This is a genomic window from Lysinibacillus sp. LK3 (assembly GCF_001043675.1).
GTDB classification, from domain to species: domain Bacteria; phylum Bacillota; class Bacilli; order Bacillales_A; family Planococcaceae; genus Lysinibacillus; species Lysinibacillus capsici.
On the sequence record NZ_LDUJ01000018.1, the window covers coordinates 1 to 57,671 of the forward strand.

46 protein-coding genes (1 of these 46 running past the window's edge) are annotated in these 57,671 nt (G+C 37.6%); 33 read left to right on the forward strand and 13 right to left on the reverse strand.

Annotation, left to right across the window (positions count from 1 at the left end; all coding sequences use genetic code 11):
* Positions 1-333 precede the first annotated feature (333 nt).
* Complete coding sequence (locus VK91_RS13440) at positions 334-1,602, forward strand: OFA family MFS transporter (RefSeq protein WP_004226054.1); 1,269 nt, start codon at positions 334-336, stop codon at positions 1,600-1,602.
* A gap of 268 nt (positions 1,603-1,870) precedes the next feature.
* Positions 1,871-2,563, forward strand: a complete 693-nt coding sequence (locus tag VK91_RS13445; protein ID WP_036118779.1) for an AIM24 family protein — start codon at positions 1,871-1,873, stop codon at positions 2,561-2,563.
* Positions 2,564-2,604: 41 nt separating this feature from the next.
* On the opposite strand, the gene VK91_RS13450 is transcribed toward VK91_RS13445, so the two are convergent.
* Complete coding sequence (locus VK91_RS13450; RefSeq protein WP_048393473.1) at positions 2,605-3,855, reverse strand: NAD(P)/FAD-dependent oxidoreductase; 1,251 nt, start codon at positions 3,853-3,855, stop codon at positions 2,605-2,607.
* 287 nt (positions 3,856-4,142) lie between these two features.
* On the opposite strand from VK91_RS13450, the gene asnB reads away from it, so the two are divergent.
* The 4 genes from asnB to VK91_RS13470 all read left to right on the forward strand — a co-directional run bounded on the left by asnB (position 4,143) and on the right by VK91_RS13470 (position 10,278).
* A complete protein-coding gene (asnB, locus tag VK91_RS13455) occupies positions 4,143-5,993 on the forward strand; it encodes an asparagine synthase (glutamine-hydrolyzing) (protein ID WP_048393475.1) in 1,851 nt (616 codons plus the stop codon).
* A 262-nt stretch (positions 5,994-6,255) separates the two neighbouring features.
* Positions 6,256-7,869, forward strand: a complete 1,614-nt coding sequence (locus tag VK91_RS13460; RefSeq protein ID WP_081011001.1) for a polysaccharide biosynthesis protein — start codon at positions 6,256-6,258, stop codon at positions 7,867-7,869.
* Between the two features lie 10 nt (positions 7,870-7,879).
* Positions 7,880-8,593, forward strand: coding sequence for a pseudouridine synthase (locus VK91_RS13465; RefSeq protein WP_048393477.1), 714 nt, complete (start codon positions 7,880-7,882; stop codon positions 8,591-8,593).
* Between the two features lie 167 nt (positions 8,594-8,760).
* On the forward strand, positions 8,761-10,278 hold the full coding sequence (locus VK91_RS13470) for a GGDEF domain-containing protein (RefSeq protein WP_048393479.1): 1,518 nt from the start codon (positions 8,761-8,763) through the stop codon (positions 10,276-10,278).
* A 58-nt stretch (positions 10,279-10,336) separates the two neighbouring features.
* Here VK91_RS13470 and VK91_RS13475 read toward each other — a convergent pair whose 3' ends face one another.
* Positions 10,337-11,506: an MFS transporter gene (locus VK91_RS13475; protein ID WP_048393481.1), complete on the reverse strand. Its 1,170-nt coding sequence runs from the start codon at positions 11,504-11,506 to the stop codon at positions 10,337-10,339.
* A 395-nt stretch (positions 11,507-11,901) separates the two neighbouring features.
* Entirely contained in the window at positions 11,902-12,123 is a 222-nt protein-coding gene (locus VK91_RS13480) for a DeoR family transcriptional regulator (RefSeq protein ID WP_004226074.1), read from the reverse strand.
* A 357-nt stretch (positions 12,124-12,480) separates the two neighbouring features.
* Here VK91_RS13480 and pepV point away from each other — a divergent pair, with 357 nt between their 5' ends.
* The 7 genes from pepV (at position 12,481) to VK91_RS13515 (ending at position 19,906) form a co-directional block, all read left to right on the forward strand.
* Entirely contained in the window at positions 12,481-13,887 is a 1,407-nt protein-coding gene (pepV, locus tag VK91_RS13485) for a dipeptidase PepV (RefSeq protein WP_048393483.1), read from the forward strand.
* A 27-nt stretch (positions 13,888-13,914) separates the two neighbouring features.
* Entirely contained in the window at positions 13,915-14,769 is an 855-nt protein-coding gene (gene dat, locus VK91_RS13490; RefSeq protein ID WP_048393484.1) for a D-amino-acid transaminase, read from the forward strand.
* A 223-nt stretch (positions 14,770-14,992) separates the two neighbouring features.
* Positions 14,993-15,997 carry a nuclease-related domain-containing protein gene (locus VK91_RS13495; protein ID WP_048393486.1) on the forward strand — a complete coding sequence of 335 codons (1,005 nt, stop codon included), beginning with the start codon at positions 14,993-14,995 and terminating at the stop codon, positions 15,995-15,997.
* Positions 15,998-16,000: 3 nt separating this feature from the next.
* Positions 16,001-16,930, forward strand: coding sequence for a diacylglycerol kinase family protein (locus VK91_RS13500; protein WP_048393488.1), 930 nt, complete (start codon positions 16,001-16,003; stop codon positions 16,928-16,930).
* A 96-nt stretch (positions 16,931-17,026) separates the two neighbouring features.
* Positions 17,027-17,677 carry a tRNA (guanosine(46)-N7)-methyltransferase TrmB gene (gene trmB / locus VK91_RS13505; protein WP_016991781.1) on the forward strand — a complete coding sequence of 217 codons (651 nt, stop codon included), beginning with the start codon at positions 17,027-17,029 and terminating at the stop codon, positions 17,675-17,677.
* A gap of 11 nt (positions 17,678-17,688) precedes the next feature.
* Positions 17,689-18,552 carry an MBL fold metallo-hydrolase gene (locus tag VK91_RS13510; RefSeq protein WP_048393489.1) on the forward strand — a complete coding sequence of 288 codons (864 nt, stop codon included), beginning with the start codon at positions 17,689-17,691 and terminating at the stop codon, positions 18,550-18,552.
* A 127-nt stretch (positions 18,553-18,679) separates the two neighbouring features.
* Positions 18,680-19,906, forward strand: a complete 1,227-nt coding sequence (locus VK91_RS13515) for a hypothetical protein (protein WP_048393491.1) — start codon at positions 18,680-18,682, stop codon at positions 19,904-19,906.
* Positions 19,907-19,958: 52 nt separating this feature from the next.
* Here VK91_RS13515 and VK91_RS13520 read toward each other — a convergent pair whose 3' ends face one another.
* Positions 19,959-20,273 carry a hypothetical protein gene (locus tag VK91_RS13520; protein ID WP_004226089.1) on the reverse strand — a complete coding sequence of 105 codons (315 nt, stop codon included), beginning with the start codon at positions 20,271-20,273 and terminating at the stop codon, positions 19,959-19,961.
* A 165-nt stretch (positions 20,274-20,438) separates the two neighbouring features.
* Between VK91_RS13520 and VK91_RS13525 the strand changes: the two genes are divergently transcribed.
* From VK91_RS13525 to VK91_RS13565, 9 genes are all read left to right on the forward strand, one after another.
* Positions 20,439-21,515, forward strand: a complete 1,077-nt coding sequence (locus VK91_RS13525; protein ID WP_048393494.1) for a M42 family metallopeptidase — start codon at positions 20,439-20,441, stop codon at positions 21,513-21,515.
* A 59-nt stretch (positions 21,516-21,574) separates the two neighbouring features.
* Entirely contained in the window at positions 21,575-22,096 is a 522-nt protein-coding gene (locus VK91_RS13530) for a DUF84 family protein (RefSeq protein ID WP_048393495.1), read from the forward strand.
* A gap of 94 nt (positions 22,097-22,190) precedes the next feature.
* Complete coding sequence (locus VK91_RS13535; RefSeq protein ID WP_048393497.1) at positions 22,191-22,709, forward strand: hypothetical protein; 519 nt, start codon at positions 22,191-22,193, stop codon at positions 22,707-22,709.
* Between the two features lie 70 nt (positions 22,710-22,779).
* The gene (locus VK91_RS13540; RefSeq protein WP_081011002.1) at positions 22,780-23,598 is read left to right on the forward strand and encodes a DUF1444 domain-containing protein; all 819 of its coding nucleotides are present in this window, start codon (positions 22,780-22,782) and stop codon (positions 23,596-23,598) included.
* A 2-nt stretch (positions 23,599-23,600) separates the two neighbouring features.
* On the forward strand, positions 23,601-24,215 hold the full coding sequence (ytpR, locus tag VK91_RS13545; protein ID WP_048393499.1) for a YtpR family tRNA-binding protein: 615 nt from the start codon (positions 23,601-23,603) through the stop codon (positions 24,213-24,215).
* Positions 24,216-24,477: 262 nt separating this feature from the next.
* Positions 24,478-27,627, forward strand: coding sequence for a DNA translocase FtsK (locus VK91_RS13550; protein ID WP_048393501.1), 3,150 nt, complete (start codon positions 24,478-24,480; stop codon positions 27,625-27,627).
* 229 nt (positions 27,628-27,856) lie between these two features.
* Positions 27,857-29,170, forward strand: a complete 1,314-nt coding sequence (murC, locus tag VK91_RS13555) for a UDP-N-acetylmuramate--L-alanine ligase (protein WP_004226102.1) — start codon at positions 27,857-27,859, stop codon at positions 29,168-29,170.
* 109 nt (positions 29,171-29,279) lie between these two features.
* Positions 29,280-29,783 carry a DUF948 domain-containing protein gene (locus VK91_RS13560; RefSeq protein WP_048393503.1) on the forward strand — a complete coding sequence of 168 codons (504 nt, stop codon included), beginning with the start codon at positions 29,280-29,282 and terminating at the stop codon, positions 29,781-29,783.
* A 135-nt stretch (positions 29,784-29,918) separates the two neighbouring features.
* The gene (locus VK91_RS13565) at positions 29,919-30,419 is read left to right on the forward strand and encodes a YtxH domain-containing protein (RefSeq protein WP_004226105.1); all 501 of its coding nucleotides are present in this window, start codon (positions 29,919-29,921) and stop codon (positions 30,417-30,419) included.
* Positions 30,420-30,472: 53 nt separating this feature from the next.
* On the opposite strand, the gene pilM is transcribed toward VK91_RS13565, so the two are convergent.
* The gene (pilM, locus tag VK91_RS13570) at positions 30,473-32,626 is read right to left on the reverse strand and encodes a pilus assembly protein PilM (RefSeq protein ID WP_048393505.1); all 2,154 of its coding nucleotides are present in this window, start codon (positions 32,624-32,626) and stop codon (positions 30,473-30,475) included.
* Between the two features lie 173 nt (positions 32,627-32,799).
* Between pilM and VK91_RS13575 the strand changes: the two genes are divergently transcribed.
* Positions 32,800-33,885 (forward strand): bifunctional 3-deoxy-7-phosphoheptulonate synthase/chorismate mutase, encoded by a 1,086-nt coding sequence (locus VK91_RS13575; protein ID WP_004226108.1) that lies wholly within the window; start codon positions 32,800-32,802, stop codon positions 33,883-33,885.
* Between the two features lie 174 nt (positions 33,886-34,059).
* Entirely contained in the window at positions 34,060-35,064 is a 1,005-nt protein-coding gene (ccpA, locus tag VK91_RS13580; protein ID WP_048393506.1) for a catabolite control protein A, read from the forward strand.
* 178 nt (positions 35,065-35,242) lie between these two features.
* Here ccpA and VK91_RS13585 read toward each other — a convergent pair whose 3' ends face one another.
* From VK91_RS13585 to VK91_RS13595, 3 genes are read right to left on the reverse strand one after another with little or no spacing between them, the layout of a single operon-like run.
* Positions 35,243-36,403: an acetoin utilization protein AcuC gene (locus VK91_RS13585; protein WP_048393507.1), complete on the reverse strand. Its 1,161-nt coding sequence runs from the start codon at positions 36,401-36,403 to the stop codon at positions 35,243-35,245.
* Entirely contained in the window at positions 36,403-37,050 is a 648-nt protein-coding gene (locus VK91_RS13590) for an acetoin utilization AcuB family protein (protein ID WP_048393508.1), read from the reverse strand. Before VK91_RS13590 ends, VK91_RS13585 begins: the two co-directional genes overlap by 1 nt.
* 24 nt (positions 37,051-37,074) lie before the next feature.
* On the reverse strand, positions 37,075-37,707 hold the full coding sequence (locus VK91_RS13595) for a GNAT family N-acetyltransferase (RefSeq protein ID WP_036078398.1): 633 nt from the start codon (positions 37,705-37,707) through the stop codon (positions 37,075-37,077).
* 321 nt (positions 37,708-38,028) lie between these two features.
* Here VK91_RS13595 and acsA point away from each other — a divergent pair, with 321 nt between their 5' ends.
* The 5 genes from acsA (at position 38,029) to VK91_RS13620 (ending at position 44,264) form a co-directional block, all read left to right on the forward strand.
* Positions 38,029-39,756, forward strand: a complete 1,728-nt coding sequence (acsA, locus tag VK91_RS13600; RefSeq protein ID WP_369700625.1) for an acetate--CoA ligase — start codon at positions 38,029-38,031, stop codon at positions 39,754-39,756.
* A gap of 232 nt (positions 39,757-39,988) precedes the next feature.
* The gene (gene argC / locus VK91_RS13605; protein ID WP_048393511.1) at positions 39,989-41,023 is read left to right on the forward strand and encodes an N-acetyl-gamma-glutamyl-phosphate reductase; all 1,035 of its coding nucleotides are present in this window, start codon (positions 39,989-39,991) and stop codon (positions 41,021-41,023) included.
* Positions 41,024-41,079: 56 nt separating this feature from the next.
* Entirely contained in the window at positions 41,080-42,312 is a 1,233-nt protein-coding gene (gene argJ, locus VK91_RS13610; RefSeq protein WP_048393513.1) for a bifunctional glutamate N-acetyltransferase/amino-acid acetyltransferase ArgJ, read from the forward strand.
* Entirely contained in the window at positions 42,275-43,060 is a 786-nt protein-coding gene (argB, locus tag VK91_RS13615; RefSeq protein WP_048393515.1) for an acetylglutamate kinase, read from the forward strand. The genes argJ and argB overlap by 38 nt, the downstream gene beginning before the upstream one ends.
* Before the next feature lie 73 nt (positions 43,061-43,133).
* Complete coding sequence (locus tag VK91_RS13620; protein ID WP_048393719.1) at positions 43,134-44,264, forward strand: acetylornithine transaminase; 1,131 nt, start codon at positions 43,134-43,136, stop codon at positions 44,262-44,264.
* Positions 44,265-44,373: 109 nt separating this feature from the next.
* Here the strand turns inward: VK91_RS13620 and VK91_RS13625 are convergent, their stop codons facing one another.
* Both VK91_RS13625 and VK91_RS13630 read right to left on the reverse strand, forming a co-directional pair.
* Positions 44,374-45,255: an NAD-dependent epimerase/dehydratase family protein gene (locus VK91_RS13625; RefSeq protein ID WP_048393517.1), complete on the reverse strand. Its 882-nt coding sequence runs from the start codon at positions 45,253-45,255 to the stop codon at positions 44,374-44,376.
* A gap of 135 nt (positions 45,256-45,390) precedes the next feature.
* On the reverse strand, positions 45,391-48,441 hold the full coding sequence (locus VK91_RS13630; protein ID WP_048393519.1) for a transglycosylase domain-containing protein: 3,051 nt from the start codon (positions 48,439-48,441) through the stop codon (positions 45,391-45,393).
* Between the two features lie 394 nt (positions 48,442-48,835).
* Between VK91_RS13630 and tyrS the strand changes: the two genes are divergently transcribed.
* Positions 48,836-50,104 (forward strand): tyrosine--tRNA ligase, encoded by a 1,269-nt coding sequence (gene tyrS / locus VK91_RS13635; protein ID WP_048393520.1) that lies wholly within the window; start codon positions 48,836-48,838, stop codon positions 50,102-50,104.
* Positions 50,105-50,154: 50 nt separating this feature from the next.
* Here the strand turns inward: tyrS and VK91_RS13640 are convergent, their stop codons facing one another.
* Positions 50,155-50,958 carry a cobalamin-binding protein gene (locus VK91_RS13640; RefSeq protein WP_048393522.1) on the reverse strand — a complete coding sequence of 268 codons (804 nt, stop codon included), beginning with the start codon at positions 50,956-50,958 and terminating at the stop codon, positions 50,155-50,157.
* A 139-nt stretch (positions 50,959-51,097) separates the two neighbouring features.
* On the reverse strand, positions 51,098-52,303 hold the full coding sequence (locus VK91_RS13645; protein ID WP_004226138.1) for an iron-containing alcohol dehydrogenase: 1,206 nt from the start codon (positions 52,301-52,303) through the stop codon (positions 51,098-51,100).
* Positions 52,304-52,849: 546 nt separating this feature from the next.
* Here VK91_RS13645 and VK91_RS13650 point away from each other — a divergent pair.
* Together VK91_RS13650 and VK91_RS13655 are read left to right on the forward strand one after the other, a co-directional pair.
* On the forward strand, positions 52,850-53,398 hold the full coding sequence (locus tag VK91_RS13650; protein ID WP_048393524.1) for a MarR family winged helix-turn-helix transcriptional regulator: 549 nt from the start codon (positions 52,850-52,852) through the stop codon (positions 53,396-53,398).
* Between the two features lie 91 nt (positions 53,399-53,489).
* Complete coding sequence (locus tag VK91_RS13655; RefSeq protein WP_048393525.1) at positions 53,490-54,686, forward strand: MFS transporter; 1,197 nt, start codon at positions 53,490-53,492, stop codon at positions 54,684-54,686.
* A gap of 71 nt (positions 54,687-54,757) precedes the next feature.
* On the opposite strand, the gene rpsD is transcribed toward VK91_RS13655, so the two are convergent.
* Positions 54,758-55,360, reverse strand: a complete 603-nt coding sequence (gene rpsD / locus VK91_RS13660; RefSeq protein WP_004226141.1) for a 30S ribosomal protein S4 — start codon at positions 55,358-55,360, stop codon at positions 54,758-54,760.
* Positions 55,361-55,828: 468 nt separating this feature from the next.
* Here rpsD and VK91_RS13665 point away from each other — a divergent pair, with 468 nt between their 5' ends.
* Positions 55,829-57,671, forward strand: the 5' portion of a protein-coding gene (locus tag VK91_RS13665) for a sensor domain-containing diguanylate cyclase (RefSeq protein WP_048393527.1). 41 nt of this gene lie beyond the right edge of the window; the window shows 1,843 of its 1,884 coding nt (coding positions 1-1,843); the start codon lies at positions 55,829-55,831; its stop codon lies beyond the right edge, outside the window.

Below are 57,671 nucleotides of genomic sequence, written 5' to 3' on the forward strand. Positions count from 1 at the left end.
TAATATTCTAATTAAGATTTTATTCATAAACAGCATGTGAAAATATACACAAAAATAATTATTTAAGAATAATTAATATATAACGATAAAGTAGAGTAGAAAAATAATAAAATCTAGTATATGTAGATTTTTTAGTTTGTAAAACATCGTTTTTCTTAGAGGCTGTAAGGTTTGTTTGATTTTAATTTTTAAGGAAAGAATGAAAAACTTTTTGGAGAAATAATATTTTTTAGAAAAAAATCTTGCATTTGAATAATTCTAAGTGGTAAATTGTTTTACATGGACGTTCATAGAATTTTCACAGGTAGCAAAAGAGGGGAGAAATGAGAATTTATGAATAAAAATAGATGGTTAATTGCATTATCTGCAATCGCTATTCACCTTTCAATCGGTGGAGCCTATGCATACAGTGTATACAAGCTACCGATTGTCACAGAAATGGGATGGAGTGAAACAAAGGTAACGATTGCCTTTACCATTATGATGGGATTAGCTGGTTTCTCAGCTGCATTATTTGGTAGTTTAGTAGAAAAAATGGGACCACGTAAATCGGCGATGGTAGCAGCTGTCTTATTTGGAGCAGGACAAGCTGGTGCTGGTGTAGCCATTTCAATGGATTCTGTTGTTATGTATTGGTTAACATATGGTGTTCTTAGTGGATTAGGAATGGGGATTGGCTATATTGCACCTGTATCAACACTTGTAAAATGGTTCCCAGACCGTCGTGGTCTAGCAACAGGTATGGCCGTACTTGGTTTTGGATCGGGTGCACTTATTACAGCACCAGTCGCAGCCAACTTAATGGAGGCAGTTGGCATTTCTACAACATACTTTATTCTAGGGGCAAGTTACTTCACGTTAATGATTTTAGGGGCTTCATATATAGCACCACCTAAGCCAGGTTATATGCCTGCTAATATGAAAGCAGCTGCCAATAATGGTAAGGACGTAGTTAAGAAAGATTTAGCTGTTATGTCAGCACGAGAAGCTGTTAAAACAAAGCACTTCTGGATGCTTTGGTCCATGCATTTAGTTAATGTAACAGCAGGGATTATGATGATTTCTGTTGCTTCACCAATGGCACAGGAAATTGTCGGTCTATCAGTAGCAGGTGCGGCCGCAATGGTAGGAATTATGGGGTTATTTAATGGTGGTGGTCGTTTAATCTGGGCCGCTGTGTCTGATTATATCGGTCGTTCTAACGTTTTCGTTATTTTCTTTACTGCACAGCTAATCACATTTATCGTTTTACCACATACAACTAACGTAATTATTTTCCAAGCACTTATCTTCTTAGTTGTTAGTTGCTATGGTGGTGGGTTCTCAAATCTACCTGCATTTGCAAGTGATTTATTTGGCACAAAGCAACTTGGTGTGATTCATGGTTATTTATTAACAACGTGGTCATTGGGTGGAGTTTTTGGACCATTGTTAGTAAGTGCAATCAAAAATGCGTATGGAAGCTACATTCCTGTATTCTATGTATTCGCAGGTTTAATCGCAGCTTCGTTGATTATTTCCTTAACGTTACGTGCAGATGTACGTAAGCAAACAGCTTTAAAAGCAGCGCAAAATGTTGGAGATGTATCTGCTACACAATAATATGAACTTTCAATTACTATATAGGTGTCATTTCGTGGATGGCACTTATATAGTTATTTTTTTGAAGTGTTTGTTATATAACAATTGTAATTTCTTTGTTTAATGTATAACAGTACATGTCTGAAGTCAATAACATTACTGGAAATAAAGTGATTTCGTAATTAAAAGAGAAATTTTGTAACGAAATGCACGATGAGGAACAAACTATTAAAAATTGAATCTTTTCTCAAAGAACAACGTATATAAAGTAATTAGGGAGGGATCAATCATGGGGAAATTTTCTTTAGATGAATTTGTTCATAAAACACAGCAGGACGATAATGAGAATGATTATTTTGAATTGGAAACTGAACGTGTATTAGAGGTTAATCTAAACGGTGAAGTGTGGTCAAAAATGGGCGCTATGATTTCCTATACAGGTGATATTAAATTTGAACGTGAGCGCGTCTTGGAGCATGGTCTTGGCAAAATGTTTAAAAAGGCTTTAACGGGTGAAGGTACGCAATTAATGAAAGCTAGCGGAAAGGGCAGACTCTATTTAGCGGATCAAGGAAAGAAAGTAACTGTTTTTGATTTGAAAAACGACAGTATTTGTGTCAATGGCAATGATTTACTTGCCTTTGAGCCTAGCATCGAATGGGATATACGTTTGATGCGTAAAATGGCTGGCATCATGTCAGGTGGTTTATTTAATGTAACCCTTCAAGGAACAGGGAAGGTTGCGATTACAACTCATTTTGAACCACTGACATTATTAGTGAAACCAGGTGAAACAGTATATACTGATCCGCATGCTACTGTCGCATGGTCAGGCAACTTAACACCTGAATTTAAAACAGATATTAGCTTCCGTACATTTATCGGCCGAGGCAGTGGAGAATCCATCCAGATGGCGTTTTCTGGTGAGGGCTTTGTTATTATCCAACCATTTGAAGAAGTTTATATGTCTAGTGAAAGCTAAAAAAGCGTGTCCGTTGTTCCACGGACACGCTTTTTCTCCTATTATAATGCCGCATGCATTCCTGCAATACGTCCCGTTACGAGGGCTGAAGTGATGTTATAGCCGCCTGTATAGCCATGAATATCAAGAATTTCTCCACAAAAGAACAGTCCTTCTTTTTTCTTTGAGGCCATTGTTTTTGGCTCGATTTCTTTTACAGAGACACCGCCACCTGTTACAAACGCCTTATCAAGTGACTGTGTGCCACTCACTGTTAACGTGAAGTTTACTAGTAAACGTGCTAGCTGACGAATTTTCTCTTGGGATAATTCAGCGCCCGTCAATTGAACATCAATATGTGCTCGCTCACATAAGAACAAGAGCCATCGTTCAGGTGCTATGCCTTTCCAAACATTTTTCACAGCCTTTTTCGGATCTTCTTTTATTAATTTATTTAAATATTGTAGACATGTTTCTTCATTATAATGTACCAGTGTTTGAATACGCATTGTCACGGGCTCATAGCCTGTTTTCATTAATTCTTTCACAACGAATTGACTACAACGCAAAATAGCAGGACCACTTAAACCAAAATGGGTAAAGAGCATATCCATTTGATGGGTGACGAGTGTCTTGCCTTTTTTATTTAGCACGGAGACAGCAACATCACGCAATGCTAGTCCTTGTAGTTCACGTGCTTGAATAAAATCTTCTTTTGAAATAACAGGGACTTCTGTTGGGAATAAGGTAGTGATTGTATGACCCGCACGTTCAGCCCAAGGATAGCCATCACCTGTTGAGCCTGTTTGTGGAACCGCCTTGCCCCCAACGGCTACTACGACTGCTTGACTACGGACTTCGGTGCCATCAGCAAGACGTACACCCAAAATTTTATCTTCATCCATTAGAAGCTTACTGACAGCTGTGTGTAAACGAACTTCAATATGAAGACGCTGTAGCTGTCTAATCAGCGCATCAACGACATCTTGTGCGCGATTGGATACAGGGAACATTCTACCGTGGTCCTCTTCCTTTAGGGCGACACCAAGCCCTTCAAAAAATGCAATTATATCTTCATTATTATAAACGGTAAATGGACTATAGAGAAAACGGCCATTACCGGGTATATGTTTCACAATTTCTTCAACAGGCAAACGATTTGTAACATTACAGCGTCCTCCGCCAGAAATGGCCAATTTCTTGCCTAGTTTTGTGCCTTTTTCTAACAATAACACCTTCTTTTTGCGCTCTCCAGCAGCAATCGCCGCCATTAAACCAGATGGGCCACCACCAATCACGATTACATCATACATAGTTAGAAACTCACTTTCTGTTCAAATTAGGAATCTTTCCTATTATACATGAAGTCTATATAGAGAGGGACTTTCTTTGACATTGAAAATAATAGAAAAGTGTTTTATAATTCTTTATCTCTTCTTTTGGGATGAAGAGCTTATACAGTAGAATGAAACACAATATTCTTTGTTATACAATTGGATGAATGAAAGTTTTCCTTTATTAGCATTGTCAGCATGAAATGAATGTCTTTTCGTGCTATTATGGTAAAGGTTATGCACTAAATTATGAGGTGAAAAATAGAATGTGCGGATTTATAGGTTATATTAATGGAACAAATGTGATTGATCATCATCAGACGATAGAAAATATGATGAATACAATTATTCACCGCGGACCGGATAGCGGCGGTATTCATAGTGACGATAAAGTAACGTTAGGTTTCCGTCGATTAAGTATTATTGACTTATCAGACGTAGCGAATCAACCATTATATAGTGAAGACGGCAATATCGTGCTTGTATTTAATGGAGAGATTTTTAACTTCCAAGAGCTGCGTGCAGATTTAATTGAAAAAGGTCATACGTTTAAAACACAATCAGATAGTGAAGTTATTATTTATGGCTATGTAGAATATGGCGTAGATTTTGTGAAGAAACTGCGTGGGATGTTTGCCTTCTGTATTTGGGATAAAAAGAATGATTTACAGTTCATTGCGCGCGATGGCTTTGGAATCAAACCATTGTATTACTCTGAGCATACAACAGACGGTACGTTTATTTTTGGCTCTGAGATTAAATCATTTTTACCACACCCATCATTTATTAAAGAGTTAAATAAACAGGCACTTCGCCCCTATTTAACATTCCAGTATTCATCTATGGATGAAACATTCTTTAAAGGTGTCTTTAAATTACCACCAGCTCACTATATGCTGATTCAAAATGGACAAAAGCAAATCGTGCAATATTGGGATAAAAAATTCCATGCAAAAGAAGCACCAATCGAAAAATATATTGAAGAAATTCGTTCAACTGTTAAAGAATCTGTAGAGGCTCATCAAATCAGTGATGTAAAAGTTGGTTCATTCTTATCGGGTGGTATTGACTCTAGTTATATTACGTCTTTATTACGCCCAGATAAATCCTTCTCAGTCGGTTTTGCGGACTATGAAGATATGTTCAATGAGACAAATCTTGCAAAAGATTTATCAGATACGTTGAATATTCAAAATGAACGTAGATACATTACCGCAGATGAGTGCTTTGAAGCGCTACCTAAAATTCAATGGCATATGGATGAACCACAATCCAATCCATCTTCAGTGCCACTTTACTTCCTTTCGGAGCTTGCTTCAAAAGATGTAACGGTTGTCTTATCAGGTGAAGGTGCTGATGAAATTTTTGGTGGGTATGCTTGGTATCAAAACTCAGGAAGAATGCAAAAATACGAAAAATTACCATTAGGTCTTCGTAAAACATTACGTGGAATGGCAGAAGCCCTACCGAAAAATCAATACACGAATTTCCTTATTAAAGGTGCTCAAACAGTAGAAGAGCGTTTTATTGGGGAAGCGGTAGTTTGGGATGAAGTGGATGCTATTAATGTTTTAAAGCCAGCTTATAAAAATGCGCCATCTGTAAAATCGATTACAAAACGTATTTATGATGAAGTACCTGGCGATGATGATGTGACAAAAATGCAGTATCTAGATCTAAATCTTTGGATGCCTGGTGATATTTTATTAAAGGCAGATAAAATGAGTATGGCACACTCAATTGAATTACGTGTACCATTTTTAGATAAAGAAGTAATGGAGTTAGCGAAAAATATTCCTTCAAGATACCGTGTGAATGATATCGATACAAAATATGTTCTACGTCAAGCTGCGCATCAGGAATTGCCAGAAGAATGGGCAAAGCGTCCGAAGCTTGGATTCCCAGTGCCAATTCGTCACTGGTTACGTGAAGAAAAGTATTACAGTATGGTAAAAGAAATGTTTACAACTGACTTTGCAAATGAATTTTTTGATACAAAACAATTAGTTGGCTATCTAGATGAGCACTACGAAGGGAAAGCAAATCGCGGTCGTTATATTTGGACAGTTTATGTATTCCTAGTATGGTACAAAAAGTTCTTTGTGGACATGGTATAAGAAATACCTAATCGGTGGGGATGTTCAATTCCTCACCGATTATTTTAAGGCCTTTTTTCATCAAGTTTCTTTATGAATGAACTTTTTGGTGTTTTTATGCGTCTCATTTCCTATAAATATGTTAAGATTACAGTTGGTTTACTTTATTGCTTTTAGAGTGACAGCGCTTGCATATCGTTTGTTTTAAAACGAAAAAGTTTTATAAGTATGCTTTGAAGTGTTACGATAATAATATTGATTTTACAATGAATGGATGGGTATGATGTCCAATTTAATGAAAGGTACTGCGATATTAACAATGGGGATGTTTTTATCGAAGGTACTCGGATTAATTTATATTTTTCCGTTTTATGCAATTGTTGGCGAGAAGAACATTGCGCTTTACCAATATGCATATATTCCCTATTCAATTATGCTGGCAATCGCCATTTCAGGTGCGCCAATAGCCGTCTCTAAATTTGTATCCAAATATAACGCAATGGGAGATTATCAATCGGGTCGCAAGCTGATGAAATCTGGCATTCTTATTATGATGATGACTGGCTTTGCAGCATTTATTGCCCTCTTTCTACTTGCTACGCCAATTGCAGGGCTAGTTATTAAGAGTGAGGAACAGGTCTTTACAGTTGAACAAATTGCTTCAGTAATACGATGGGTTAGTTTTGCCTTAATCGTAGTGCCATTTATGAGTCTATGGCGGGGCTTCTTCCAAGGCTACGACAAAATGGAGCCTACTGCCGTTTCACAATTGGTGGAACAAATTGTGCGAATTGTTGTGTTACTTGGTGGATCTTTCCTAGTGGTGATTGTGTTTAAAGGAAAACCAGAGACAGCCATCTCCTTTGCTGTGTTTGCTGCATTTATCGGAGCAATCGGTGGATTAGGTGTTCTTTATTACTACTGGAAAAAATATCAGCCTGAATTTAATCTACTACGTAGCCAAAGTGTGACTTCCACACAGCTACCAATGTCCAATATTTATAAAGAAGTGATTACCTATTCCATCCCAATGGTGTTTGTAGGGGTGGCGAATCCATTGTTCCAATTAGTCGACATGCTTACGTTTAATGGAGCAATGACGTCCATTGGTTTAGCAGAAGTAACAGATACTTATTTATCAATGATTAACTTTATGACACATAAAGTTGTTATCATCCCTGTTATGCTAGCGACTGGATTTTCGATGGCGCTTGTACCAACAATTACAAAGTATTTTACACAGGGGGAGTATTTAGCGCTCCGCCATGCAATGGATAAAACCTATCAAATTTTAATCTTTATTACATTGCCAGCTGTGGTTGGTATTTCTTTATTAGCCAATGAAATTTATTTTATGCTTTATTCAGAAAGCGAAATGGGGGCAACCATTTTAGCGCATTATGCACCTGTCGCGATTTTATTCGCGTTATTTCAAGTCACAGCAGCCTTACTTCAAGGAATTGATTTTCAAAAGTGGATTGTTTTCAGCTTATTATCTGGAATTTTCGTAAAGCTAGCATTAAATATTCCTTTAATTCGCTGGTTAGAGGCTGATGGTGCTATAGTAGCTACAGCTATTGGCTACAGTGTTTCGATTATCATTAATATGCTTGTTTTACGAAAAACGTTGAATTATCGATCAGAAATGGTTGTGCGTCGTGTCATGCTAATTGCTTTATTGACAATGGCGATGGCCATTAGCGTGCTGATTGTGCATAAATTATTGGAATTACTAATGGGACCAGTTGATAGTAAATTCTCAGCATTACTATTCTCAATTATTTGTGCGGGTGTTGGTGCGGCTGTTTATGGCTTTTTATCATTACGCCTAGGTTTAGCCCAAAAGCTATTAGGTGAACGATTAACCCGTATTATGAGTAAACTGGGATTGAAATAGGAGTGGAACGATGCGTTTAGATAAATTACTAGCAAATATGGGGTACGGCTCTCGTAAGGAAGTGAAGCAGCTATTAAAGCAAAAAGCTGTCACAGTAGACGGTGATTATGTCAAGGATGCAGCTTTACACGTAGACCCAGAAAAGCAAATTGTATCAGTGTTTGGAGAGCGCGTTGTTTATACAGAATTTGTTTATTTTATAATGAATAAACCGCCTGGTGTTATTTCTGCCACTGAAGATTTAAGAGATGAAACAGTCATTGATTTATTAGAGCCATTACACCAGCATTTTCAACCGTTTCCTGTTGGTCGATTAGATAAAGACACAGAAGGGTTGCTCTTATTAACAAACGATGGTCAATTAGCTCATAATTTATTGTCTCCCAAAAAGCATGTGCCAAAAGTTTATTACGCACAGATTGAAGGCGTTGTGACAGAAGAAGATGCCGAGAAATTTGCAAATGGTGTTGAGCTAGATGATGGCTATGTTACAAAACCTGGAAAGCTTGTGATCTTAAAGTCTGCACAGCAATCTGAAATAGAGCTAACGATTCAAGAAGGCAAGTTTCATCAGGTAAAGCGAATGTTTGAGGCTGTAGGAAAACGTGTAACATATTTAAAGCGTATTTCCATGGGAAGCCTGAAATTAGATGAAAATCTAGCGTTAGGTGAATATCGTGAGCTCACTGCTGAAGAGCTAAACGGTCTACAAAACAATCATTAAACATATTATTCCTCGATGCCTCACATAGCATCGGGGATTTTTATATACAGTAATATGACTGTAACTGTATAATATGAAATGAGTTATTGTGATATAGTCATAGAATGTATCATATTTTGAAATATTCCCCAAAAGACGATGGTATAAAATAAGTAGAGGACAATTAAATGAAGAACCTGCGTATTAAATTATTACTATCTCTAATAGCATTTGCAGTCATACTTGTTGCTGTTATTTCATATGTGAACCGACAAATACTGGTAACAGAGATAGAAAAGCAAGTGAGCATGAATAAAATATTAATTGAAAATCATATTTTGACAGATATGCAAACTGTCGATGATGCCCATTTTTATTTTGATAATAATATTTCAGACAAAATGGAACAGGAGCTTAGACAGCTAAAAAACTATTACCATGAAAACCCTAATGTAGCTACTTGGGATTTGCAGCAAATGAAAAAGAAACATGGTATGGATATTTACATAGTGGATCAATCAAATACAGTAGTTTACACAACTTTTGCCAAAGATATTGGCTTGAATTTCTCGCTTTGCTGTCAACGTTTTTCTGCTTTATTAGATGAACGGCGCGCTAGTGGCGAATTTTTTACAGATGGACTCGATATTTCAACATCAACAGGTGAATATCGGAAATTTGGCTATCTGGCAACACATGATAAGAAATATTTGCTCGAGTTAGGTATAGACCTACTAAATGATCCTGTCTTCCAAACCTTTAATTTTGAGAAAACTGCACAGTACTTAATAGGTAAGTATATTGATTTAGTGGATGTGCAAGCTATTAATGCAGGTGGCGTTTTCTTTAATGATTCAAGATCAAAGAGAATCACTGTACAGGAGCAATCTAAGAAATTTCAAGAATACTTCGAGCTAGCAAAGAAAACAATGGAGCCAGTTGAGTATGAAAAGGCTTTAGACAATGGGTATATAGAAACACATCGTTTTCTGCCCTATGAAGCAGAGACAGTGAGAGGGGAGTCATCCAAAAGAATTGTCTATGTGAAATTTATCAATTTCACTAAAATGGAAGCTCTCCAAAAAAATACGAAACAATTTTGGATTCTACTGTCTATTGCCCTACTAACATCCTTTATTATGCTGTTAGTTATTAATAAAATTTTATCTAAAACAATACACCTAGCTACCTTCGATCCGTTAACTGGTGTCTTTAACCGTGCTACATATATTAGGAAAATTGATAATTTATTAAGAAAAAGAAAATTGAATGTGCCAGGTTTATTGTTAATTGATTTAGATAACTTTAAACAAGTAAACGATCAATTTGGTCATGTAGAAGGAGATCATATCCTCATTGAAACAGCGAAAATTTTAAAGCATGTTGTGAAACAAAGTGGCTTTGTTGTACGCTTCGGTGGGGATGAATTTGCCATTGTTTTATACGATACAACAGAGGAACAGATGCAGCACATAGCAGAGGACATTTTGACTCAAATAAGGTCAGTTAGATATGATGGCCAAGCTAGCGAGAAATGGTCTGTGTTGTCTGTGAGCATGGGCGGAGCCATTTATAATCATGCTGAGGATACAGAAATGAGCTTATTTGAACGGGCCGATAAAGCGCTTTATCAATCCAAAAATGCTGGTAAGGATCAATATTCTAGTTTTGCAGAGGTCGCTGCTGACGAGGATTATATTAGTTAAAAAACGCCCCATTCTATCGATAGCATAATTAGCTATTTTGATAGCAATGGGGCGTTTATTAATGAGCAGCTATTTTTGTTCTATAAAAGATACAACTACATAATACAAGAACAGCGATGACTGGAAACATAGCGTTCATATAATGAGTCAAGAGCCAACCGCCTATTATTGGGCCAACAAAGCCACCTAAATTTTTAAATTGTGCAGCACCTAAATAGGTTGCCTTTTGAGTATCTGGCGCAATTTCATCAATCATGACATTCATTGTAGGGAAGGCAAAGATTTCACCTATGGTAAAAATAATCATGGCAATGATATAGAGCGTATAATTATTGGAGAATCCAAACATACATAATCCAATAGCAAAGAACAGTACACCTACTAATAATGTTGCTGTAGATGAAAAGCGCTCTGATACTATACTAATAGGTAATTGTAGTAATAACACAACTGCTGCATTGAGAGAGATTAATAACGAATAAAGTTTCGCACCTTCATCAATTTTTAATTCGATAATTTGTGGTAGCGTTGAGTCAAATTGCGAGTAACCAATATTGATTAAAATGGCACCCAATATGAAGCTAAGCAGCACACGATTTGTCAAAAGAATCGTGAATGTACTGAGTATTTTTGTTTGTGTAACCGCTTTGGGCTGCTGCATTTGATAGCGATTTAACACAAAAAATAAAAAGACTGCGTAAATAATATACATCATCCCTGTCAGCATAAAAGGGATACTTGGACTGGAGAGCTGTGAGATATACACGCCAATAATTGGACCAATAACCGCTGCAATATTAATGGCTGTATAACGTAAGGAAAATAGTCTTTTTCTTTTATCGGCAGGTGTAAAATCAATCATCAATGCCTGTGTGGAAGGTTCAAAAAATGATCGACAAAGTCCATTCAAAGCATTGAATAGGATAAAAAGCCAAACAGCATGAACTGTTGCGAAGCCAAAGAACACAAGACTCCAAACGATAATTGTTAATAGAATAACGCTTTTTCTACCAAAGCGATCTGTTAAATAACCCCCGAAAAATCCACCTACTGTGGAAATGAGCGGCGCGATACCAATTGTCAATCCAATTTGTAAGGGAGAGGCTTGAATTTCATTATGTAAATAAATTGCTAAAAAAGGCATTGCCATAAAGCTTGCAATACGTGTAAAAATTGTTCCACCTAAAATAATCCAAACTAATGGATGAAACAACTTTGACAAAGTCATATAAAATCCTCCTCTCAACATTTAGAATGTTTCGAGTTTAACGGATTGTTAAGCAACTGTAAATAGTTAAAATAATCTTGAAAGAGCACAGAGCAGATAATGGCGCGCAGATTTATGTTGCTATGCTAAGATGTGAAGCTTAGATTGAAGGGTAAAGGAGCAATGTAAATAATCGTTTTATATAGATGAATGGAAGTAAGATAAAAATCATTGCTTTGCATAGATAGATGACTAAAAAAGTGATGTAAATAATTACTTTACACAGAAAGCAAGCTGGAGAAGTCAGTAAGCAAAGTGGGAAAAAAATCTAAAAATCTTCTAACGACAAAAAAGAATGACCCCGACGAAAGGTCATTCTTTTTCCATACACAATGCTTTACGTACAAAACGTAAAACTAAGACGTTAATTTTACTTTTTTCTTCGTCGTTGTCCATCTGCCTCGACTTGGACTCGTCACCAAATCGTTAAAGGCTAACACGTTCAAATCTCTTTGAACGGTGCGAGGAGTGATACTAAACTCTTCGACTAAATCCTGTGTAGACACGGTTCCTTTGTCTAAAATAAACATGTACACGTCTTTAATACGATTAAGCATTCGATCAGTAGTTGGTTTCATTAAATGAACCACTCCTTCATCTTAATTCTCTTGGCAAAGACTAGCGGACGACAATATGTGCGGAGTGCACTTAGGCTAATAAGTAGCTGCCTTAGACATCCCCTTTTCTAATTTTATAGTCAGAACAATTATTCTGATAACTTTATTATATAGAAAAACTACTTAATTTTCTAGTGAATGCAAGAGAAATTTACAATTAATATATAAAATTTATACTGTATTTTGTGGGAATACGTGAAAAACGTGCTATATATGGTAGTGACAGTAGAAGTTACTGAAAATAGTTGTCAGAAAGCTGATTGTCATATATGTTGTAAGGTGTAGAATAATGTTAATACTTTGAAGGAGGTACATGGTATGGATTGGTTACAAGCTGCAAAAGAAAGGCAAGACGAATTAATACAAGAGTTACAGGAGCTTGTGCAAATAAATAGTGTGCTCGATGAGGATACAATAACTACTGAAGTACCTTTTGGAGATGGTCCACTTCAAGCGCTTGAATGGTTACTAGCAAAAGGTCAAAGTGAAGGCCTGCTCACGAAAAATGTTAATAATTATGCTGGACATATTGAAATGGGAACTGGTGAAGATTTACTTGGTATTTTATGTCATATTGATGTTGTCCCAATTGGAGAAGAAGCAGATTGGACTTACCCTCCTTTCAGCGGCACAGTAGCTGATGGTAAATTATTTGCACGTGGTGCGATTGACGATAAAGGGCCTACGATTGCGGCATGGATGGCCATGAAACTTGTGAAAGATGCAGGTATTCCGTTAGAAAAAAGAGTACGAATGATTATTGGTACAGACGAAGAAACAGGATTCCGCTGTGTCGACCACTATTTTAAACAGGAGGAAATGCCGACAATTGGTTTTGCACCAGATGCGGATTTCCCGCTCATCAATGCAGAAAAAGGCATTGCAGAGCTTGTGTTCTCTCAAAATAAAGTGGGTGATGCAACGAAAGAACAACTACTACTATTTAATGCAGGAAAGCGCCCAAATATGGTACCTGATTTTGCAAAAGCAATAATTCAGCACGTAACAGCATCATTCGAACAGAATTTTCAAACATTTTTAAGTAAAAATCAGCTAGAAGGCTCTTTATTAATGGAGGAGTCTCGCTATATAATAACTATCAAAGGTAAAGCAGCCCATGCAATGGAACCAGATAAAGGTATCAATGCAGCTGTTTATCTTGCAGCATTTTTACAACAAGAGTTGACGACAGAAGCAAGTAAACAATTTGTCGACTTTATTGCAGATGTTTTTTATCAGGATCATTATGGTAGTCAGCTCGATCTGCAGTTTGAGGATACAATGTCAGGACAAACAACATTAAATCCAGGGATCGTAAGCTATGATGTCCATAAAGGCGGCAGTTTAGTAATTAGTATGCGCTATTCAGTTTCCTATCCATTCGATGAAAAAATAACAGCAGCACAACGCTTAACGGTAGAAAAAGGGTTTTCTCTAGACATACAAGACGACTCCAAGCCACATTATGTCAGCGAAGATGATCCGTTCATCCAGACATTAGCAGCTATCTATAGACGTCAAACGGGAGATACAGAAACACCTTTATTATCAACTGGTGGTGGGACGTATGCACGTGTGATGAAAAAAGGCGTGGCATTTGGCATGCTCTTCCCAGGGGAGCCAGATGTAGCGCATCGAGCGGATGAGTTTGTTGTCGTTGAAAACCTTGTAAAAGCAGCGGCAATTTATGCTGAAGCAATTGTTGAACTTGCAGGAAAAAAATAACTCAAAGACGAAAAGGATGAACAAAACATGGCATATTCATTATGGAATGATCAAATTGTTGAAGAAGGATCCATTGCAGTATCACCAGAAGATAGAGGCTATCAATTTGGTGACGGTATTTATGAAGTAATCAAAGTTTATAACGGAAATATGTTTACAGCACAAGAGCATATTGATCGTTTCTATGCAAGCGCCGAAAAAATTCGTCTTGTTATTCCTTATACAAAAGACGTTTTACACAAATTATTACATGAGCTGATTGAAAAAAATAATCTTGATACAGGGCATGTTTATTTCCAAATTACACGTGGTGCCAATTCACGTAATCACGTTTTCCCAGATGCAAGTGTTCCAGCTGTATTAACGGGTAATGTGAAAGCTGGTGAACGTGCATATGAAAACTTTGAAAAAGGGGTTAAGGCTACGTTTGTAGAGGATATTCGTTGGTTGCGCTGTGATATCAAATCTTTAAACTTACTTGGTGCAGTATTAGCAAAACAAGAGGCAGCTGAAAAGGGCTGCTACGAAGCAATTTTACATCGCGGGGATATCGTAACAGAATGTTCATCAGCAAATGTTTATGGGATTAAAGACGGTAAGCTTTATACACACCCAGCAAATAACTTCATTTTAAACGGTATTACTCGTCAAGTCATTTTAAAATGTGCAGAAGAGATTAGTTTACCTGTAGTTGAAGAACCAATGACAAAAGCTGATTTATTAACAATGGATGAAATTATTGTATCCTCTGTATCTTCAGAAGTTACTCCTGTTATTGATGTGGATGGAAACCAAATCGGTACTGGTGTGCCAGGTGAATGGACGCGTAAATTGCAACAAGCTTTTGAGGCGAAATTACCACTTTCTTTGAATACAAAATAAAAGAACCGTTTAAGAGAACTATCGATAAGGGTAGTTCTCTTTTTTATGGATGTAATGTTTGGTATCGTCATGTAAAATAAAAAGGATAGTAATGAATAATTTTACAGATTGAAATTTGTAGAATAATTGTCGATGTATTGAATACAATGCCTCTTTTCTACCAAAGCAATCTAGATAAAAAGAGAACTATAGATATGGTGAGTAAGAATGGAGTGACCTTTACATGGCACAATTGGTGAAATTACAAGATTACATTTCACGCTATCAAATTGATTTAGCGAGATACCCAACACAATTTGTGCGCTTGAAGAAAAACCAATGGGAGCGCATTAAGCGACAGTGGGAATTGGGAGAAGATATTAGCGAGTGGCAACATGTCGACAATGAGGTGGAAGCGGAGGCTTACGAGGAAAAAGAACGTTTTACCTTCATAAAAAAATGGTTTGCTGGGCGGCAAAAGGAAACAACAGATGATGTTGAAGAAGTAGAAATATCAAATGAGCTTGTCAGCGATGAGGATATAATTCCTGAAGAAGAAACGACACTCACATTTGAACCTAAAATTGTGTATGCACCACAATCCATCCATGAGTTGAAACGAATGTTTATTGATCAGTTCTTTCATTTTCAAATGAAATGGGCTAGTTCAACATTACGGGAAAAATCATATGTAGATCCTCGCTTCATGCGTGACTCATTGCTCCGTATGCTATTGCAAACATTGCCAGATAATTATCTATTGTTTTATTATCCAATACTACAAATTAGAAAAGCACCTATAGAGCTAGATGTAGTGTTAATGTCGCCGACAGAGTGTATTTGTATTACGGTCTTAGAGGCTGAAAATCAAGCTGTATATGTAGGTGGCAGCGATCGCTTCTGGATTAAAAAAGTAGGGACGAAGGATTCTAAAGTTTTGAATCCAACGATTAACTTAGGGCGGATGGAATCGGTACTGTCGCAATTATTTAAACAAGAGGATATTGATATGCCCATCCGTAAGGTTGTGCTATCTCGTAATGGGTATTTTGATTATCCTGGTTCACCATTTGGGGTACGCTTTGTTGATCGTCGAAATTACCATGAATGGATAGAGCATTTAAGAAAAGTTTCCTCTCCTATGAAGCATATGCAAATCCGAGCTGCACAGACAATTTTAAATACGGTCCAAACCACCTCCTTTAACCGAGATATATGGCAGCAAGCATCTCAGCCAACAGAGGAATGATGTATGAACGTTCTATTTATTGTCAATGAGGCCGCTGGGAATGGAAAAGGAAAAAAAGTTTGGCTCCAACTTCAAGAGCATCTAACGATTTCCTATCAAGTGGCTTTTACTGAATATGCAGGACATGGACAGGAAATCGCTCAACAATGGGCACACCAGCAACAAGAGAAGAAATTGCTTGTCGTTGTTGGTGGTGATGGCACCATTCATGAAGTAGTTAGTGGTGTTATACATAATAAACACATCATAATTGGTGTAGTTCGTGCTGGCTCTGGTAATGACTTTGCACGTTATTTTCATACCTTTTCCAATGCCCAGCAAATCGAGGATTATGTAAAGACTACCTTGGCTAATGTAAGAATGGATGCAGGGATCGTTCAGATTGATAATCAACGAAAAGAAATATTTGTTAATAATGCTGGCATAGGCTTCGATGCCTTTGTGACAAAATCAATTAACACTTCTCCTCTTAAGTTTTATCTCAATAAGATTGGACTAGGGAAACTTTCGTATGCTGTCGCTGTAATTAGAGGGTTATTTCGCTTTGAACGCTTTGACATAACGATACGTTCAGAGGGACAGGAATGGCAATTTCAGCAGACGTGGTTTGTGGCGATGAGTAATCAACCTTATTTTGGAGGCGGCATGAAAATATCACCTGCCGCAAAAGCAGATGATGGGCAAGTGGATATCACAATTGTACATGGTATTTCTCGTATCAAATTATTACTGGTATTTGTCACTGTGTTTTTTGAAAAACATACAAAATTTAAGGAAGTTACTTTTTTACAGGGGCAGGTCTTTGATCTTATCGTAGCAGATAAGGTTGACTGCCATACGGATGGTAATTATATTGGCATTGTCAATCAAGAGACCAATATCCACTGTACAATACAACAAAATGCTTGGCAGGTTATTGTTAAGGATTCATAAAAATATCATTGTGCAATAATTTCATGCGAATTATAAGGGAATACGTTATACTATAAAAAAATCAATAATTTCACAAGAAAGAAATGAGGAACAACATTGAGATTAAGAAATAAGCCTTGGGCAGAGGAAATGATTACAGATCACCCAGAGGTGATTATTCCAAATCCTGAAGACTTTAAAGGAAATTGGCAGGCTGTTTTCGGCAATGACAACCCTATTCATATTGAAGTAGGGTCTGGAAAAGGACAATTTGTGACCGGTATGGCTTTGCAAAATCCAACAATCAATTATATTGGCATTGAACTTTACGATAGTGTGATTGTTTGTGCACTAGAAAAAGTGCTAGAGGCAAAATCTCCAGCGAATTTACGTTTACTAAAAGTAAATGGCGCAGATTTATATAAATTCTTTGACAAAAACGATGTATCACGTGTATACCTGAATTTCTCAGATCCTTGGCCAAAAACACGACATGCAAAAAGACGTTTAACGCACGGGGATTTTTTGAAATTATATGAGTCGATTTTAGTGGATAATGGGGAAGTCCATTTTAAAACGGATAACCGAGGTCTTTTCGAGTATTCTTTAATCAGTATGTCTGAATATGGGATGTTATTAAAGTATGTATCTCTCGACCTGCATGCAAATATGCCAGAGGATAATGTGATGACAGAATATGAAGAGAAGTTTTCTGCCAAGGGGCAGCCGATTTATCGCTTAGAATCGCAATTTATCACTAAATTGTAGGGGGAATATGGATGGATCAGTTACAGTTTCACAATATGTCATTATCATGGCTAAACGGGGGTGTTACGTGCCTAGATGGTGGTGCGATGTTTGGTGTTGTACCAAAGCCTCTTTGGTCCCGCAAATATCCAGTCAATGAAAAAAACCAAATTGAATTACCAACAGAACCTATCCTTATTCAATTTGGGGGCAAAAACTACCTTATTGATACGGGTGTTGGCTTTAACAAATTAAATGAAAAGCAGCTACGAAACTTTGGTGTAACAGAAGAATCTTCGTTAGCTGATAGCTTACAAGAGTTAGGATTAACGACAGCAGATATTGATGCAGTGTTAATGACGCATTTACATTTTGATCACGCTGGGGGGTTAACGCAGTGGGAAGGGGATGTACTTGTACCAACTTTCCCAAATGCCAAGATTTTTGTAACGAAAATTGAATGGGATGAAATGCGTAACCCCAATATCCGTTCTAAAAATACTTATTGGAAAGAAAATTGGGAGCCAGTTCAGCATTTAGTTGAAACCTACGAAGAGTCATTGGAAGTAGTACCTGGAATCGAAATGCTTCATACTGGTGGTCATAGTGAGGGACATGCTGTCATCAAGCTAACGCAAAATGATGAAGTGTTATTGCATATGGCAGATATTATGCCGACTCATGCTCATCAAAATCCATTATGGGTATTAGCCTATGACGATTATCCAATGACAAGTGTATTTGCAAAAGAGCGACTGATGAAAGAAGCCCTTGCAAATAACTATGGCTTTATTTTCTATCACGATGCTTATTACCGTATGATTCGATGGGATGAGTCAGGCAAAGAGATTGTGGATAAACTAGAGCGTAGTAGACAAGCTGTTATTACATTTTAATCGAGCAAGCAAAGGCGAGGTATTTGGCATATAAAATGTCAATACCTCGCGTTTTTGTTCGTGAACAGGATAGAAAATATGATACACTTAACACGATACTAAAATACAAAAGAGAGTTGAAATAAACATGGCAACTGAACAACCATTTTTACCCGTTTTACTTGGATCAGATATGAATGCATATGGTATGGCACGTGCGTTTTATGAAGCATATGGTATTAAACCACTTGTTTTAGGACGTTCTCATTTAACAGCAACACAAGATAGCCATATCCTACAATTTCAAGAAATAGACCGTTTAAATGAACAAGATGTTTTTGCACCTGCCCTTGCAGAAGTTGCAAAAAAATATGCTGATAAAAAACTATTACTTTTAGCATGTGGGGACGATTATGCCAAGCTGATCATCAAAAATAAGCCAGCATTACAAGAGCATTTTACCGTACCTTATATCGACGAATCGTTGATGGATGAAATTTTATTGAAAGAAAATTTCTATAAAGTGTGTGATCAATATAATTTTAAATATCCAGGTACAACAACGGTGACAGCTGACAACTATGAAAACTTTACACCACCATTTGCTTACCCTATCATTTTAAAGGCTTCCAACTCTGTAGAATATTGGGCTTGTAAATTCCCTGGGAAGAAAAAAGTATTTGTTGCACATGATGAAGCGGAAAAAACGGCTATATTAAAAGCTATTTATAGCTCTACTTATCAGGATACAATGATTATTCAAGAATTTATTCCTGGGGACGATTCCTATATGCGTGTGTTAAATGCCTATGTAGGAAAGGATGGAAAAGTGAAGCTGATGTGTCTAGGTAACCCTATTCTAGAAGAACATTCTCCTGAAGGAATCGGAAGTTATGCAGCCATCGTGACAACCTATGATAAAGAATTAATGGATCAAGTACGTTTCTTCCTAGAGGACATTGGCTATACAGGTTTTGCGAATTTTGATATGAAATATGATATTCGAGACAAGCAATATAAACTTTTTGAAATCAATTTACGTAATGGGCGTTCTAGCTATTATGTAACAGCAAGTGGGCATAATTTAATGAAGTATGTTGCGGATGACCATATGTTAAATATCGAGCAAGAAGTCACATATGTGCAGGACAAGCATTTATGGATGATTATTCCTAAAGGTGTATTATTCAAATATGCATCGAATGAAAAGCTCAAACTAGAAGCAAAAAAATTAATTAGTGAGGGTAAATACACAAATTCTCTTTACTTTAACGAGGATATGAATGCGAAGCGTTGGGTGAAACTAACACTCAATAATTTAAATTATTACCGTAAGTATAAAAAGTACTTTAATAATAAAGGTTTATCCGAATAACATAGAGAAGCCATCTTCAATTTATGAGATGGCTTCTATTGTATATACATAATTAAACTTCTGTTAGTTCCACGACAACACCAGAGCGTGCATCGGCAGCAAATTCGAATGTCTGCATCTCACCTTCATGCATACGCGAGATCCCCCCACGATATACTGGGATGGTAATAATACCGTTTGTAAAATCTTCAGTTTTCATAAAAATCCAAGAACCATCAATCGGTGAATCCTTTTTAAATTCTCTTTTTATGTTTTCAAGTACTTGTCCTGCAGGTACGAACGGAGAAACTTTTTCACTAGCTTCTTTAATAATGACTGCGGCAGCTAAGCCAGTTGCGACACCAATTAAAAAATCACGTAATTTCATACTTTTTTCCTCCTTTTTCTATACCTTTATTTTAGCATAGCCTATAGAGTGAATGCACGTTCACAATTATGCGGATTGAGGAAATGTATCAATATTTCGAATTCGGAAATAATTGTGTTACAATAGGCAAGGAAGAATATTCTACTTCGTGGGGAGAGAGTCATCATGAATGAGGAAACATTACAATTATTTAAAACATTAACAGAATTACCAGGCGCTCCGGGTAATGAACACGCAGTACGCGCGTTCATGCGTTCTGAGTTAGAAAAGTACTCGGATGAAATCGTTCAAGATAATTTGGGGGGTATTTTTGGTGTTAAGCACAGTGATGTTACGGATGCACCGAAAATATTAGTTGCTGGTCATATGGATGAGGTAGCATTTATGGTTACTTCTATCACAGATAATGGAATGATCCGTTTTCAAACATTGGGCGGCTGGTGGAACCAAGTTATGCTTGCACAGCGTGTAGAAGTATATACGAAAAATGGGGCAATTCCTGGTGTAGTTTCATCCATCCCACCCCATTTATTAACAGATGCAGAACGAGCGAAGCCAATGGATATAAAAAATATGCTTATCGATGTTGGTGCTGATAATAAAGAAGATGCTATGTCTATGGGTGTTCGTCCTGGACAATCCATCATACCAATTTGTCCATTCACACCAATGGCTAATCCGAAGAAAATTATGGCTAAAGCTTGGGATAACCGCTATGGCTGTGGTCTAGCGATTGAATTAATGAAAGAAGTACAGCACGAAAAATTAGGTTCACATTTATACTCAGGTGCAAATGTAATGGAAGAGGTTGGCTTGCGCGGTGCACAAGTATCAGCAAACATGATTAAACCAGATTTATTCTTTGCACTAGATGCTTCTCCTGCCAATGATATGTCAGGTGAAAAAAGTCAATTTGGACAGCTCGGCAAAGGTACTTTACTTCGTATTTTAGATCGTACAATGGTAACACATCGTGGTATGCGTGAATTCATTTTAGATACGGCCGAATCCAATCGTATCCCTTATCAATACTTTGTCTCCCAAGGTGGAACAGATGCTGGTCGAGTGCATACAGCAAACGATGGCGTTCCAAGTGCAGTAATTGGTGTATGCTCACGTTATATTCATACATCAGCGTCAATTATTCACATTGATGATTATGCAGCTGCCAAAGCATTAATTATTGAATTAGTGAAAAAAGCAGATCGTTCGACATTAGAGTCAATTCACGCTAATGTATAAGAAGCTAGGAAGATGCCTTTTAGAGGCATCTTTTTCTATGGAAAGAAAGTGGGGATTAAATGAAAATAGCAATTGGCACAACCAATAAGGCCAAAACAGAAGCAGTTGAAGTAATTGTTCGCAAATACTTTGAGGATTCTCTCTTTACTCATGTCAAAGCTGCTTCTGAAGTATCAGATCAACCGATAAGTAATGAAGAAACTAGATTAGGGGCAATGAATCGTGCTAAAAACGCCTTGATTTTAACGGATGCAGAATTATCATTTGGCTTAGAAGGTGGCGTAACTGAAATCGAGGATGACATGTATGTTTGTAACTGGGGTGCATTAACTGTGTCAGACGGAACAATGTTTACAGCTGCTGGCGCACAAATTATTCTGCCAAAAGAAATTGCCCAGGAAATAAGAACTGGTGGAGAACTTGGGCCGGTTATGGAGCAATATACAAAGCGTCGAGATATTCGTCAAGGCGCAGGTGCTGTAGGTATTTTTACGCAAGGTTTAGTTAGTAGACAGATGATGTTTGAGCATATTGTCTCGCTTTTAGTTGGTCAATATTTGTTCACATTTTCACAAAAATAGTTAAAAAGAATTAGTGGTGAGAGGATAGTTAGGTTGCATCTTATGATTAATTTTTTTAAAATAGAAAAAAGTTAGTAGTGAAAGGAAGAGAGACATGTTATTTTCATGGCTAAGAGCAATTGGCCTAATGCTTATACTTCTTGTCCTTTCTGGCTGCAATCAATCTATTGATGATCAAATTGCTAATGGGCTCCAATTAACGGAGAAGGTTTTTGCTGAAGAGCCAGAAGAACATACAGTAGAAATTGGGGATATCAAATTATACTTACCTTCAAACTTTAAAATTGAAGACAGTTCAGATGCTTATAATATTGTGATTTCAAAAGGCAAAGAAAGCTACATTCTTTTTATCAATGATCGTGAAGCACAAGACAGTAAACTTTATTATAATCTTTTAAAAGAAAATGAAGCGGACAAAATTATCGAGGAATCGACTTTTGATAAGGATGGTCGTTTTGGCTTCACAGCGGTTCTAAAAACGGACGAAGAAAATGAAATGGAGCTCATTGTTAGTAGTGGTGGTGTGAAGATGACAACCATTTCAAAAGCAAAACAAATTGAAAATAATTTGCGTGAGATGACGAAAATCGTTCATTCGGTTAAGATGAAGTAAATAGAAGGAATGAACAGAACGGTTCACAAACATGTGAGCCGTTTCATTTTGAAGTTAGGATGTGAAAAAGATGAAGCGAATGAAGTCTGAACAACTAGTCGAGCTATTAAAAAAGCAATTAACTGAAGAGAAATATGAATTTCATTTTGATAAAAAGTACGATAAATTACGCTTGAATCATAAGACAATTGAAAAAGGGATGGAGCTCTCCTTACCTGGGATCTTAGCAAAATATAATGACAAGCAAGAGTCAGCGATTGAAGAAGTTATATATACAATTGAGCAAACCTTTAATGCAATGGTACAAGAAAAAGAACAGGGTTTCCAAACGACTACACAGATTTATCCCGTGATTCGTGCCACTTCTTATCCACAGGCATCGAAAGAAGGGCATGCCTTTATTACAACTGAGCATACAGCTGAAACGCGCGTTTTTTATGCACTCGATTTAGGTAAAACATATCGCTTTATTGATGAATCCATGCTAGAAGCCTTACAATTAACGGTAGAACAAATTCGAGAAATGGCACGCTTTTCGGTGAAACAACTACCAACCGCCTATAAAAAAGATGAGGTAGCAGGTAATATTTTTTATTTTGTCAATGTGAATGATGGCTATGATGCTAGCCGTATTTTAAATGAGAGCTTTTTAAAAGAAATGCAGGCACAAGTGGAGGGCGATATGACATTATCCGTGCCTCATCAAGATGTATTAATTATAGGTGATATTCGTAATGAAACAGGGTATGATGTATTAGCACAGATGACGATGCATTTCTTTGCAGTCGGTACTGTACCGATTACGTCATTATCTTTTATTTATGAAGATGGAGAACTAGAACCAATCTTTATCTTAGCAAAAAACAGAGTGAAAAAGGAGCAAGAATAACAATGAACGTATTTTACAACAAAGAGCATGTAGGAGATGTCTTACTAGTTCAACTAGCAACGGAGGCTATTGTGAAAACAGAAGTAGAACGTGCTGGTGATATTGCTATTTTAAGGGAAGCTCAAACGGGAGAAATTAAAGCCTTCAATTTATTTAATGCGAGCAGTTACATCCAAACAGATGCTAAAGGCTTAGTAGAAGTGACACCAGAATTAGTAGCACAGCTAGCAGTGGCAATCGAAAAAAATGGAGCTAATATTAATCTTGATGTTGATTTTTCACCAAAATTTGTGGTTGGTTATGTAGAAACAAAGGACAAGCATCCAAATGCTGACAAATTGAGTATCTGTTCAGTCAATGTAGGAGATGAGATACTACAAATTGTATGTGGAGCTCCTAATGTAGAAGCAGGTCAGAAGGTAGTTGTTGCGAAAATTGGTGCCGTAATGCCTTCGGGAATGCTTATTAAAGAAGGAAATTTACGTGGTGTTGAGTCTTACGGCATGCTTTGTTCAGCGCGTGAATTAGCGATTCCTAATGCACCATCTGAAAAAGGAATTTTAGTATTACCAGAGGATGCTATAGTTGGTAGTGCTTTTGAATCACCAACTAAATAAAAATTCCCCTATTTAAAAAAGAAATTATTAAAATTTAAATGTTTTATCATGATATTATTCCTTGTGTCAAGGTGAAATGCCCTAAATCGTTATGTTACTAATATGCTAGTAGCATAACGATTTTTTTGTTTAGAATGAGCCTCTAAATGCAAGTTTCAAGACCGTTTTTATGGTATGCTTTTTGATGTAGACATTGAGCTATTGATAAATATAAAACTAGACAATGCTATAAATGAAGTGTAAGAGAAATGAGTGAAACGAAGTGAACTGGTTTAAAAAACAAATTAGTAAATTTATTAATAAAGAAGATGAAGACTATGAGTATGAAGAATATTATGAGGATTATGGAGAAGTTCAGTCGGAGCAATTACATACACAAAAAGAACCACCAATCGCTAAGCAAAAGACTTTCCGTTTCCCTTTGATTGACGATGATGAAGGTGAAGCATCCTATACGCCCTCAAAAGAAATGTTTGATCAAATGGAAGATGATGATTATGGACAAATTGGGGATTTATCGTTACCAAAACATTTAAATCATCATATTGTCGATTCTAGTGTTTATGATGTTGAGGTTTCAGGAATTCGAGATTTACTAGCAAATCGCTCTAAACGTACAGGTAGAAAAACAATGATGAAAAGTCAGCCTTCAGAACAAGAATTTCGTTCAAGAGCAAGCTTAGTCTTTCGAGATGCACAAAATGAAACAGCTACTATAAGTCCTATGACTGCACCTGCACCAAAAGAAAAGAGTCAGCGAAAAGAACAAAAAGTTGAAAATATTATGCCTGAGAATCGCAAACGATTTGTTCCAACAGATGTGCCTTCACCTGTCTATGGTTTTGCAAAACCAAGTCCCATTAAAGATTTATTAGATAAAAGAAAAGAGGAATATGAGAAGCAAGAAACCGATGTACAGGCAGTTGAAAGGGTTACTGTTGCAAAGCCTTTAAAAGAAGCGACAACAAATGAGGTCAATGAAAATATACTAGAAGAAAAAGAGCCGGCTAGCACAAACCAAACGGTTTTAACGGAACACCATGAGATTATTCAATCGAAAGAACTTTCGACAGTAAGTGAACCAATTATTTTTGAGGAAGAACTGTTGGTTGAAGAGAACGATGATAAGGAAAATTTGTCATCAAATGTAGCTGTGCCTCAAACGACTTCTTTTGCTATGGATTTTGAAGGGCAAGAGAAGGAAGCTGTTGTTCAAGATCAAACAGTTCAACAACTTTCAGCAGATCAATCGGAAATCCATGTCAAAGAAATGATTGTGGAACAAGTACAAATAGAAAATTCTACGATCCATATTGGAGAAGTTACTGTCGTTCAACCGTCAATGGATGACCAATCTCCTGATACTGCATCGAGGGAAGAAAAAAGTCGAATTCCATTTAATGTACTAATGTTAAAAACAGATAAAGAAAAATGGAGAATCCAACAGCAATTGAAGATGGCTCAGCAGCCTATACGTGTAGAGAGCATGCCAGAAACAGAGAAAAACAAACTAGTGGATGTGATGCCAGAAAAATCATCGTCCTTAGACAGCATGACAACAAGCGAAATGTCCGTTTCACCACCAGAAGATGACAACGATTTCCATATGTCAGAGACTGTTCAATTGCAAGTAGATGGTCCAGTGCAACTTGAGGTAAAAGATGAAGTAGAAAGTGTCCCTACAAAAAGTAGTGCTGAAGAGCCTATTGCTGTAATTACAATGGCTCCTGTTACATCAATGTCAAGTATCTCAACAAATGAAAGAATAGAAATTGAAAAAGCAGCTGCTGATGAAATTTCTGCAACTATTGAGCCAGAGCTTGAGTTAGAACCAGAACTTGAACTATCTTCAGAACGGGACCAAGTGTCAGAACCAGAACTAGCTATCGAACCTGAAGTAGTTTCAGAAATTGTAGAGTATGCTCCGGTAGAATCTGTTGAGAATCAAGTAGCACCACAAGAAGTAGAGGTAGAAGCTGAGATACCAGCAAAGCCTGTACACGTCTATCAAAAGCCAACGGATGAATATCTAGAGCCACCAGAGGAAAAAACACAGGATACGGATTGGATGGAGCAACAGGGCGACACATTAGTCGAAGCACTATCTTATTTCCAAGTTTCTGCTCAAATTGAATCGATTATGCAAGGTCCTGCTGTTACTCAATTTGAAATAACGGTGAGCCATGGTACAAAGGTGAGTAAAATTCGAAACTTAGCAGATGATTTAAAACTTGCCCTAGCAGCAAAAGATATTCGTATTCAAGCACCAATTCCTGGGAAAAGTTCGATCGGTATTGAGATCCCAAATAGAGTATCACGTGCTGTTCGCTTATCTGAGGTAACAAATAGTGCCTCCTTCGTTGAGTCAGATTCACCATTAGAGGCAGCATTAGGACTTGATTTGACTGGAAAACCTGTTACGTTAGATCTGCGTAAAATGCCACATGGCTTAATCGCTGGTGCAACGGGTTCGGGTAAATCCGTTTGTATTAATTCTATTTTGGTTAGTTTATTATATAAAGCTGCACCACACGAGCTAAAACTCATGCTGATCGACCCTAAAATGGTAGAGCTGGCGCCCTTTAATCATATTCCGCATTTAGTTAGTCCTGTCATTACAGATGTAAAGGCAGCAACGGCTGCACTAAAATGGGCAGTTGAGGAAATGGAGCGTCGCTATCAACTATTCGCTCATGCAGGTGCACGTGATATTACACGTTTTAATGCCATAGCGGATAAAAATAATGAACATAGCCTGAAGTTGCCTTACATTTTAATTGTCATTGATGAGTTAGCAGATTTAATGATGATGTCTCCAGCAGATGTAGAGGAGGCCATTTGCCGTATTGCTCAAAAGGCACGTGCATGTGGTATTCATTTAATTGTTGCAACGCAAAGACCTTCAGTGGATGTTATTACAGGGTTAATCAAATCAAATATCCCTACACGTATTGCCTTTGCAGTTTCCTCTCAAATTGATTCTCGTACCATTTTAGATGGGCAAGGAGCTGAAAGGTTACTTGGTCGAGGGGATATGCTATATTTAGGTAATGGTATGTCAGCGCCCGTGCGTTTACAGGGAACTTTTGTTACAGATGATGAAATTGAATCGATTATTGAGCATGTTCGTGAACAGGGTGAGCCTGATTATATTTTCGATCAAGAGGAATTATTAAAGAAAACAGAGGTGTCCGCAGAACAGGACGATTTATTTGAAGATGTTTGTCGATTTGTCTATGAGCAAGGTGGCGCTTCTACCTCATTGATTCAACGAAAGTATCATATTGGCTATAATCGTGCTGCTCGTTTAATTGACATGTTAGAATCACATGGTTTTGTTTCGGAAGCAAGAGGAAGTAAGCCACGTGAAAGTTACATTACAGAAGAAGATTTAATTACTATGTTTGAATAAGAATTGTATTGTTTTCGTCTAGATTATCTAATTTACGTCGAATTTAGTTTTTTTAGAAAAGTTACACATCTATCCTTATGCATAAAAAGTGCTATAATAGACAAGATGTGTTGAATAGTACGTATTTTTTAACACTTGTGAAGGTATTAATACCTAACCATTCGTGAAATAATACGATACACCTAATAGATGATAGATGGGATATTGAAATTCCCGGGGGGTTTAATTAATGACAGTTTTTCATTTCACAGGCATTAAAGGTTCTGGCATGAGTTCGCTTGCACAAATCTTATTTGATGCTGGTGAACAAGTACAGGGCTCAGATGTCGATAAATATTTCTTCACGGAGCAACCGTTACGTGAACGTAATATTCCAATTTTTACATTTAATGCAGATAATATTAAAGAAGGTATGACAGTGATCGCAGGTAATGCATTTTCCGATGATCACCCTGAATTAGTACGTGCTCGAGAAATAGGTGTAGAAGTCATTCGTTACCATAAATTTTTAGGTGAATATATTGGCAACTATACATCTATTGCCATCACAGGTGCACATGGTAAAACATCTACGACTGGTTTAATGGCACATGTGGTAGGTGGCTATAAACCGACATCTTATTTAATTGGTGATGGTACTGGGGCAGGTCATGAAAATGCTGATTTCTTTGTAATGGAGGCGTGTGAATACCGCCGTCACTTTTTAGCATATAATCCTGATTATGCTGTGATGACGAACATCGATTTTGATCATCCAGATTACTTCGCTAATATAGAGGACGTATATTCTGCATTTCAATCATTAGCATTACAAGTGAAAAAAGCAATTATAGCGTGTGGTGATGATGAACAGCTTCAACGTATTCAAGCAAAAGTACCAGTTGTGTATTATGGATTTGGTGCTGAAAATGACTTTGAAGCTCGTAATGTTGAAAAAACAACTGAGGGTACAAAATTTGATGTTTTTGTACGTAATGAATTTTATAGCACTTTCTTTATCCCATTATTTGGGGATCATGCTGTTTTAAATACATTGGCGGTTATTACGCTATGTGAATATGAAGGCATTTCTCCAGATATTATTCAGGAGCGTTTACACACGTATAAAGGTGTAAAAAGACGTTTTACTGAGACGGATATAGGGGATAATGTTTTAATAGATGACTATGCACACCATCCAACGGAAATTCGCGCGACAATTCAATCAGCACGACAAAAATTTCCTGAACGTGAGCTAGTTGCGATTTTCCAACCACATACATTTACACGTACACAAGCTTTTTTACAAGATTTTGCGGATAGTTTGAGCCTTGCAGATACAGCCTATTTATGTGATATATTTGGCTCTGCGAGAGAAACGCAAGGCGCGCTTTCTATTCATGATTTAGCGTCACTTATTGAAGGCAGTGCAGTGATTACCACTGAAGGAATTGATATATTAACAAAACATAATGGCGCAGTATTTTTATTTATGGGCGCTGGTGATGTTCACAAGTTCCAAGATGCTTTTGAAGACGTGCTTAAAAACAATGAAACAGCTTAGTCCGTAGGGGTTAAGCTGTTTTTTCTCAAATTTAAGCAGGAATTCCGTTTTTTTTGTCGAAGATAGGGAAAGTAATAGTAAAGACAATTTACTAGCAGGAGGTCAACTTATGGAAGTGATTTTGTATATTGCAGCCATTATTGCTGCAATCGGTTTTTTAATTTTATGTGTGAGCGTGGGCATGACATTATTCTCGCTTAAATCCATCTTAAACAGCTTAGCAGGGACATTATCTGGGATTGAAGGCCAAATGGAAGGCATTACACGCGAAACAACTTCTTTATTATCAAAAACAAATAGCTTAGCAGAGGATATTCAACATAAATCTGAACAATTAAATTCAGTTGTTCAAGCTGTTAAAGGTATTGGTGACTCCGTTAATGGTTTAAATAATTCTGTTCAGCAGATTACTACTTCTGTCTCTAAAAGCGTAGAACAAAATGAAGAAAAAATTGCACAAGTTGTACAATGGAGTAATGTTGCGATGGGTATTGCTGATAAATGGAAAAAGCGAAAAATCATCGAGCAGGAAACGGTATCACCCGATGCCTATGCATTTGAAACTGTGCAAGTAGAAGAAACACCAAAAAGAAAATGGGGTCGTAAAAAATGATAATTATTCAGTGAGTATTGTATGCTGGCTGAATAAAAATAAAGTCTTAGACATATAAGTTGAAGATGCATCTGTGAAAATAGATGGACAACCAGTCTAGACAAATTTGATAATTAGATGGGGAGGAATTGTTGCATGACAACTCAAAAGCCAAATTTTAACGAAGTAAAGGAACAGCAGCTTGAAAGTTCTTTGCCTCAGCTTTATCATCCGCAAGACTCGATTTATGAAGAGGAGCGTGTAAACATGAAAGATTTTGTGATTGGCGCATTAGTTGGTGGAATCGTAGGGGCTGCTGCAGGTCTACTGTTAGCTCCAAAATCAGGAAAAGATTTACGCAGTGATGTGGCTGTACAAGCTGTTCAGCTAAAAGATAAGAGTGCAGACTTCTCGACAACTGCAAAAGATAAAACAGTTCAACTTTCTAAACAAATTCAAGAGCAATCTACACAATTAGTAGAGAAAGTAAAAACACTAAAAACGGCAAAAGCACCAACTGTTTTTGATGATGGTACGGTTTCCTTTGAAGGGGAAGAACCATTAGAGGATTATATTCCAAGTGAGGAACCAAAAGCCGAAGAAACGACAGAAAAAGCAGATCAAAAAGAAGAAACAAATGAAGAAGTTCGTGCATAATGCATAATATAAAGGGATACGTTACAAGATAAAGTTGTAACGTATCCCTTTTTTTAAATGATAGGTGTTGCTTCTAATATTATTTCTAATTGATCACCACCAAATATCTCTGTATCAAAGCTCGCTGGCTGACCATTTCTTAAAATCGTAAAATTCCCCTTAAAGGCACTTGGCAGCTGCCAATTAGAGAATCGGAAAACATCTTGATAAATCCAACGACTACGATCCTTTTCTTTAAATACTAAAGTCGCTCCATTGGGTACAGTGGATTGTGGTGACACAACCATTTTATTAACAATCGCTTCATTTGCAGTCTTCTTTAGTTCCAAAACTTCCTGTTGGAAATGAATAATGATTTTATCCTCTAGCAAAAGATTCATTTGGTCTGCGATATGCTGTACTGTTGGTAGAGATGGTTGTTGGAAGCTTATCACATCTCCATTTTGTACAGCATAGCTCAATTTGGCTACTTTTCCATTAATCATTAGCTGAGAAGAGAACTCTGGTAAATATAAAGGTTGTCCATCTACTTGAATCGTATAGGACTCAAATTGCTTTAACAAATGCCAATTATTAGTGATTTTGAATACATCCTCAATTGTTTCGGCAATATCAAAAACGACGATATCACGATCATTTAAAACGGTATCGAGTGATGCAGAAGAGTTATTGACAGAAATTTTGGGCTCAATCACATATTTGGTGTTTTGGATTGTCACAGTCTTTATTGCTGCATCATCTATAAGATCTCTTACTGTAGCCGTCGCCTGTTGCCCATCTTGGCCTTCTATTAACTGAATGGCATCTCCAGTTTTAATCAGGCTTTTTGTTGATGCCTGTTGCCCGTTTACCAATATTTCAGCAGGCTGACCATGTCCACCTGGTATAAATATGTCCTGTCCGTTGACACTGATAGATAGTCCATGTCCTGGTTTTCCATATAATTGCTTTGCACGAATATTTGCAGCTAGAAAGGCATCTGCAACAGTCATTTCTTTTAGTTCAAAAAGGCGTACCACTTGGTTATTGACTGTTAAACTCATATATTGAATCGGCATTTTTTTAGCAGCAATGGCAATACCAATAGGTGTGACTAATTCAGGTGAGGCTTTTATATGATCTTCTTTTGTTAAGTTTTGAATAGCATCAATGCCTCGAACAGCAATACGATTAGCTGGTAAATCTAGAACTTGACCTAGTTCTGTAGTAAGGTTGGGTGTTAAACTACCGCCACCAACCAGCATAACGGCTTTGGGTGCTACTCGGTTATTGAGTCGTAGAATTTCTTCTCCGATAGACTTCGCCAACTGTTTCACTGCAGGCTCAATTGCTAAAAAAACCTCTTCCTTTGGATAGAACTGATCAAAGCCTAGAATATCTTGAATCAATATTTCTTCAGAGGTTTGTAGCTGACGTTTAGCCTCTTCAGCTACAGGGAAGTCTAGCAAATAGTGGTCGCTTAAAGCTTCTGTTATTTCATCGCCAGCTGTAGGGACCATGCCATAAGCTACAACTGTACTTTTATCCGTAATGGCAATATCTGATGTACCTGCTCCTATATCAACAAGTGCCACATTTAGGCGACGCATCGTTGGAGGAATCAGCACATTAATGGCAGCAATCGGTTCTAACGTCAATGCTTCCATCTCTAAATCAGCTCGTTTAAGAGCGGCAATCAATGATTCCACAACTACACGAGGTAGAAACGTTGCTATCACTTCGATTTGGGCTTCATCCCCTTGTTGATCCAACAAGCTTCCGATCTCCTCGCCATCCAAGCGATAATACAGGACTGAGTAACCTACACAATAATAGTGGCTAATTTTTGCATCCTCTTTTTGTTGCAAGAGTTGCTGCTGTGCTTGTTGAACAGCCTGAAGTTCCAAGCGACTAATATCTTCTTCAGTAAAAATTGGTCGATTACGAATATTGATGGTCACACTAGCTTGTTCAGTTTTCAAAGATCGACCTGCTGCAGCGACACTTACCTTTGTGAGAGGCCCATGTTTCTCTTCAAGTTCACGTTTTATTTCATTAATTAATTCTGCCACATACATGACATTATGTATTTGTCCATCTACCATGGCACGTTCTTTATGCTCTTTTACTAAAATATCTTCCACATGAAAATGATCATTTTCTTCTTGGAGAATAATCCCGACCACTGAGCGAGTGCCAATATCAAGTGCGAATAGTTTAGAACTCAATGTAATCGCTTCCTTTCGCGTCATACTTGAAAATAATTTAGCGAGTTGAAGCGCTAAATTAAAAATGCGTGACATTCTGAACAACATTGATTATAATAATGCTATTATCTAAAAATGTAACATACATTTCAGAGTTCTGAAAGTGTCTGTCATGAGGAGAGGAGCAAGAAAGCATGAGCCAAAAAGATTTAGAAAGCTTACGTAGTCAAATAGACGGTTTAAACTTAGAAATTCTTCGTCTAATTAATGAACGTGCAGCTGTAGTTGATGAAATCGGTAAAATTAAAGAAAAACAAGGTGTGAATCGCTATGATCCGCTGCGTGAAAGACACATGCTTGATCTTATTAAAGAACACAATCAAGGTCCATTAAACCAAATGACGGTTGATTATATATTTAAGCAAATCTTTAAAACAGCTTTAAAACAACTTGAGGCTGATAAAAAGAAAGAGTTGCTTGTATCTCGTAAGAAGAAGTCAGAAGATACAATTATTAATATCAATGGTGAATTAATTGGGCAAGGAAAACCATCTTTCGTATTTGGTCCTTGTGCGGTTGAGTCTTATGAGCAAGTAGCAGCAGTTGCTGCTTCTATTAAAGCAAAAGGCGAAAAGTTAATTCGTGGTGGTGCTTATAAGCCACGTACTTCTCCTTATGACTTCCAAGGTCTTGGATTAGAAGGTCTGAAAATCTTAAAACGTGTGTCCGAGGAATATGGTTTAGGTGTTATTACAGAAATCGTGACACCAGGTCATTTAGAGGAAGCATTGGATTATATTGATGTCATCCAAATTGGTGCACGTAATATGCAGAACTTTGAATTATTAAAAGCAGCAGGTGCAACAAATAAACCTGTCTTATTAAAACGAGGTTTAGCTGCAACAATTGATGAATTCATTCATGCTGCAGAATACATTATGTCTAAAGGAAATGAAAACATTATCCTTTGTGAACGTGGTATTCGTACTTATGAAAAAGCAACTCGTAATACATTAGATATTTCAGCCGTACCAGTTTTAAAACAAGAAACGCATTTGCCAGTATTCGTAGATGTTACACATTCAACAGGGCGTCGTGATTTATTATTACCTTGTGCAAAAGCAGCTATTGCAATTGGTGCTGATGGCGTCATGGCAGAGGTGCATCCAGATCCATCTGTGGCATTGTCTGACTCACAACAACAAATGGACATCCCAACATTTGACGCATTCTATGAAACGCTACAAAAATTCATGAAAAATCATGAAATTCATGCTTAATTGTTAACAGCGAACACCGCTTGCTTACTTCGGCAGGCGGTGTTTATTATATCGTGACAAAATAATGTCTAGAATAGGACTATTAGTACTTGGTTTTTACGTAGTTCTTCTTGAAAATAATATGAAAATTATCGTATGATAAGGCTATAATAGGAAAAAAGGGAGGCACGTACGATGACTGTTACAATTTATGATGTTGCAAGAGAAGCAAATGTTTCCATGGCAACGGTTTCTCGTGTAGTCAATGGTAATCAAAACGTAAAACCAGCAACACGAAAAAAAGTACTAGAAGTAATTGAACGATTAGAATACCGTCCAAACGCAGTAGCGCGAGGTTTAGCAAGTAAGAAAACAACAACAGTTGGCGTGATTATCCCAGATATTGCAAACAATGTTTATGCGGAGCTGGCTCGTGGTGTAGAGGATATTGCCACAATGTATCGTTACAATATTATTTTAGCCAACTCAGATCAACATGAAGATAAAGAGTTACAGCTACTGGATACAATGCTTGGAAAACAGGTTGATGGTATTGTCATGATGAGTGATGAGGTTACAGAAAAGATGCAGCAAACGATGGATCATTCGCCAGTACCAATTGTGCTTGCAGGCTCTGTGGATGAATCCCAAACAATTGCAACTGTGAATATCGATTATTTTCAGGCGGCTTATGAAGCTATTTCATTACTTATTCAAAATGGCCATACACGGATTGGTTTTGTAACTGGCCCACTTTCGTATACAATTAACGGAAAATTCAAGCTAGCAGCCTATAAGAAAGCATTGCAGGATGCTGGTTTACCAATAGATGAAGCATTAATTGCTGCAGAAGAGTCCAGCTATGATATGGGCTTAGAGGCTTGGGAGATTTTATCTGCTCTTGAACAGCCACCAACAGCTTATTTTGCAGGAAGTGATGAATTGGCCATCGGTTTAATTCATGGCGCACAAGATGCGGGCAAAAATGTTCCAGAAGATATTGAAGTTATCAGCTTTGAGAACTCAAAGTTAGCACGAATGGTTCGCCCACAGTTAACAAGTGTCGCGCTACCGCTTTACGATATTGGAGCTGTTGCAATGCGCCTGCTGACAAAATTAATGAGCAAGGAAACTGTCGAGGACGAAGCGGTTATTTTACCACACCGTATTGAGCATCGACAATCTGTCAAAAGTAAATAATGATACTAACACGTAAATCGCTTATGAAGGATTTGCGTGTTTTTATTTGCTGGATGGAACGTCAAAAATAGAGGATAGCGTTTCAAAAGTGAGGGATAGAACAAAAGAAATGGTGGATATACCACCAAAAGCATTCATCTAATTTAAAAAGCCCCACGAATAACGTGAGGCCAAGAAATTAATCCCGTCTTTCATTCCGAATAATATGTAGCGATTTGGCTAACATTTGAGCATTCTTTTCCTCTATTTCCGCTTTACGAGGAATTGGCTCATATAAAGGAATCGGATCCTCCCATGTTGGAATAAAAGGAACAGGTGCTTCTGGTTGCCAGCGATCCAGCCATGCTTGAGGGAGTGGCCCCATTGGTAACGCTTGGTCAGTCATTTCCAACCATAACATGGACCAGGCACGGGGCACCACTCGCCAAATATCGTAGCCACCGCCCCCCACTGCAATCCATCGACCATCACAATACTCATGTGCTAATTGATGAGCTAGCTTAGGAATTTCGCGATAAATATTCATTGTTCCATGTAAATGTGTTAATGGATCAAAATAATGTGCATCTGCACCATTTTGTGTTAATACAACATCTGGCTTGAAAAATTCAAAAATCTCTCGCATTGACTGTTCATAGATCTCTAGGAAACTTTCATCCTCAGTAAACGCATCCATTGGAAAATTAAAGGAGGTTCCATAGCCTTGCCCATTGCCGCGCTCAGTAATATTTCCGGTTCCAGGGAATAGATAACGACCAGTTTCATGTATGGACAGTGTACAAACATTAGGATCCTCATAAAAGCTCCATTGGACACCATCCCCATGATGAGCATCTGTATCTACATAAAGTACACGAGCGTTGTACTTTTCCTGCAAGTAACGAATAGCCACTGTGCTATCATTGTAAATACAAAAACCTGATGCACGACCACGGAAACCATGATGGAGTCCTCCACCAAGGTTAAGGGCGTGTTCGGCTTTTCCTTCCATTACATAATCAACAGCGGTTAAAGTTCCACCAACTAGCTGTGCACTTGCTTCATGCATATTTTCAAAAATAGGGGTATCTTCAGTGCCAATCCCATAGCTTTCACATTGTGCTTCTGATAATTCACCATGTCCTGCTTTTTTTACAATATCTATATATTTTGAATCATGTGCAAGCAATAGCTCTTCTTCCGTTGCAACACGTGCTGGTACAATATCTACATCATCGAGTGCATTAATATTTTTTAGTAGATCCATAGTTAGCGTCAAGCGTTTATGATTGAAAGGATGTGTATCTGAAAATTTATATCCGAGTTGTTCTGGCGAGTATACGAATACGGCCTTTTTCATTATAGCGAAACACCCGGTAAATTTGGCCATAGGACATCAAAGCCCTCTTTGCGTAGATCTTCAATCATTGCTAAAGGATTTAGTGTTTTTACTCGGACGCTTAAAATTTTGTTTTGTGTATTTTCAGAGTCAGGATAAACTAAGACGCTTTGGACATTGGCATGATGTTGATGAAATATTTTTGTAATTTCAAATAAAACTCCTGGGGTATCGGATACCCGAATCTCGATTTTTGACCCAGGCTCGGTAGCACCAGTCAGCTCTATATATGTATAGAGTAAATCTGTTGTCGTAACAATGCCTACCAATTTTCCACCAGAGACAATAGGTAAACAGCCTATTTTTGATTCGTAAAACGTAAGTGCCACCTCTTCAACAAAATCTAGTGGATGACCTATAAGGGGGTCTTTCACCATAATATCCTCTACTTTTGCATTAAAAATAGGAGAGTTTGGTTCATCCTGCAAAGATGAGGGCAAGACCTCTTTAATATCTCGTTCAGTAATTACACCTAAAACGTGGTGTTCATCATCTACAACTGGTAAATGACGAACTTTCTTTTCACGCATTAACTTTAGTGCCTCCTGCACTGTATTGGTAGGAGCTAATGTATAAGGCTTATCATTCATAATTTCTTCTACAATCATATATGCATCCCCTTTGTATTAGTTTTAATACATGAAACGATTTCTAAAACGAAGTCTATCAAATCTTTCCATTGTCTCAGGAGGCACCCGTTTTCCTTCGCGCGCCATCAGGCAATTGGCTGGATGTGATGTAATTTCAGGATCATCTGTTGCAAAATATTCGAAACCAGCAGAGCTCATCATTTTCTCCATCATTTTGCGGTAATCCCAAACATTTAAACCAGTTCCTTTTAAATCCCAATGCCAATAGTACTCGGTAGTAATCACAAGATAATCTTCCATTTCATCCCCCATAAATGAAACGGCTAGTAGCGCCTTCCCAGCACCAGTACCACGGTAGTCAGGAATGACTTCAATGGCACCTAATTCAATCATGTCATCGATACGATCTTCTGCCCATCGTTCAAGTGGATCAGGGTAAAGATAGGTAACATAGCCTACAATAATATCTTCGTTTCGAATAATAATAATTCGGCCTTCGGGTAGTCCAGCAATTTCTATAATGGCCTGCTGTTGCTGTTTTGGAGGTCTGAAGGCAACCAAGCCTTCATGGAATGAATATGTAGCTAATTTTTCTGGAGGCACAGGTCCTTCCACATACACAGTACCATGCTTTGTTTCCTTTGTGACAGAAAAAAAAGTTTTTTTATGTTCCATAATTACACCACCTGAGTTTAATAATTCCATTATAGCTGATTTCTTGCGTAAAAACGCTTATTTTTGCAAAATATACCTGTATTTTTGGAAAAATAAAAATATTGAGACAATCTATCTGAATTCGTGTAAAATAAGATTATATTGCTTCTGTTATTTAACAGATAAAAGTAGTGCTATTAGGGTTTCGGACATTAATACTATGGATAACTGTTATATAACAATTGCTACATATCAATTTTGCTTTTGGAAAATTCTCTGAATTTCAACAGGGGGGATTGTTGAAATTTAGTCAAAAACAAAAGCAAAGAAAGGGGTATTTTCATGGGGATGAAAATGAAGGAGAAGTTAATGGCTTTACCTGGTCAACACCATTTAACGAATTATGAAGAAGTGGCAGAATCTCATAATTGGGCAGATACGGAAAAGGCATTTAGTTGGAGCGAAACAGGTTTAGTGAATATGGCATATGAGGCTATTGATCGCCATACAGAAACACATCGCAAAAATAAGGTGGCATTGTATTTTAATGATGGTAAACGGAAAGAGGCATATTCATTTAATGAAATGAAAAGGTTAACAAACAAAGCAGCAAATGTTTTTAAAGCGACTACTAATCTGCAGAAAGGTGATCGTTTATTTATTTTTATGCCTCGTTCACCTGAGCTTTATTTTTCATTATTAGGTGCGTTGAAAATGGGGGTTATTGTTGGACCATTGTTTGAAGCTTTTATGGAAGGTGCTGTGTATGATCGACTTGCTGATAGTGAGGCGAAAGTATTAGTCACGACACCTGCTTTACTTGAACGTGTACCTTTAGCTAAATTACCTAAATTGGAGCATATCTTTTTAGTAGGGGAGGGCGTTGAGGAAACAGCTCAAATACTAGACTTTACTAAACATTTAAAAGAAGCTTCAGCTCATTTTGATATAGAGTGGGTAGACAGAGAAGATGGGATGATTCTTCACTATACCTCTGGATCAACAGGTGCTCCAAAGGGTGTATTGCATGTCCATAATGCTATGATTCAGCAATATCAATCGACACAATGGGTACTTGATTTACGTGAAGATGATATTTATTGGTGTACAGCTGATCCTGGATGGGTTACAGGAACAGCCTATGGCATCTTTGGTCCGTGGTTAAACGGTGTAACAATGCTAATCGTCGGAGGAAGATTTTCACCACAAGCATGGTATCAGGCTATAGAAGATTATAGTGTGACAGTGTGGTATAGTGCACCAACAGCGTTCCGTATGCTGATGGGCGCAGGTAGTGGCTTGCTTGAAAGCTATGATCTCACATCTTTACGCCATGTGCTGTCTGTTGGTGAGCCTTTGAATCCAGAAGTTATTCGCTGGGGAGTAGAGGAACTAGGTCATCGTATACATGATACATGGTGGATGACAGAGACGGGAGCACATATGATTTGTAATTATCCATCGATGGATATTAAGCCAGGTTCAATGGGGAAACCTCTTCCTGGTATTCATGCGACGATTGTAGATGATGCAGGCAATGAGGCTCCACCATTTACAATGGGGAATCTAGCTATTCGTCGTGGTTGGCCTGCCATGATGCGCCAAATTTGGGGCAATCCAGAGCGCTATGAATCTTATTTCCTAAAAGGAGAATGGTACGTTTCTGGAGATTCAGCCTATATGGATGATGAAGGTTACTTCTGGTTCCAGGGGCGTGTGGATGATGTCATTATGACGGCTGGTGAACGTGTAGGACCTTTTGAAGTAGAAAGTAAGCTACTTGAGCATCCAGATGTGATTGAAGCGGGTGTTATCGGGAAACCAGATCCGGTGCGAGGTGAAATCATTAAAGCCTTTGTATCCTTACGAGAAGGGATTGAACCTTCTGATGCATTAATTGAAGATATACGTGATTTTGTTAAAAAAGGTTTATCTGCACATGCAGCACCACGTGAAATAGAATTTAAAGATAAATTGCCAAAAACACGTAGTGGTAAAATTATGCGTCGCGTTTTGAAAGCTTGGGAATTAAATTTACCAACTGGTGATTTATCAACCATGGAAGATTAATTATCTACAACATCAATTGATATTTATACAACATGTGCATAAAAAGAAGGCAGGGATTCATTCGATGGGCGAAAGGATTCTTGCCTTCTTTTTTCTGGATTTACAATAGTATAGAGGTGAGAGTAGGTGAAATATTATCTATTTCAAAAAACAATGAATTAAATAAAAATTCAGTTGACTTAATAAATATGCAGACGTATACTATTTTTAACTTATTTCAGAGGTGAGTGCAGTGAAAGTAGGTATTATTGGAGCAACTGGATATGGTGGTCTAGAACTTATTCGATTTTTACATAATCATCCAGCTGTAGAACGAATTGATTTATTTACTTCTTCAGAAGAGGGTGTCCAATTTTCTTCGAAATTTGGCCATCTTGTTAGGATAGCTGATACACCGTTACAAAAGATAGCGTATGACACTTTAGAAAAATTCGATGTTATTTTTACGAGTACACCATCTGGGGTGACAAGTGAGCTATTACCGCCTTTGGTTGGGAAAGGACCAAAGTTAATCGATTTATCTGGTGATTTTCGGTTAAAAGATCTAGCAAGCTATGAAACCTGGTATGGCAAAAAAGCTGCACCGTTCCATAGTGTTCAACAAAGTGTATATGGTTTAACAGAATGGAATGAAGAGCCTATACGTCAAGCAACACTTGTTGCTAATCCGGGTTGCTACCCAACAGCAGTTTTATTATCCTTACTACCACTTGTAAAAGAACGTTTAATTGATCCTAGTTTTCTAGTTATTGATGCAAAGAGTGGCATTTCAGGAGCAGGCAATAAGCCCTCACAAACTACCCATTTTAGTGAGACAAATGAGAATTTTTCGATCTATAAAGTAAATACACATCAACATATTCCCGAAATTGAACAGGCACTTTCCATGTTTGCTCAAGCAGATACAAAGGTTACTTTTAATACGCATCTGGTTCCAATGACCAGGGGAATTTTGGCGACATCCTATGCACCAGTAATGCAGGGAATTACAGAGTCGCAATTGATCACTTGCTTACAGGCAACCTATGAGAATCATCCATTTGTTCGAATCGTTACGGATGCATCGAGTTTAGGGACAAATCGTGTCAAGGGATCAAATTATTGTGACATTCTAGTGAAAGTAGATTCCCGTACAAATCGCGCCACAATTGTTAGTGTAATTGATAACCTTGTCAAAGGAGCAGCAGGGCAAGCTATCCAAAATATGAATGTGCAATTTGACTTACCACAAACGACAGGGCTAGATGTTGTACCGTTCTTTATTTAACAGCATGCAGGCAACTGTATGCTTCTCTTATTTATTAATCTAAGGAGGAATTTCGGATGACAGTTACCACTTCAACGAATGTAATGAAAAAATTATCAAGTAAAAATATTGTTTCACCAAAAGGCTTTAAGGCAGCCGGATTACACTGTGGTTTAAAACATAAGAAAAAGGATTTAGCCCTTTTAGTAAGTGAAGTCCCAGCAAGTGTTGCGGGTGTTTTTACTACAAATGCTGTGCAAGCAGCACCATTAAAAGTCACGAAGGAAGTTGTTTATGCAACTAAGAAAATGCAAGCGATGATCGTGAATTCAGGCAATGCGAATGCTTGTACAGGTAAACAAGGTGTAAAAGATGCCCAAACAATGCAAGCGCTAGCTGCTGAAAAATTAGGGATTGCACCAAATTTGGTGGGAGTTTGCTCGACAGGTGTTATTGGAGAAATGATGAAATTAGAGCCAGTAGCAAATGGTATTCTTCAGTTAGAGCCAAAGGACAATTTAGAAAGTGCGATTGACTTTGCGCAGGCTATTTTGACAACAGATACCGTCATGAAAAACACAAGCTATAGTACAACTGTGGATGGCAAGGAAGTTATCATTGCTGGTGTAGCAAAAGGTTCAGGTATGATCGAACCTAATATGGCAACAATGCTAGGCTTTATTACAACAGATGCCAACATTGAATCTGATGTGTTACAAGCAGCTTTATCGACTATTACTAATTTAACATTTAACGCTATTACAGTTGACGGGGATACATCCACTAATGACACAGTGGTAATATTGGCTAATGGCTTGGCAGGGAATAATTCTTTAACTCCAGAGCATCCAGATTGGCAAAATTTCTTTAACACTTTGCAAACAGTAGCGGAAGATTTAGCAAAAATGATTGCCAAAGATGGTGAAGGAGCAACGAAGCTTATCGAAGTGGAAGTTGTTGGTGCAATTTCAGACGAGGAGGCACGTAAAATTGCAAAAACAGTCGTTGGTTCACCACTTGTAAAGACTGCAGTTTTCGGCTGTGATGCCAACTGGGGGCGTATTATTGCAGCAGTAGGGTATAGTGGCGCAACAGTTGATCCAGATAAAATTACTATCCAAATCGGTGGTGCTACTATGGTAGAAAACGGTGAACCAATTCCCTTTTCTGAGGACGAGTTAATTCAAATATTAAAAATGCATGAAGTAAAAATCTATGTGTCCCTTGGTGTGGGTGATGGTAAGGGGCATGCTTGGGGATGTGACTTAACATATGACTATGTCCAAATCAATGCATCATACCGCTCATAAACGTGTGGTCATTAAGCTTGGGGGCAGTACACTGGAAGGTTTAAATGAGGCTTTCTTTGATAATTTTAAAAGATTACAAGAGAGTGGGGTAGAGCTTATTATTACCCACGGGGGTGGGCCAGCCATAAATCGAGAACTAGCTGCTCAAGGCCTACAATCACATACATTAAATGGAATACGTGTCACTAACGAGGCTGCAATTAAAGTTGTCCAATCGACCCTAATAGGGCAAGTAAACACTGCATTAGTTCATGAGTTAACAACAGCTGGTATAGCAGCCATCGGATTAAATGGCTTTGATAATCAGTTGATAGTCGTAGACTTTTTAGATCAAGAGACTTACGGGTATGTAGGAGCTATTAAAAATATCAATACATCCTTATTGGAAGCTTTAATGGGTGTAGGGATTGTACCTGTTATTGCCTGCGTAGGTACGACCGAAGCAGGTCAGGCTCTTAATATTAATGGCGATACGGTAGCAAGTGAAATTGCTTTAGCCGTCGGAGCAGATAGCTTACTACTCGTGACAGATGTGAGTGGTATCCGTATTGAAGATGAATATCAAGCAATAGCTACACCTAGTCTTATAGATCAATGGACAGAGCAGGGCCATATTTACGGTGGAATGATTCCGAAAGTGCAAGGAGCGATTGACTGTTTACGGGCAGGGATTCCTTCTGTACAAATTGTAGGCGCAACTTTAATTGGTACAACAATTGTAGCCACAAGTGAACTTCTTTCTTCCTAGTGTTCTAAATAGGATAGCTTGAGAAGTATAGTTGTTGAAAGAAACTATTTTAAATGATAGTGGAGATGATAACATGAGTGTTTTATTTGAGAATTACGGCAAGCGTCGTGCACAAATTGTTAAAGGTCAGGGGACAATTGTTGAGGATTCAACAGGGAAGCAATACTTGGATTTTACTAGTGGCATTGCTGTGGTGAGTCTTGGTCATGCCCATCCAGCCGTTGTACAGGCACTTCAAGAGCAAAGCCAAAAGCTATGGCATATTTCAAATCTTTTTGAAATACCAGGTCAGGAAAAGGTGGCAGAAAAATTAATTGCTAATACACACTTTTCACATGCCTTTTTTTGTAATAGCGGGGCTGAGGCTAATGAAGCGGCCATTAAATTAGCTCGTAAGCATACAGGCAAACATCATATTATTACATTTGAAAAATCATTCCACGGTCGTACTTTTGGAGCAATGTCTGCAACAGGTCAAGGCAAAGTACATAATGGCTTTGGACCACTCGTAGAAAAATTTTCGATTTTGCCATTTAATGATGCTGCTACACTTGAAGCAACCGTTGATGATTCAGTTGCAGCTATAATGCTAGAAATGATTCAGGGAGAGGGTGGCGTCAATAGTGTATCAGCAGAATTTGCCGCAGCTATTGCAAAAGTCTGTGAGGAGCAAGGTGTACTACTAATTGTTGATGAAGTGCAAACGGGCATTGGAAGAACAGGAACACGCTATGCATTTGAACAAACGGTATTAAAGCCACATATCGTAACTTTGGCAAAAGGCTTAGGTGGTGGTTTCCCTGTTGGTGCAATGCTCGGAACTGCTGAGCTTCATGCTACATTTAGTCCAGGAACACATGGTACAACATTCGGTGGAAACCCTCTTGCGATGAATGTGGCACAAGCTGTTTTAAATCATGTGTTTGAGCCAGATTTTTTACAGCAGGTACGAGAAATATCTGCCTATTTTGTGGCACAACTAAGGGCTCATTTATCTTCTAGCTATACTGTTCAAGGCCAGGGTCTCTTGTTAGGGATTGGCTGTGGGGACACTGAAGTTGCGCCTTATATCGCGGCAGCGGAAGAAAGTGGTCTTTTATTAGTAGGGGCAGGGCCAACAGTTATTCGTCTTTTGCCTCCATTAACGGTCACGAAGGAAGAGATTGACAAAGCAGTAGCTATTTTAAAGAACATATTACCGTGAAAATACACTTTCGTTCAGCAGAAAGTGAGGCAATAGCGGCAAAAATGACTAGACATTAGGATGAACAAAGAATCTGCTAGATATGAGCAGATTCTTTGCGTTATAAATGCTATTGTAGCTGTTTTACTAATGTTGCCACTAATTTTGGTAACCAATCTTCAAGCTGACTAAACGTAAATCCTGCCTTCTCAGCCTTAGCATTAGACATATTCCAATCAGCAGGCACCCCATAAGGAGACTGTGATTCCTCATCACCACCAATGAGGGAAATTTTTGCGCGCTGACCACTTGCTTCTTCAATTAGAGCAATTAGATCTTTGAGAGATATGGCCCCTGATGCGGTAGCATTGTATGGTCCCTCAATAGGAGTAACGCCCGCAAAGTATAAAAATTCAGCAGCTTCCTCATCTGTAATATAACTCATCTTTGCATCAATGTTCGGTAAAGTAATCGGCTGATTCTGTAAAATATGTTCAACGTGGAAATGTAAACGTCGAGTATAATCATCTTCACCCATCACAATTGGGAAACGTACAGCTACGACTGGGAATGAAGCTTCTTTGAATAAGACTGCCTCCGCTTGTCGTTTCCCTTCTCCATAAGAAAATTCCTCTTGATGTCCCATACGAATTTGATACTGGTATGGATCAAAGTCTTCTTCCTTTTTCATCTTACCATCTACCTCATATGTTGAAAGAGTAGAAGTAAAGACGAGCTTTTTCGTTTTTCCCTTGAATATCTCGCAAATCGCTTGTGCCTCGTTGGGCGAATAGCAAATATTATCATAGACAATGTCCCACGTTGTATTGGCTAGTGCCTGTTCTAAAGCATCACGATCATTACGATTTACTACTAATTGCTTAACATGTGTACCAAAGGGATTGCCACTTTGACCACGTGTTAAAATCGTTACATTATGTCCATTTTGAATACAAAGATCAACTAGCTTTTTTCCAAAAAAACGTGTGCCTCCTAAAATCAATATGTTCATATATTTTCACCCCTTCAAAATAGTAGTCCTCTTAATAATGACAAAAAAACAGACTTACTACAATTCATAAGGAATATGCAGTAAGTCTGTTTAATTGATTATCTAATACAAATGCTTTTGCTAAGGCATAATGGATTAGCGTCTTGATGTTTCAGTTGGAGTAGTGGTATTACCATTGTCTCCTCCGTTTGTGCCATCTCCGGGGTTATCAGATCCATCGCCATTGCTTCCGGAGCCATCCCCGTTATTGGAGCCATTGCCATTGTTACCAGAACCATCCCCGTTATTGGAGCCATTGCCGTTATTACCAGACCCGTTCCCATTATTGGAGCCATTACCGTTACTACCCGAACCATTACCATTACCATTACCATTACCATTACCATTAGTAGGTGGCGTTGTAGGTGGTATTGGTTCTTGGTCGTTTTCCTCTGGGTCAGGTTCATTTTCACTACCGCCAGTAGACACAACATTGGAGTGTGGTGATGTTAAACCTGTAATATCTACAGCGACCACTACATAAGCTTGTCCACTAGCAACCGTAATGCTTTGTGTTGACTCTAGTACGGACGTTACAAGTGTATTACCGCCATTCGTAACGTTGTAGATACGATAACCAACAACATCATTCGATGACTCTGACCATGATAATGTAGAGCCATTTACTGAAGCTGAGACAGCTGCTGGAGGGCTACCATCCGCTGGGAAATCAACTGCTGATACAGATGAATTCGACAATGTAGAATTCTTTGGTAACAGACTAGCAGGGTTCCCGCCAAGTCTACCTAACATTCGTTTAATAAAGTCTTGATTAATGCCTGCGCCACCTGCTTTTACAAACTCTGCTGGTGTATTTGGCAACGCATTATAAGTTTTTCCTTTAATCGTCACAACACTTGAAGATGCTAAGCTATCATCAGGTTGTGATGGTAAAAATACTTTCGCATTAAATAAATCTGAGCGTACAAGACCTGCGCTAGCACAAGCTGCAGAAGGGGCCATGCCGGAAATGCCACAGAATGATGCTGTCACAACATTTTTAGGCGCCTTAAAACTTGTTGGAGGGTCAATTAGCTGAGGGTCCGCATCGTAAACAGCATTCATTAAAGTACCCCATAGCTTATTCACCCGAACGCTTGGCTGTAAATAGGTGTTGTTAAATGCATAAAGTGTACGAGGTTGATCGTAACCCATCCAAACACCAAGAGATACATTAGGGTTATAACCAACTAACCAAACATCTTTATATTCTTGAGAAGTCCCTGTTTTTGCAGCGAAATCAGAAGAGAATTTTAATGTATTTCGTGCCATTGTCCCTGTTCCTTTAGTGAGAACATCACGTAGCATATCTGTCACGATATAAGATGTCTCTGGGCTAAATACTTGAACAGGTTCTACTTCATGTTGGTAAACAATATTTCCTTCTTGGTCTTCAATTCGATCAATCATATAAGCGTCAATGAATTGGCCACCATTTGCAAAGGTAGCAAATGCATTTGTATTTTCTTCAACAGTAGTTCCTTCGCTTAAAGCACCGATCCCAGTTGCTAGGTTAGTAAAATCATCTGGATGTAATTTTGAGAATCCCATTTTTACTAACAAATCTGCAGGGCGTCTACTAATAATATCATTATATAAACGTAGTGCTGAAATATTTTGAGAATCTGCTAAAGCTTCACGTGCTGGAATAAGACCTCGCTCATCACTCGTAATATAGTTACTTGGACTCCAAGAACCGATTGAGAATTTCACGTCAACTAATGGACTACCCGCACCGATTACGCCATACTCAATGGCAGGTCCATAAACAAGTAATGGTTTCATTGTAGAACCGTTAGAACGATAAGCTTGTGTTGCATGGTTTACTTGAGTGGTTTTAAAGTCTCGACCACCGACAAAGCTTAAAATACGACCTGTCGTATTCTCTATTAAAATACTACCTACTTGTACCGGCATCTCAATATCAATTTCTTCACCAGTAACAGGATCTTTCCCTTTACCAGTATACGTATGACCATAATACTGGAAGTCTTTTGCTGCTTTTTGCATCGCATCATACATATCTTTATTAATGGTTGAATAAATACGATAGCCTTTTGAACGAACATCACGATCTGCTAAAATCGTATATTTATCCTTTAATTTTTTTTCTGACTTTAAGCGCTCTGGGTCAATCCCATCATCTTTTGCTAATTTTTCAGCAATAATATCTTTTGCACGAGCTTCAAGCTCATAAGTCAACCAAGGATAACGATCCTCCGCGCGCATTTCTGGTCCACGGAAATCGGCAGCAATATCATAGTTTAACGCTTCATTATACTGTGCATCATCAATATAACCAGCTTCTTTCATACGATAAAGTACTGTTTTCATACGATCAATACCTGGTTTCAAAGCTTCTTCACTTTTCAGTTCACCTGTATTTGTAAATGGTGTATAAGCAAATGGTGCCTGTGGAATACCAGCTATGTACGCAGCTTGAGGAAGAGTCAATTCTTTTGCTTTTACGCCAAAAATTCCATCCGCAGCTGTTTCAACACCTGCAATATTTCGTCCTGAAGAGTTACGACCATAGGGAATGATATTTAAATAAGCCTCTAATATTTCTTCCTTCGTCATAAAATGTTCTAAACGCATCGCTAGTAAAATTTCCTTAGCTTTACGCTCGTATGATACTTCATTAGTTAGTACTTGGTTTTTAATAAGCTGCTGGGTAAGTGTAGAACCACCTGTCTGCGTTGCAGAGTTTGTGACATCTTGTAATAACCCACGAATAACTGCTTTAGGAACAATTCCGTTATGCTCTCGGAAATATTCATCTTCTGTTGCCAGAACAGCATTCACGACCTCTGGTGCAACATTGCTAAGCGAAGTTTCACGTCGATCTAAATCTGTCCTTAATTTCCCAATATAAATATCGTTGGCAAAATAAATCTCACTGGTTTCTTCATAGCTAAAAATTTGATCCCTTAACTCTTGTTTTGAGCGTAACGGTTCTTCTTTTACAAGAGAAGCAAAATAACCAGCTCCAACTGAACCGACAAATACAGTGCCAACCAATGCAAAGACTAAAAATAGTAAAAATAAGTTCCAGGTAACACTACCTGAAATACGTAATTTCTTCATCCATTTTTGTTCAAGTAATTCATCGATCTTTGCATTGATTTTTTCAATCCAATCTTTCAATGTATCGACCTCCTAAAATCTTGTCTATTATAGCACATATTGTTTTAGCACGAACATAGTTATTGACTTTGAAAAAGAATCGTATAAAATTATGTTTATAGTTTTCTGGTGATGAAGAGCTTGCAGTAGTGTCTATATTCCCTGTTTAGAGAGCCAGTGGTTGGTGAAAACTGGTCATATTGTAGAGACGAATTACGTGCTTGGAGCTTAGACGTGCGCGCCTGCGATAAAGGCGGCTGAATGAAGTGGAAGGTGGATGACATCTTCAAGCTGGGTGGTACCGCGTTAGTTTGCAACTTAACGTCCCTGCATGCAATTGTTTGCGTGTAGGGACTTTTTTTATTTAAACATGTCCATGCACGTAATGAATTTAACCATTTTAGGAGGAATGAACATGACAAACGAATTATTACAAGATTTAGAATGGCGTGGTTTGCTATACCAACAAACAGATGCGGAAGGCATGGCAAAATTATTAGATGAACAATCTGTATCTTTATACTGTGGGGTAGATCCAACAGCTGACTCCATGCATATTGGACATATTGTTCCATTGTTAACACTTCGTCGATTCCAAAAAGCGGGCCACCGTCCAATTTTACTTGTTGGTGGTGCGACAGGGATGATCGGTGACCCATCTGGCCGTTCAGAAGAGCGCCAATTACAAACAGTAGAGCAAATCGATAAAAACGTTCAAGGAATCCGTAGTCAATTAGAACGTATTTTCGAATTTGCGGAAGATGGCAATGGTGCTCAGCTTGTGAACAATCGTGACTGGATTGGTAATATAAACACAATTGAATTTTTACGTGATTACGGGAAACTAATTAACGTAAACTATATGTTAGCAAAAGATACGATTGCTTCTCGTCTTGACACAGGAATCTCGTTTACAGAGTTTGCCTATACGTTAATTCAAGGTATTGATTACAATCATTTATACAATCACTACAATTGCCGTATTCAAGTAGGTGGCTCTGACCAATGGGGTAATATTACAACAGGGTTAGAGGTTATTCGTAAAACACACGAGGAAGAAACGAAAGCCTTCGGTATTACGATTCCATTAGTAACAAAGGCAGATGGCACAAAGTTTGGTAAAACCGCAGGTGGTGCTGTTTGGCTAGATGGTAAGAAAACCTCTCCATATGAGTTCTACCAATTCTGGATCAATGCAGCTGATGCAGATGTCATAAAATACTTAAAAATCTTTACGTTCCTATCTCGTGAAGAAATTGAAGCTTTAGCCGTTTCTGTAGAGGAGGAGCCACATTTACGTAAGGCACAAAAGGCGCTAGCTGAAGAAATGACTCGTTTAATACATGGTCAAGAGGCATTAGAGCAAGCCATCCGTATTACAGCTGCTTTGTTCTCAGGAGATCTAAAAGCACTTTCAGCTGAAGAAATGAAGGACGCTTTTAAAGATGTTCCTTCTATTGAAATGACTAAAGATGATAAAAACATTGTGGATCTACTTGTGGAGGCTGGCATTTCCTCTTCCAAACGTCAAGCACGTGAAGATGTATCAAATGGTGCTATTAGTGTAAACGGTGAAAAGGTAACAGATTTAGAATATGTAGTCGATGCGAAGGATCGTTTAGAGGATGCATTTAGCATTGTCCGTCGAGGTAAGAAAAAATATCATATGGTGAAATTTATCTAATTTCTATTTGCAAAACCACATCCCCAAAAACACTGGATGTGGTTTTTTAATCATAAGAAACTTGGAGGTTTTATTTGTTCATATTCTTTAGGATGCAGTATTTTTCCAAGCTTTATAGCACCTTCAATAAGTCGTGGAGAAGGGCGACAATACAGCCATTCTTCCATTACATGGAGCTGTTCCGATTGAATGGCATGTAACTCTTTGGCATATGGACGTTTTAATAAATTAGCAGGTTGGATACGCTCAAATGCGACACCAACCCAAGCCATCATGATATAGTCAGGCTGGCGTTTAACAACATCTGTCCAATCTGTGTGAACACTAGCAAGCTCAACATCTTGAAATAGATTTATGCCACCAGCAAGAGCGCTAATTTCTGTTAGCCAATTTATTTTCCCAGGAGTGAAAATAGGGTTCGGCCACCATTCCCAATACAGGGTAGGTTTCTTCGGAATTGTTTGTGCAATGGAATACATTTTTTCGATGGAATGCATGTACTCTTCAGCAATTGTCTTTGCTTGTTCCTCCACTTGACAAGCTTTCCCGAGTGTCAGAAGATCTTGCGCAATTTCTTCTAATGAGTTTGCATTAAAAATAATATGAGGAATATTTCTTTCTTTTAGTGCCTCAATGTTTTTTTCCATACCAGGTACACTCAAGGAAGCCAGAACAAGATCAGGCTGTAATGCCTCTAATGCATCCATGTTAATTGATAAATCAGGCCCAAGCTGTGGTAGATCTTTAACCGATGATGGCCAATCAGAATAATCATCAACTCCAACGAGCTGGTCTGTCAGCCCTAAATAGGCGACTAATTCTGTATTGCTAGGACAAATTGAAATTAAACGCATATTATTTTCTCCTATTCTTTTTAAGAAAAGTATAGCGAGAGTTCCCGTGATAGACAATGTGTGTGTATCGAGTCCATAAAAAAGTGGAGAAAACATTTGTTTTCTCCATCCTTTGTATAGGCTTATAGGAAACCGTCGATTAAGAAAGGGCAACTGCCTCGAGTGACTCTTCTTTTTTCACAATAGGACCCATTGCATTTGTGATGATTTGTTTGATATCCTCTAGTGTTGCTTTACGAGGGTTCGTCTCAGCACACACATCTAATAATGCATTTTTTGCTAAGATCTCAATATCCTCATCTTTTGCACCTAATTCACGGAAGCCGCTAGGAATATTTAAATCTTGTGATAACTTCTCAATAGCTGTAATAGCCTTTTCAGCCGCATCTCGCTTACTTAAACCTTCTACATTTTCTCCTAATAATTCAGCGATACGAGCAAAGCGCTCTGTACGTGCTGTGACATTAAATCGACAAACATGTGGCAATAAAATAGCGTTGCACACGCCATGTGGTAGGTTATAGAAACCACCCAATTGATGAGCAATTGCATGAACATAGCCAAGTGATGCATTATTAAAGGCCATTCCCGCTAAAAATTGTGCATATACCATTTGTTCACGCGCTTCTATATCAGCTCCATTTGCATAGGCACGTGGTAGATATTCAGGAATTAGCTGAAGGACCTTTTCAGCACATGCGTCCGTGATTGGTGTAGCATTCGTAGAAACGAATGATTCAATAGCATGTGTTAGTGCATCGACCCCAGTAGCTGCCGTAAGAGCAGGAGGTAAACCAATCATTAATTCAGGATCGTTTATAGAAAGTAACGGTGTCACATGCTTATCAACAATGGCCATTTTTACTTTGCGTGCTGTATCCGTGATAATAGTGAAACGAGTCATTTCACTGGCAGTACCAGCAGTTGTATTAATTGCAATTAATGGCACAAGTGGATTTTGTGATTTATCAACGCCTTCATAATCATGAATGCGTCCACCATTCGAAGCAATAAGTCCGATACCTTTTGCTGCATCGTGTGCGCTGCCTCCTCCAAGAGAAACAATAGAATCACAGTTTTCCGCATGATACACGGAAATGCCATCTTCTATGTTTTGATCTGTTGGATTTGGTTCTGCTTTAGGGAAAATTGCTACATCAATTCCAGCAGCTGTAATGATGTTTGCAATTTGTTCTGAGAGACCTAATTTGTGTAGACCCTCATCTGTTACGATTAATGTCTTTTTCACTTCTAAATCATTTAAGCGTTTACCAACTTCTTGAATTGCTCCAGGTCCAAATAAGTTTGTTTTCGGCATAACAAATTGCTTTAGAACGTCTGACATATTTCCAACCCCTTTTAAAAAATTATTATTGCTTGAATGATGGTGAACCACCTTTCGCAATTCATCGTATTCTATTTTTTGTAAAAGTTCAACTCGTATTTTTATTAAAATTGTTAAATTTCTTCATGTTATTATTTTACAAAAAAGTTAAGGTGATGATAGGAGCATTGGAATGTTGTTTTGTTGTAGAATATTGAATTTAAAAAGGTTTTAAAAATATTTTACTATGAAAGTAAAATATATTTTTTGGAAAACAGTTCTATTTTGATGATCTAATGAATAGTAAATAACTGATATTTTGTTTTTATTATAAAGGTAGTGATTATGTTATTTTGAAACTATGTAATTGTTATTTTAAAGTACATAAAATTGCCACAATATAAGAGAAAAAATTATTGTTGGTTATAATAATCTGGGCAATGTGTCTGCGCTAAAAAAGTAGTGCATCATTTTGAAGAAATCAGTGAAAATAAAAATTCTTGCTTTGGATTAAATTTATAGTTAGAATAGTTGATAGTTAGATAATCTAATTAAAAGGTGATTGTAATGACAAAAAGTAAGAAAACGTACACACATGAAGATGATTTACCTGTATTAGGGGTAGAGCCGTATATTGAACTGATTCAAATGTCTTCTTCAAGTGATACAAATCGAGAAGATGCCAAGCTGGGATTAATGTTGTTATGGTTAAGTGATTATGTGCTGGATGTAGCAGACAATGAGTTAGCTCCTTTTGGCATTACGGAAAGTAAATTAGACTTATTACTATTGCTGACTCTACATGAAGATAGACGAGCGACTCCATCCGCTTTAGCTCAACGATTAGGAATTACGAGAGCATCAGCAACGTCAATGCTTGATTGGCTAGAAAAGAGAAATCTTGTTGTACGGAATCATAGTAAAGAAGATCGGAGGAAGGTCTATGTAAGTTTAACGGATGAAGGTCGTGCTTTTATAACGAAAGTGTTACCGACTTATTGGTCGTCATGTGCTTCTAATTTAATTGATTTGGAGCCTGATGAACGAAAAGTATTTGAAAAGCTAGTGAGTAAATTATTAAAATCTATACAAAGAAAATTAAAGGTGGAACGTTAAACTGTAGCTATGTTGGTACAGTTTAATTTTTAATCGTTTAATTAGATTATCTAACTATAAGTTAATCGAACTAAAAAGGTGATGTATTTAAATGAACATTGTAATTTCAGGAAATCGAGCAAATTATGCTTTAATGACAACTATTTTATCCTGGACAGGTATGGTAGTGATGTCGAGTCTCTATTTAACAATACCTCTGATTAGTGTATTCAGTGATTATTTTCATATTTCATTGACTAAAGCGGGTTTTACATCTAGTGTTTTTTCACTTGGATTTGCACTAGGGTGTTTTTTCTATGGTGCGATATCAGAAAAATATGGTCGTAAAAATATCATTGTATTTGGGCTTTTTTCATTAAGCGTAATAACGTTACTTCTAGGTTTAGTTAATGACTTTTCTTTTATCCTTCTATTGAGAGGATTACAGGGGCTTGCGGCAGCAACATTTTCACCAGTAGCACTTGCCTATACTCTTGAGGTTTTTCCAAATGATCGAAAAGTTGGGGCAGTAGGTTTTATCAGTACGGGATTTCTTGTAGCGGGTATAGTTGGTCAGGTGTTTAGTGGATATGTAAGCGACCATAGTCATTGGCACGTCATCTTTTATGTACTTGCTGTAGTGTATGTTATGACTGCTTTGTTAGTCGTGTGGATCTTACCGAAGGGAATAATTCAGAATGAAACTAAAAATATATGGGCTCCTCTGAAGAGAATTGGTATTATTTTCACCAATAGAAATTTGATCTTTAGTTATATCATTGCGTTTGTATTATTAATGTCATTTGTCAGTATGTACATTATTTTAGGGGCTTATTTAACGAGTGATTTCTTTGGTATGAAAAGTCAGAACCTTATTTACATTCGTATCTTTGGGATAGTGGGGATGGTTATGTCACCATTTGCGGGGAAAATAGCAAAGCGTTTTAATGTGCTGTTTGTACTGAAAATGGCCTTAACTCTTTCGATTATTGCACTGACCGCGATGAGCTTTATTTCAACTATAGCCGGTTTAACAATCAGTAGTATTTTATTTGTTGGTGGGATTGCACTTGCTGTTCCTTCATTAGTAACGCTTGTTAGTCAGTTAGGTTGGAATATGGGAGGAATTGCAGTTTCTATGTACACAGTAATTTTATTTGCTGGAACAAGTGTTGCACCGTTCATATCTGCTTATTTCATACAATTTGGTAGCTTTACTGTAGCCTTCCTCCTACTTGCTACAATACTCGGTACTGGATTAGTTTTTGCGCTAATGATTAAAAGCGGAAAAAACGTAGGTTCTAATTGATTGTTCATAGAAAAAAAGCCCTGAAGCCTTGGTATACAAGGGATTTCAGGGCTTTTATTAGCATCATTTGATTAACGAGAGTAGTACTCTACGATGAATGCTTCGTTGATTTCAGCTGATAATTCAGAACGCTCTGGAAGGCGAGTGAATGTACCTTCTTTTTTGTCAGCATCGAATGTTAAGTAGTCAGGTACGAAGTTGTTTACTTCGATTGCTTCTACTACTACAGCAAGGTTTTGAGATTTTTCACGAAGAGAAATCGTTTGACCTGGTTTTACGCTGTATGATGGGATATCAACGCGTTTGCCATCTACTAAGATGTGACCGTGGTTAACTAATTGACGAGCTCCACGACGAGTACGAGCTAAACCTAAACGGTAAACTAAGTTGTCAAGGCGAGTTTCAAGAAGGATCATGAAGTTTTCACCGTGAACACCTTTCATTTTACCAGCGCGGTTAAATAGAGTACGGAATTGACGTTCGTTCATACCATACATATGACGAAGTTTTTGTTTTTCTTGAAGTTGTAAACCGTATTCTGATAATTTTTTACGTTGGTTTGGACCGTGTTGTCCTGGTGCGTAAGGACGTTTTTCGATTTCTTTACCTGTACCGCTTAGTGAGATACCAAGACGACGTGATAATTTCCAAGATGGACCTGTATAACGAGACATATTGTTGTCTCCTCCTTTAAATTTGGTTTTTTTGTTGTAAAACAAAAACCAGTAGTACCCATTCTTACACGCATTTTATTTTCATGTACTTTCGCCTATGCAGCCGTTAGGTTACACAATACACCATCTAATTTTCATTGCTGATCATCTAAGTAGTTGTACATCAGAAAATAGAGGAATAAAATACAATCATAAGCTTATACCACTGCTGCGTTTATTTTACACAACCTCCATTGTAACTGCTTTGGACAAGGACGTCAATTATTAGCTAGTAAAAAAATATAAAAGAACATAGTAGGAAATTCCTCACTACCTATTTAAAATAATATGGGAATAGTTAATGATACGCTGTGTTATGTAAATTGTAAAAGTAAGGGATAATTACATAGTCAAAATGACACAAATTATGTATAATATATTATAAGTTAATAGTAATTGATTTGGACGTTATATAGAAAAGGTGATTTCATGACAGACCATTTACAAACGCTAAAATATATAAAATCTGATGTTTTGAGCTTTTGGGTGAGTTCTTATGAAGAACAAACTAGTTTTAATGGGTATTTTTGTTCATTGAAACAGTTTCTAAAGAAGCGCTTGAAAATTGATAATGCTGCTTTTCTTAGTTTTGAAGGTAATTCCTTAATCCCAATCGAAGAGATGGCTTCATTAACAATTGAAACAAAGCTAAATGCTGTGTCATGGCTGATGATCGAAGCTAGTTTTTATCAACAAAAAGTAGTGAAAATTCCTTATATATTGAAAGCAAGACAGGCCTATTCAATGATGACAGATATGGTGCTTTTCCAAGCAGAGGGCAAAAATCCCATTGGTATATTACTTGTGGAGGCAACAGAGTCTTGGACAGACTTTATGACCTCGGAGTATGGTGAAGAGTGTATAGAAACACTTTCAAAGGTTCTTCAAATGATTAGAGACAATTTAGATGTCAAAATAAATGAAGACCAATATAGAAAACTATATAACATGACTGACTTATTTCATTCAACAATGGATATTGATTTAATTTTAGAAAATGTATTAAAAAATATACGGGATAATTTTCCTGAGTTTAATGTGGAGCTTATTTTATCGAATGATCAAGATCGACACACGACCATCGATATTAAGCTTTTTGATTATTTATCAGAAAGACCTGCTACAATTGAAGCCTTTGTATCAGGAGAGTTGACGACAGAGCTAGCGAGCGATTTAAATTGTCGGTTGTTAAATGCGCCGATTAAGGGCAGGCAAGCTATTTATGGCATCTTGCAAGTAAGTGCACCCACCACTTATCTTTTTTCAACAACCGAAAAAGATTTTGTACGGATGCTGGCACAAGCTTCAGGAAATGCTCTTGAAAATGCAAAGTTATATCATCAATCGCATCGCCTCGTAAGTGACTTACAACTCATCAATGAAACTTCGCATCGTTTAAATATGCGAATTGACATTCATGAAATGTTACTTTTCCTACAAAAGCAGTTACTGAAATCCTTTCAGCCAATGGAAGTATGTTTCGCATTTAAAAAACACGATACATTTGAAATAACAGGTGCAAGTACCTCCCTGTTCCATTCAGAAAACGGTCAAAGTTATATAAAACATGTTGAACAGCACTTTGCTCAAACGAATGATCCACTATTTGTTGCCGATTTCAGCCGTCTAACTCCTAATCAAATTGAGTATCGCTCTATTATGGCGATTCCTATACTTATGGAGGAAAAGATTAATGGTTTTAGTATTGTCTTACATAAAGAGCCATATTTCTTTTCATTCGATAGTTTCAAATTAATGCAATCTTTAATTCACCATTCATCATTAGCCATTGCAAACTCAATTTTACGAACACAGCTTCAGGAAATGGTCGATTTGGATCATTTAACGAAACTGTATGCTCGTAGTTACCTCGATCAGTTTGTAGAAAAATCACTTGAATATGATCAATCTGGTATGTTTTTGTTAATTGATATTGATAATTTTAAACGCATTAATGATACGTATGGTCACCAAGTTGGAGATAAAATTCTTGTTCAGATTGCGGTTCAATTAAAAGAGACTATTGGAAGTCGTGGGATTTGTGCAAGATGGGGTGGAGAAGAAATGTCTGTCTATGTCCCTAACATCGATGAAAAAGAAGCTTTAGAATTAGCATCAACCATTGTGGAAGTCATCCCAAGTACCACAGATCCACAAGTAACCATTTCTGCGGGTCTTATAACATGGGATGAGCGAGATCGACCAGCATTCCAATCTGTGTTTTTACATGCAGATACAGCCTTGTATGAGGCGAAAAACAGCGGGAAAAATC

Coding starts and splice junctions, on each gene's coding strand:
- VK91_RS13440 (WP_004226054.1), top strand. CDS start 334: ATGAATAAAAATAGATGGTTAATTGCATTATCTGCAATCGCTATTCAC.
- VK91_RS13445 (WP_036118779.1), top strand. CDS start 1,871: ATGGGGAAATTTTCTTTAGATGAATTTGTTCATAAAACACAGCAGGAC.
- VK91_RS13450 (WP_048393473.1), bottom strand. CDS start 3,855: ATGTATGATGTAATCGTGATTGGTGGTGGCCCATCTGGTTTAATGGCG.
- asnB (WP_048393475.1), top strand. CDS start 4,143: ATGTGCGGATTTATAGGTTATATTAATGGAACAAATGTGATTGATCAT.
- VK91_RS13460 (WP_081011001.1), top strand. CDS start 6,256: ATGTCCAATTTAATGAAAGGTACTGCGATATTAACAATGGGGATGTTT.
- VK91_RS13465 (WP_048393477.1), top strand. CDS start 7,880: ATGCGTTTAGATAAATTACTAGCAAATATGGGGTACGGCTCTCGTAAG.
- VK91_RS13470 (WP_048393479.1), top strand. CDS start 8,761: ATGAAGAACCTGCGTATTAAATTATTACTATCTCTAATAGCATTTGCA.
- VK91_RS13475 (WP_048393481.1), bottom strand. CDS start 11,506: ATGACTTTGTCAAAGTTGTTTCATCCATTAGTTTGGATTATTTTAGGT.
- VK91_RS13480 (WP_004226074.1), bottom strand. CDS start 12,123: ATGAAACCAACTACTGATCGAATGCTTAATCGTATTAAAGACGTGTAC.
- pepV (WP_048393483.1), top strand. CDS start 12,481: ATGGATTGGTTACAAGCTGCAAAAGAAAGGCAAGACGAATTAATACAA.
- dat (WP_048393484.1), top strand. CDS start 13,915: ATGGCATATTCATTATGGAATGATCAAATTGTTGAAGAAGGATCCATT.
- VK91_RS13495 (WP_048393486.1), top strand. CDS start 14,993: ATGGCACAATTGGTGAAATTACAAGATTACATTTCACGCTATCAAATT.
- VK91_RS13500 (WP_048393488.1), top strand. CDS start 16,001: ATGAACGTTCTATTTATTGTCAATGAGGCCGCTGGGAATGGAAAAGGA.
- VK91_RS13510 (WP_048393489.1), top strand. CDS start 17,689: ATGGATCAGTTACAGTTTCACAATATGTCATTATCATGGCTAAACGGG.
- VK91_RS13515 (WP_048393491.1), top strand. CDS start 18,680: ATGGCAACTGAACAACCATTTTTACCCGTTTTACTTGGATCAGATATG.
- VK91_RS13520 (WP_004226089.1), bottom strand. CDS start 20,273: ATGAAATTACGTGATTTTTTAATTGGTGTCGCAACTGGCTTAGCTGCC.
- VK91_RS13525 (WP_048393494.1), top strand. CDS start 20,439: ATGAATGAGGAAACATTACAATTATTTAAAACATTAACAGAATTACCA.
- VK91_RS13530 (WP_048393495.1), top strand. CDS start 21,575: ATGAAAATAGCAATTGGCACAACCAATAAGGCCAAAACAGAAGCAGTT.
- VK91_RS13535 (WP_048393497.1), top strand. CDS start 22,191: ATGTTATTTTCATGGCTAAGAGCAATTGGCCTAATGCTTATACTTCTT.
- VK91_RS13540 (WP_081011002.1), top strand. CDS start 22,780: ATGAAGCGAATGAAGTCTGAACAACTAGTCGAGCTATTAAAAAAGCAA.
- ytpR (WP_048393499.1), top strand. CDS start 23,601: ATGAACGTATTTTACAACAAAGAGCATGTAGGAGATGTCTTACTAGTT.
- murC (WP_004226102.1), top strand. CDS start 27,857: ATGACAGTTTTTCATTTCACAGGCATTAAAGGTTCTGGCATGAGTTCG.
- VK91_RS13560 (WP_048393503.1), top strand. CDS start 29,280: ATGGAAGTGATTTTGTATATTGCAGCCATTATTGCTGCAATCGGTTTT.
- VK91_RS13565 (WP_004226105.1), top strand. CDS start 29,919: ATGACAACTCAAAAGCCAAATTTTAACGAAGTAAAGGAACAGCAGCTT.
- VK91_RS13575 (WP_004226108.1), top strand. CDS start 32,800: ATGAGCCAAAAAGATTTAGAAAGCTTACGTAGTCAAATAGACGGTTTA.
- ccpA (WP_048393506.1), top strand. CDS start 34,060: ATGACTGTTACAATTTATGATGTTGCAAGAGAAGCAAATGTTTCCATG.
- VK91_RS13585 (WP_048393507.1), bottom strand. CDS start 36,403: ATGAAAAAGGCCGTATTCGTATACTCGCCAGAACAACTCGGATATAAA.
- VK91_RS13590 (WP_048393508.1), bottom strand. CDS start 37,050: ATGATTGTAGAAGAAATTATGAATGATAAGCCTTATACATTAGCTCCT.
- VK91_RS13595 (WP_036078398.1), bottom strand. CDS start 37,707: ATGGAACATAAAAAAACTTTTTTTTCTGTCACAAAGGAAACAAAGCAT.
- acsA (WP_369700625.1), top strand. CDS start 38,029: ATGGGGATGAAAATGAAGGAGAAGTTAATGGCTTTACCTGGTCAACAC.
- argJ (WP_048393513.1), top strand. CDS start 41,080: ATGACAGTTACCACTTCAACGAATGTAATGAAAAAATTATCAAGTAAA.
- argB (WP_048393515.1), top strand. CDS start 42,275: ATGACTATGTCCAAATCAATGCATCATACCGCTCATAAACGTGTGGTC.
- VK91_RS13620 (WP_048393719.1), top strand. CDS start 43,134: ATGAGTGTTTTATTTGAGAATTACGGCAAGCGTCGTGCACAAATTGTT.
- VK91_RS13625 (WP_048393517.1), bottom strand. CDS start 45,255: ATGAACATATTGATTTTAGGAGGCACACGTTTTTTTGGAAAAAAGCTA.
- tyrS (WP_048393520.1), top strand. CDS start 48,836: ATGACAAACGAATTATTACAAGATTTAGAATGGCGTGGTTTGCTATAC.
- VK91_RS13640 (WP_048393522.1), bottom strand. CDS start 50,958: ATGCGTTTAATTTCAATTTGTCCTAGCAATACAGAATTAGTCGCCTAT.
- VK91_RS13645 (WP_004226138.1), bottom strand. CDS start 52,303: ATGTCAGACGTTCTAAAGCAATTTGTTATGCCGAAAACAAACTTATTT.
- VK91_RS13650 (WP_048393524.1), top strand. CDS start 52,850: ATGACAAAAAGTAAGAAAACGTACACACATGAAGATGATTTACCTGTA.
- VK91_RS13655 (WP_048393525.1), top strand. CDS start 53,490: ATGAACATTGTAATTTCAGGAAATCGAGCAAATTATGCTTTAATGACA.
- rpsD (WP_004226141.1), bottom strand. CDS start 55,360: ATGTCTCGTTATACAGGTCCATCTTGGAAATTATCACGTCGTCTTGGT.